The organism is Enterobacter sp. 237C8, from assembly GCF_034106865.1.
GTDB classification, from domain to species: Bacteria; Pseudomonadota; Gammaproteobacteria; order Enterobacterales; family Enterobacteriaceae; genus Enterobacter; species Enterobacter asburiae_B.
In genome coordinates this window covers 913,362-969,342 of record NZ_JAWNDF010000001.1, presented here as the reverse complement: position 1 = coordinate 969,342, position 55,981 = coordinate 913,362, and the positions used below count along the sequence as shown (strand labels likewise).

Below are 55,981 nucleotides of genomic sequence, written 5' to 3'. Positions count from 1 at the left end.
GAAGTCAAACGCGCGGTCCGGGTTGCCGACGTTCATCATGATCTTCAGCGGCAGGTCCGGCATGGTATCCACGCTTGAGCTCTTCACGCTGAAGTCGAGGATATCGGCGTAGACGTAGCCGGTATCGCCTTCGGCACAGGAGACGGTCACGTTCTGGCCGTCCTTCATGCGTTCGGTGGCGTCACCGCAGCCGACAACCGCAGGAATGCCCAGCTCGCGGGCAATGATCGCCGCGTGGCAGGTACGACCGCCGCGGTTGGTGACGATAGCCGCCGCTTTCTTCATGATCGGTTCCCAGTCCGGGTCGGTCATGTCGGTCACCAGCACGTCGCCTGGCTCAATACGGTTCATCTCGCTGATGTCGTGGATCACTTTGACCGGACCGGCACCGATGCGGTGGCCGATGGCGCGGCCTTCCGCCACGATTTTACCCTGCGCGTGCAGCGTATAACGCTCCATCACCTGACCGCGCGAGCGGACGGTTTCCGGACGCGCCTGCACGATAAACAGCTTGCCGGTGTTACCGTCTTTTGCCCATTCGATGTCCATCGGACGGCCGTAGTGTTTTTCGATCTGCACCGCCTGCTTCGCCAGTTCCTGCACTTCGGCGTCGGTCAGGGAGAAGCGGTCGCGCTGCTCCTGCGGTACATCTTCAATTTTAACCTGCTTGCCATGCTCCTGGGTCGGGGCATAGATCATGCGGATTTTTTTCGAGCCCATGGTGCGGCGCACCACCGCCGGACGGCCAGCGGCCAGCGTAGGCTTGTGGACGTAGAATTCGTCAGGGTTTACCGCGCCCTGCACAACCATCTCACCCAGACCCCACGCGGAGGTGATAAACACCACCTGGTCGAAGCCGGATTCGGTATCAATGGAGAACATCACGCCGGATGAGCCCACGTCCGAGCGCACCATGCGCTGCACGCCAGCGGAGAGCGCCACGCCGCGATGGTCGTAGCCCTGGTGCACGCGATAGGAGATGGCGCGATCGTTGAACAGGGAAGCAAACACGTGCTTCACCGCCACCAGCACCGCATCATAACCCTGGACGTTCAGGAAGGTTTCCTGCTGCCCGGCAAACGAGGCGTCCGGCATATCTTCTGCGGTCGCAGAGGAACGTACGGCAAAGGAGGCCTGCGCATCGTCAGCAGAGAGCTGGTTGTACGCGTCGTGAATGGCTTTTTCCAGTTCCGGCTGGAAAGGTGTGTCGATGATCCACTGGCGGATCTGCGCCCCGGCTTTGGCAAGCTCGGTAACGTCATCAATATCCGTTTTATCCAGCAGGTCGTAAATGCGCTGGTTAACACCGCTCTGGTCTAAAAACAGGTTAAAGGCATCGGCGGTGGTGGCAAACCCGTTCGGTACGGAGACACCCATACCTGACAGATTTGTAATCATTTCACCCAGGGAGGCATTTTTGCCCCCAACTCTGTCTACATCATTCATGCCGAGTTGGTTATACCAAAGCACCAGCGGTGACGAGCCATTGTTGGACATCGAAACAATCCTTTTGTGATATTTGATCGGAGTAAGTAACACCTGACTACGTATTTATACTGGCATATTTATTTCCGCTAAAAAAACGGTGAATCGTGTAAGCAATTTAAAATTTCAACTTTTCGGATACTTTCCCATCAACGATTAACCCAATGATTCCTCTATATTCAGCCAGAAACCCCAAAAATAAAGTCGCTATTTGAAAAATGAAATCCACTTTTCAGGAAAATCAAAAACAGCGTTTCATTCATAATTAGGATAAGTTCTTTGCTGTGTAATTTACTTTTTTAATTTATGCTTTCAGACAATTAGGTCTGATATTCAGGGTGAGTAAAATGGATAGTGCTGTCGATCGCCACGTTTTTTATATTTCTGATGGTACGGCGATCACCGCCGAGGTGCTGGGCCACGCGGTGATGTCGCAGTTTCCCGTCTCGATTAACAGCATCACGCTGCCGTTTGTCGAAAACGAGAGCCGCGCTAAAGCGGTGAAGGACCAGATTGACGCCATCTACCAGCAGACCGGCGTCCGCCCGCTGGTGTTCTACTCTATCGTGATCCCTGAGATTCGCTCCATCATTCTGCAAAGTGAAGGCTTCTGCCAGGATATCGTGCAGGCGCTGGTGGCGCCGCTGCAGAGCGAGCTTAAGCTCGACCCGACCCCGATTGCCCACCGAACCCACGGGCTGAACCCCGGCAACCTGACCAAGTACGACGCGCGTATCGCCGCTATCGACTACACCCTGGCCCACGACGACGGTATTTCGCTGCGAAATCTCGACCAGGCGCAGGTGATCCTGCTTGGCGTGTCGCGCTGCGGCAAAACCCCGACCAGCCTTTATCTGGCGATGCAGTTTGGCATTCGCGCCGCAAACTACCCGTTTATCGCCGACGATATGGATAACCTGGTGCTGCCCGCCGCCCTTAAGCCGCTGCAGCACAAGCTGTTCGGCCTGACGATCAACCCTGAACGCCTTGCGGCCATCCGCGAGGAGCGCCGCGAGAACAGCCGCTACGCCTCCATGCGCCAGTGCCGGATGGAAGTCTCGGAAGTGGAAGCGCTGTACCGCAAAAACCAGATCCCGTGGCTGAACAGCACCAACTATTCGGTTGAAGAAATTGCCACCAAAATTCTCGACATCATGGGGCTTAATCGCCGCATGTACTAATATGCTAGTACATTGGCTCAGATTCAGGTATCATCATCTGCAACCACGGGGCGGTGTCGCCCCGAACTTGAAATCAGCAGGGATTGGTTTAAGGTGATGCCCATCACTTCCCGGTAGTCTACCGATGAAGCAAAAATTTTCTGAGACATTCCATGAATAAAACCGATGAACTCCGCACTGCGCGCATTGACAGCCTGGTCACTCCGGCTGAACTGGCACAGCGGCATCCCGTTTCCGCCGCCGTCGCGGAACATGTGACGGCCTCCCGCCGCCGCATTGAAAAAATCCTGAACGGTGAAGACAAACGTCTTCTGGTGGTGATTGGGCCTTGCTCCATCCACGATCTGGATGCCGCGATGGATTATGCAAAACGACTTCAGGGACTGCGGGATAAGTACCAGCATCGCCTTGAGATCGTGATGCGCACCTACTTTGAAAAACCGCGCACCGTGGTGGGCTGGAAAGGCCTGATTTCCGATCCTGACCTCAACGGCAGCTATCGCGTTAACCACGGTATCGAGCTGGCGCGGAAGCTGCTTTTACAGGTCAACGAGCTGGGCGTTCCGACGGCGACCGAGTTTCTCGATATGGTGACCGGGCAGTTTATCGCCGATCTGATCAGCTGGGGCGCGATTGGCGCGCGCACTACCGAAAGCCAGATCCACCGTGAGATGGCCTCTGCCCTCTCCTGCCCGGTCGGCTTTAAAAACGGGACCGACGGCAACACCCGTATCGCGGTTGATGCCATCCGCGCTGCCCGTGCCAGCCACATGTTCCTGTCGCCGGACAAGAGCGGTCATATGACCATCTACCAGACCAGCGGTAACCCTTACGGGCATATCATTATGCGCGGCGGGAAGAAACCCAATTACCATGCCCAGGATATTGCGGCGGCCTGTGAAACGCTGGCCGAATTCGACCTGCCGGAACATCTGGTGGTGGATTTCAGCCACGGCAACTGCCAGAAGCAGCATCGCCGCCAGCTGGACGTCTGCGATGAGATCTGCCAGCAGATCCGCAGCGGCTCGACCGCCGTTGCAGGGATTATGGCTGAGAGCTTTATCAAAGAAGGCACGCAGAAAATCGTTGCCGGACAGCAGATGGTTTACGGCCAGTCGATCACCGACCCGTGCCTGAGCTGGGAAGACAGCGAACTGCTGCTGGAAAAGCTGGCAGCTGCGGTTGATTCTCGCTTCTGATGTTATTGTCGGGTGGCGCTGCGCTTACCCGACCTACGATTGTGCCCTTCTCCCTCTCCCTGTGGGAGAGGGTCGGGGTGAGGGCATCAGACCGCACCTCCCCCCCCAAATTTGATCCCCTCATCCTTTTTTCACAAAAACGCTTGCCGTCAATTTGTACTTTATTGATAATGATTATCATTGTTACATTGATTGCCATTTATAAACATTATGTCACGTACGGATAACAGCGCGGCAACGCCAGAAAAAACACACACAGCGCCAGCCCCCGCCGAGCGTCGCATTGACAGCAAAACCCTCCTCGGCGATGAGGGACGGGTCATTATCGAGCATGACGGACAGCGCTATCTTCTGCGCCAGACCCATGCCGGAAAACTGATCCTCACAAAATAAACAACACCTAAAAATACGCCAGCCACCCAGGTTATCCCCAGGCAGCCAGCGCTTTTCACTTCTTATGGAGAGTTGCTATGCCACACCTGCCTTCCGCATCTTTACGTCCGTCACTTCTGGCGCTGGCGATTGCCAGTACCCTACCGGGCGTCGCGTTCGCCGCCACAGACGACATTACCGTCACCGCCACGGGCAACGCCCGCAGCACCTTTGAAGCGCCCATGATGGTAAGCGTAATTGACGCCAGCGCGCCGGAGAAACAAACCGCAAGCTCGGCGGCCGACCTGCTGCGTAACGTCCCCGGTCTGACGCTGGACGGCACTGGGCGCACTAACGGGCAGGACGTCAACCTGCGCGGCTATGACCGTCGCGGCGTGCTGGTGCTGGTTGACGGCGTGCGTCAGGGCACCGACACCGGCCACCTGAACAGCACCTTTCTCGATCCCGCGCTAATCAAACGTATCGAGGTGGTCCGCGGCCCGTCGGCCCTGCTGTACGGCAGCGGCGCGCTGGGCGGCGTGATCTCTTATGACACCGCCGATGCCAACGATCTGCTCGAACCGGGTAAAAACAGCGGCTACCGCGTGTTTGGAACGGGCGCAACGGGCGATCATAGCCTCGGGATGGGGGCCAGCGCCTACGGCCGCACCGATACGCTTGACGGTCTGGTCTCCTGGTCCAGCCGGGATCGCGGTGATGTCCGCCAGAGCGACGGTGCAACCGCGCCTAACGACGAATCCATCAACAACATGCTGGCGAAAGGCAGCTGGAAAATCGACCCCACCCAGACCCTGAGCGGCTCCCTGCGCTACTACAACAACGCCGCTCAGGAGCCGAAAAACCCGCAAACCACCGGGGCGGACAGCAGTAACCCGATGACCGACCGCTCCACCATCCAGCGCGATGCGCAGGTTGGCTACCACATTTCACCGGAAGGGTACGACTGGCTGGACGCCGACGCGAAGGTCTACTGGTCCGAAGCGCGCATTAATGCCCAGAACATCGACGGTAGCGGTGAGTTCCGCAAGCAGACCACCAAAGGCGGCAAGGTGGAAAACCGCACCCGTCTGTTCAGAGACACCTTTGCAGCACACCTTCTGACCTACGGCGGGGAATACTATCGTCAGGAGCAGCATCCGGGCGGGGCAACCACCGGCTTCCCGGACGCGAAAATCGACTTCAGCTCCGGCTGGCTGCAGGATGAGATCACCCTGCGCGATCTGCCTGTTACCCTGCTGGGCGGCACGCGCTATGACAGCTACCGCGGCAGCAGCGACGGCTACAAAGATGTGGATGCAGACAAGTGGTCATCCCGCGCCGGGTTAACCATCAGCCCAACCGACTGGCTGATGCTGTTTGGCTCTTACGCGCAGGCCTTCCGCGCGCCGACCATGGGCGAAATGTATAACGACGCCAAACACTTCTCCATTGGCCGCTTCTATACCAACTACTGGGTGCCAAACCCGAACCTGCGCCCGGAAACCAACGAAACGCAGGAGTTTGGTTTTGGCCTGCGCTTTGACGATCTGATGCTTGCCAACGATGCGCTGGAGTTTAAAGCCAGCTATTTCGACACCAAAGCCAAAGACTATATCTCCACCACCGTCGATTTTGCCGCCGCGACCACCATGTCGTACAACGTTCCGAACGCCAAAATCTGGGGTTGGGATATGATGGCAAAATACTCGGCCGATCTCTTCAGCCTCGATCTGGCCTACAACCGCACGCGCGGGAAAGACACCGATACGGGCGAGTACATCTCCAGCATTAACCCGGACACCGTCACCAGCAAGCTGGATATCCCGGTGGCGCAAAGCGGGTTCTCCGTCGGCTGGATCGGTACTTTTGTCGATCGCTCAACGCATATCAGCGGCAGCTACAGCAAGCAGCCGGGCTATGCGGTCAACGATTTCTACGTGAGCTACAAAGGCCAGGAGCGGCTCAAAGGCGTGACCACTACGCTGGTGCTGGGCAACGCCTTTGACAAAGCGTACTGGTCACCTCAGGGCATTCCGCAGGACGGTCGTAACGGCAAGATTTTCGTAAGCTATCAGTGGTAATTCCCTTCGGGGCAACTATTCAGAAGGAAGAGACAATGAATCACTACACGCGCTGGCTTGAGCTAAAAGAAGCCAATCCGGGTATGTACGCGCGCGACGTTGCGGGGTTAATGAACATCAGTGAAGCAGAGCTGACCTTTGCCCGCGTAGGTCACGACGCCTGGCGACTGCGCGGTGAAATCCGCGAGATCCTGGGCGCGCTGGAGGCGGTGGGCGAAACCAAATGTATCTGCCGCAACGAATACGCCGTACACGAGCAGGTCGGGAGATTTACCAACCAGCACCTGAACGGCCACGCCGGGCTGGTGCTGAACCCGCGCGCGCTGGATCTGCGCCTGTTCCTCAACCAGTGGTCGAGCGTGTTTCACATCAGTGAAGCCACCGCACGCGGCGAGCGGCAGAGCATTCAGTTCTTCGATCACCAGGGCGATGCCCTGCTGAAGGTCTACGCCACGGACAACACCGACGTTTCCGCCTGGGGCGACGTGCTGACCCGCTTTATCTTTGCCGACAACCCGCCGCTGGCGTTGAGGATAGCCGATGCTCCGGCTCATGCAGAAAACGCAAATGCCGCTCTCGTGGATAACGAGTGGCGCGCCATGACCGACGTTCATCAGTTCTTCAGCCTGCTCAAGCGCCATAACCTCAGCCGCCAGCAGGCGTTTCGCCTGGTGGGTGACGATCTGGCCTGCCGGGTAGAAAACACCGCGCTGGCGCAGCTCCTGGAGACGGCGCGTCGGGACGGTAACGAAATCATGGTCTTCGTCGGCAACCGCGGCTGCGTGCAGATCTTCACCGGCGCGGTGGAAAAGCTGGTGCCAATGAAAGGCTGGCTGAACGTCTTTAACCCAACCTTTACCCTGCATCTGCTTGAAGGATCCATTGCGGAAACGTGGGTCACGCGCAAGCCGACGGCTGACGGGCATGTCACCAGCCTGGAGCTGTTTGCCGCCGACGGAACGCAAATCGCCCAGCTGTACGGCCAGCGTACGGAAGGCGAACCGGAGCAGAGCCAGTGGCGCAGCCAGATTGACGCCTTAACGGCGAAAGGGCTGGCCGCATGAAACGGTGGCTTGCCCTGCTTAGCGCCCTGCCCCTGCTGGCGTCTGCGGCGGCGCAGGAGAAAATCGTTACCCTCGGCGGCGACGTCACCGAGATTGTCTACGCTCTCGGCGCGGCGCCCTCGCTGGTGGCCCGCGACAGCACCAGCCAGTGGCCGCAGGCGGCGAATTCGCTGCCTGACGTGGGCTATCTGCGCCAGCTCAATGCGGAAGGGATCTTATCCATGCGCCCCACGCTGGTGCTGGCCAGCGCTCAGGCGCAGCCGTCTCTGGCGCTAAAGCAGGTTGAGCAAAGCCACGTCAGGGTGATCGCTGTTCCTGCCAGTAACGACCTGAACGTCATTGACGAAAAGGTGCGGATCGTCGCTGAAGCGACGCACCGCGAGGTCGAGGGGGAGGTCCTGCGCAGCACGCTGCGCCAGGCACTGTCGGCGCTTCCCGCGTCGCCGCTCAATAAGCGGGTACTGTTTATTCTCAACCACGGCGGGATGACCGCCATGGCCGCCGGACAACAGACCGGCGCGGATGCTGCCATTCGTGCGGCGGGGCTGCAGAACGCGATGCAGGGGTTTACCCGCTATCAGCCGCTGTCTCAGGAAGGCACGATAGCCAGCCAACCCGATCTGGTGGTGATTTCTCAGGACGGTCTCAACGCCCTGGGCGGTGAAGCGAATCTGTGGACGCTGCCCGGCCTGGCGCAAACCCCGGCGGGACGGAACAAGCAGGTGCTGGCGATTGACGATATGGCGCTGCTGGGCTTCAGCGTGCGAACGCCGGAAGCCATCCAGCAGCTGCGTGCCAAAGCGGAGCTGCTGCCCTGATGTCCCGGCGGATCGCCTTATCGTTATGGATGCTGACCGCGATCCTGACCATCATGACGCTCGCAGCGACCGGGGTTGGGGCATTACACCTGCCGATCAGCCTGATGTGGAACGGGACCGACGAGGCGCTGCGTCAAATCTGGCTGACAATCCGCCTGCCTCGCGTGCTGCTGGCGCTGGCGATCGGCGGTTCACTGGCGCTGGCGGGTTGCGTGATGCAGGGGCTGTTTCGAAATCCGCTGGCAGACCCGGGACTGCTCGGCATCAGCAGCGGCGCAGCGCTCGCCGTTGCGCTGTGGGTGGTTCTTCCGCTCTCGCTGCCTGCACTGGTGATGCTGTATGCCCCGATGCTGGCGGCGTTTCTCGGCGCGCTGGCCGCCACCTTCGTGATTTTCCTGCTCAGCCGTCAGCGTGACGCTTCCCTGTCGCGCCTGCTGCTGGTGGGAATTGCTATCAACGCCCTGTGCGGCGCGGCCGTCGGGGTGCTGTCATGGCTCAGCAATGATGCCCAGCTTCGCCAGCTTTCGCTCTGGGGAATGGGCAGCCTCGGCCAGGCGCAGTGGTCAACGCTGCTGGTCGTCGCGTCGCTGATGGTTCCCACCGTGCTCGCGATCTGGCGTCTGGCAGGCGCCCTCAACCTGCTGCAGCTGGGCGACGAAGAGGCACATTACCTCGGCGTGGAGGTTGCCGCCGTGCAGCGGATCCTGCTGTTGTGCAGCGCCCTGCTGGTGGCCGCCGCCGTTGCGGTCAGCGGCGTGATCGGCTTTGTCGGCCTGGTGGTGCCGCACCTGGTGCGCATGTGGCTGGGAGCCGACCACCGGGCCGTGCTCCCCGGCTCGGTGCTGGCCGGCGCGTTGCTTCTGCTGGTTGCCGATACGCTGGCGCGCAGCCTGGTCGCACCGGCGGAAATGCCGGTCGGCTTACTGACCAGCCTTCTCGGCGCGCCGTGGTTTCTGTGGCTTATCTTTCATCGCGGAGGTGCGCATGGCTGAACGCTATTGTGCTGAAAACCTTGTTTTTCGCGCCGGACAACGCACGCTGATTGACGACGTGTCGCTGACCTTATCTCAGGGCGAGCTGGTGGCGCTGATTGGCCCCAACGGCGCCGGGAAATCAACGCTGTTGCGGCTGCTGACCGGCTACCTTAAACCTGCGGGCGGACGGTGCAGCCTGGCGGGCACACCGCTTGCGGCCTGGCAGCCGCACAGGCTCTCCCGCTACCGGGCGGTGATGCGCCAGAACACGCAGCTCGGATTTGACTGGCCGGTTGAGGCGGTCGTCGGTATGGGGCGAGCGCCCTGGACCCGCACGCCTGAAGCGACGGTTATTGAGGAGGTCATGGCCGTCACCGGCTGTTTACCGCTGGCGGGCAGGCAGTTTGCCGCACTCTCCGGCGGCGAGCAGCAGCGCATCCAGCTCGCCCGCGCGCTGGCTCAGCTTTGGTGCGACGGCGCGCCGCGCGGCTGGCTGTTCCTTGATGAACCCACGTCTGCGATGGATCTCTATCACCAGCAGCATCTGCTGCGCCTGCTGAAATCCCTGACCCGTCGGGGTCATCTGCACGTTTGCGCGGTGCTGCACGACCTTAATCTGGCGGCGCTGTGGGCGGACCGCATCCTGCTGCTGCATGACGGCAGAATCGTGTCCCAGGGAGCACCGGAAACCGTTTTGCAGGCCGACGCGCTGGCGCGCTGGTACGGCGCGCAGGTTATCGTCGGCAGGCATCCGGCTCACGCCGCGCCGCAGGTGTTTCTCGCCCCCTGATTGGGCTGGTAAAAATCTTTCAGCGTTTCCAGCAGGGCATGCGCCGCTTTAGAGAGCTGCGTGTGTCCTGGATGGATCGCTCCAATGCACTTTTCTATCGGCGGGTTATCCAGCGGAATACAGACCGCGCCCAGCGCCGTCATCTGCGCCTCGCAGAGCGCCGGAACGGCGCTGCCGCCCAGCCCGCTCGCGACCATTCGCCCGACCGTCACCAGCTGATGACTCTCCAGCGCCACATCCAGCTTTCTGCCGCTTCGCGCCAGCTCCTCCTCCATCATCAGACGTACCGCCGAAGGGCGCTGCAGGGTGATGAAATCCAGCGTCAGCAGCTCTTCCCATGACAGGCGCTTCTTGCCTGCCAGCGAGGAATCTTTTGGCACAATGGCCACAAACCTGTCGAGGCCCAGCGGGGTAAACAGCAGGTTGTGCGTTGGCGCGGGCTCAAAGGCGATGCCCATCTCGACCCGCCCTTCCCGCACCATCTCTATCACCTGCTCGTTAATGACATCATGCACGGTGACGTTGATCCCGGCATGGCGATCGCGAAACGCTTTTAGCACCTCGGGCAGGACATTCGCGGCAAACGACGGCATGGCCGCAACCGAAATTTTACCGCGCTGCAGGGTAAAGCACTGGTGCATCGCCTCTTCGACGTTATCCCAGTCGGCAAGCAGCTGGCGCGCCATCGGCAAAAACGTCTCTCCCTCCTGCGTCAGCGCGACCTTGCGCGTGCTCCGCTGCAGCAGCGGTCCACCGAGCGCATCCTCCAGCGCTTTAATCGTCAGGCTCAGGGCCGGCTGGGAAAGATTCAGCCGTTCGCTGGCGTGCGCGAAATTGAGAGTGTGAGCTACCGCTAAAAACGCGCGTAACTGTTTGACACTCATTCTCATTTTTCATCCTGTTAACTAATTGAAAAATTTTAGTTAACAGTAAATTAATAAAAAAACCAAATGAGTGGGTCACAAATTCAAAATTAACAAATGAGTCGCCGCCCCTAATGATACTGGCACGGATAACGGGAGGGATAACTATGGCGGGACTGGACAAGCGCGTCGGCAGCTATGCGCAGGCGCTGGAAGGGCTGACGGACGGAATGACCTTGCTGGCGGGCGGCTTCGGCCTGTGCGGGATTCCGGAGAACCTGATTGCAGAGGTCAGACGCCGTCAGGTGAAAGATCTGACGGTGGTATCAAACAACTGCGGCGTGGACGGTTTCGGTCTCGGGATACTGCTCGAAACGCGGCAGGTTCGCAAAGTGGTGGCCTCTTACGTCGGCGAGAACGCCCTGTTCGAGCGGCAGGTGCTGAGCGGCGAACTGGAGATTGAACTCACGCCTCAGGGCACGCTGGCGGAAAAGGTGCGCGCGGGCGGCGCGGGCATTCCGGCATTTTACACGGCCACCGGCTACGGCACGCCCGTGGCTGCCGGCAAAGACGTGCGCCAGTTTTCGGGGAAGCACTACATCCTTGAAGAGGCCATTACCGGCGATTTCGCGCTCATTAAGGGCTGGAAAGCGGACTGGTACGGCAACGTTGTCTATCGGCATACCGCGCAAAATTTTAATCCGCTGATGGCAACGGCGGGCCGGATAACGGTCGTTGAGGTGGAAGAGATTGTTGCACCGGGCGAGCTGCCCCCGTCGGCCATTCATACCCCGGGAATTTACGTCGACAGGCTGATTGTCGGCCAGTTTGAAAAACGCATTGAACAGCGCACCCTGCGCGCGGAAGGAGTCTGACGATGTTAACCCGTGAACAGATGGCCATGCGCGTCGCCCGCGAGCTGCGCGACGGGTATTACGTCAACCTGGGGATCGGTATTCCTACCCTGGTGGCGAACTACATTCCGGACGGGATGGACGTGATGCTTCAGTCGGAAAACGGGCTGCTGGGGATGGGGGCTTTTCCTGACGAGCAGAGCCTTGACGCCGACATGATCAACGCCGGTAAACAGACCGTCACCGCACGCACCGGCGCGGCCATTTTCGACTCGGCCCAGTCGTTTGCCATGATCCGCGGCGGTCATGTGGATCTGACCGTGCTGGGCGCGTTTGAAGTGGACGTCGAGGGCAATATCGCCTCGTGGATGATCCCCGGAAAGATGGTCAAGGGCATGGGCGGCGCAATGGATCTCGTCGCCGGGGCGCAGAACATCATTGTGGTGATGACCCACGCCTCGAAAAGCGGTGAGTCTAAGCTGCTGCCGCGCTGCACGCTGCCGCTCACGGGCGCGGGCTGCATCCGTCGGGTCTTGACCGACCTCGCGTTGCTGGAGATCGAGGACGGCGCGTTCATCCTGCGGGAATACGCTCCCGGCGTCAGTATCGACGAAATTGCGGCTAAGACAGCCGGAAAAATGATTGTGGCGGACGACGTTCGCGAGATGCGCTTCAACTGAGGACTCACGATGAAAGAAGTCATGATTGTCGGGGCAACGCGGACCCCCATAGGCAGTTTTCGCGGCTCGCTATCGTCCCTTTCGGCGGTTGAACTGGGGGCCGTCGCGGTGCGGCAACTGCTGGAGAACAGCAATCTTCTCGAAGAACAGGTAGATGAACTGATTTTCGGACAGGTGCTGACGGCGGGATGCGGGCAAAACCCCGCGCGCCAGACGGCCATCGCCTCCGGATTACCCGTCAGCACGCCGGCGACAACGGTCAACCTGGTGTGCGGCGCGGGCCTAAAAGCGGTGCAGCTCGCCGCGCAGGCGATCCGCTGCGGCGACGCGAACGTGGCCATCGCTGGCGGTCAGGAGAGCATGAGCAACGCCCCCTATCTGCTGGACGGCGCGCGTTCAGGGCTGCGTTTTGGCCATACTGGCCTGCAGGACAGCATGATTACCGACGGCCTGTGGGACGCGTTCAACGATTACCACATGGGGATTACCGCTGAAAACGTCGCCCGGGAGAATGCCATTTCCCGCGAGCAGCAGGACGCCTTCGCTGCCCGGTCGCAGCAAAAAGCGGCCTTTGCCATTGAAGCGGGTCGGTTTGACGCCGAGATAGCGCCGGTGACGGTAAAACAGGGCAAAAAACCGCCGCTTATTGTCAGCCGTGACGAACAGCCCCGGCCTGGCACCACCGCTGAGCAGCTGGCGCAGCTGCGCCCCGCCTTTCTGCAGGCGGAAGGCACGGTCACGGCCGGAAATGCGTCAACGCTCAACGACGGTGCCGCTGCGGTGCTGCTGATGAGCGGCGAAAAGGCGCGGGAGAGCGGTTTGCCGATCCTCGGTCGCATCGTGAGCTACGCCGTGACGGGCGTTGACCCGTCGGTAATGGGCATCGGACCGGTCAGCGCCTGCCGGACGGCGCTGGCGAGGGCGGGCTGGACGCTCGATGACGTGGATCTCATTGAAGCCAATGAAGCCTTTGCCGCCCAGGCGCTGGCGGTGGGCAAGCAGCTCGGCTGGGATGAGCGCAGGGTGAACGTTAACGGCGGCGCTATCGCCCTGGGTCATCCAATTGGCGCCTCCGGCTGCCGCATCCTCGTGACGCTGCTGTACGAAATGGAGCGCCGTGACGTCAAAAAAGGGCTCGTCACCCTGTGCGTGGGCGGCGGGCAAGGCATTGCTCTGACCGTCGAGCGTTAAGCATCTCGTTGGTATCCGAATAATAACTAAAGTGAGGAGTCGTAATGAGTGTGTTAATTGCCCTGGCGGCGCTGGCGCTGCTGATGCTGGCGGCCTATCGCGGATACAGCGTTATTTTGTTTGCGCCGATTGCGGCGCTCGGCGCCGTGCTGCTGACCGATCCGGGTGCCGTCGGCCCGACGTTTACCGGCCTGTTTATGGAAAAGATGGTGGGCTTCGTCAAGCTCTACTTCCCGGTGTTCCTGCTGGGGGCCGTTTTCGGCAAGCTGATTGAGCTTTCCGGTTTCTCACGATCCATCGTCGCGGCCGCGATTCAGATCCTCGGTCGTCGCCACGCCATTCCGGTGATCGTCCTGGTGTGCGCGCTGTTAACCTACGGCGGCGTGTCGCTGTTCGTGGTGGCATTTGCGGTGTATCCGTTTGCCGCGGAACTGTTCCGCCAGAGCGGCATCCCCAAGCGGCTGATCCCGGCCACCGTGGCGCTGGGGGCATTTTCGTTTACCATGGACGCCCTGCCCGGCACGCCGCAGATCCAGAATATCATCCCCACCAGCTTCTTTGGCACGAACGCCTGGGCCGCGCCGTGGCTTGGGCTTATTGGCTCTCTGTTTATTATCGTCTTTGGCCTGCTCTGGCTGGAGCGCCAGCGTCGTAAGGCGTTCAATAACAACGAAGGCTACGGCACGGATCTGAAAAATGAACCCGAAACGCCGGATAACATTAACCTCCCGCACCCGCTGATTGCTATCTCCCCGCTGCTGGTGGTGGGCATACTGAACCTGCTGTTTACCCGCTGGATCCCCGGCTGGTACGGCACGACCCACGAGCTGACTCTGCCCGGTCTGGCGAAACCGATTGTCACCGAGGTGGGCAAGATCACCGCCATCTGGGCCGTCGAGGCGGCGCTGATCTCCGGTATCGTGCTGGTGCTGATTTTTGGCTTTCGCAATATCCGGGGTCGTCTGGCAGAAGGCAGCCGGACCGCGGTGAGCGGTGCCATTCTGGCGGCGATGAATACCGCCTCGGAATACGGTTTCGGCGCGGTGATCGCCGCCCTGCCCGGGTTCCTGGTGTTATCCAAAGCACTGGCGGCCATCCCGAATCCGCTGCTGAATGAGGCCATCAGCGTGACGGTGCTTGCGGGGATCACCGGATCGGCGTCCGGCGGGATGAGCATTGCCCTCGCCGCCATGTCAGACTCGTTTGTCGCCGCCGCCCACGCCGCCAATATCCCGCTTGAGGTTCTGCACCGCGTGGCCTCGATGGCGAGCGGGGGGATGGATACCCTTCCCCATAACGGCGCGGTGATTACCCTGCTGGCGATTACCGGCCTGAGCCATCGTCAGGCCTACGGCGGCATTTTCGCTATCACCCTCATTAAAAGTCTGGCAGTGCTTTTTGTCATTGCCGTGTTCTATCTGACCGGCATTGTGTAAGGAGAGAAAGATGAATCTGAACGGTAAGACCGCGCTGGTGACGGGCTCGACCAGCGGCATTGGACTTGGGATCGCCCGCGTGCTGGCGAAGGCCGGAGCGCAGCTGATCCTCAACGGTTTCGGCGACAGCGAATCAGCAAGAGAAGAGATTGCGCAGCTGGGCAAAAAGCCGGGCTATCACGATGCGGACCTGCGTGACGTGCTGCAAATTGAAGCCATGATGCGCTACGCCGAATCGCAGTTTGGCTGCGTGGACATTCTTGTCAACAACGCCGGGATACAGCATGTCGCCCCGGTTGACGCATTTCCGGTGGAGAAATGGAACGACATTATCGCCATCAACCTCTCCTCGGTATTTCACACCAGCCGGCTGGCGCTGCCCGCCATGCGCGAGAAAAACTGGGGGCGCATCATCAATATCGCCTCCGTTCACGGGCTGGTGGCCTCAAAAGAGAAGTCAGCCTACGTTGCCGCCAAGCATGGCGTAGTGGGCTTTACGAAATCGCTGGCGCTGGAAACCGCCCGCACCGGTATTACCGCCAATACCATCTGCCCGGGCTGGGTACTGACGCCGCTGGTGCAACAGCAAATCGACCAGCGCATCGCTGAAGGCGTCCCGCCGGAGCAGGCTCGCGATCGGCTTCTCGCGGAGAAACAGCCTTCGGGCGAGTTTGTCACTCCGGAGCAGCTGGGTGAACTGGCGCTGTTTTTGTGCAGCGATGGCGCCGTGAACGTTCGCGGCGCCGCGTGGAATATGGATGGCGGCTGGGTTGCGCAGTAATTTTTGCCGGGTAAGGCGACGCCGCCACCCGGCAAAATCTCTAGCTTGAGCAGCTGACCTCCAGCCGCTTGCCCCAGTCAGGCGGGCGGCTGACGTAGTCATCATCCCGGTCGGCAAACGGCGTGCGCAACGCCAGATGCAAACGGTGTAGCTCGTCATACTCCCCCTGCTCTGCCTGCTCAATCGCCCGCTGCGCCAGCCAGTTGCGCAACACCATCGCGGGATTTGTCGCGTTCATCTGCGTCTGTCGGACAGCGTCGTCCACCTGCTCCTGCTGCAGCCGCGCGCGGTAAGTGGCAAACCAGTCGTCAAACGCCTGTCTGTCAATAAACTCGTCGCGCAGCGGCGAGGCCGCACTGTGCTGCTCCGTCTGGCTCAGCATCCGGAAGGTACGGGTATAATCGCTGCCCTCGCGCGCCATCAGGGCAAACAGACCGTTGAGAATGTCGTTATCGCCCCTCTCCTGCGTCATCAGCCCCAGCTTGTTGCGCATCAGCGAGCCGTATTCTCGCAGCAATATGTCCTGATAGCTGTCGAGCGCATCGTTGAGGGCATCTACGTCGATGAACGGCGACAGGGTTTGCGCAAGCCGCTGCAGGTTCCACAGGCCAACCGCTGGCTGATTATCAAAGCTGTAACGTCCCTGATAGTCGGAGTGGTTGCAGATATAGCCAGGCTGATAATCGTCCAGGAAACCAAACGGACCGTAATCAAAGGTCAGCCCGAGGATCGACATGTTGTCCGTATTCATGACGCCATGCGCAAAGCCCACCGTTTGCCAGCGGGCAATCAGGCTTGCGGTACGGGCAACCACATCCCTGAACCAGAGAACGTATTTATCCGCCTCGTCCTGCAAATGCGCCCAGTGGTGACGAATGGCAAAATCAGCCAGCTGGCGAACCTTGTCCGGCTCGCGGCGATAGTAAAAGTGCTCAAAATGGCCGAAGCGCAAATGGCTTTGCGCAATACGCATCAGCATTGCCCCTTTTTCCACCGTTTCGCGCGCTACCGGCGTATCGCTGGTGATAATCGACAGCGCGCGCGTAGTGGGAATACCCAGGGCATGCATCGCTTCGGACGCCAGGCACTCGCGAATCGTTGAACGCAGCACCGCGCGCCCGTCGCCCATTCGCGAATAGGGAGTAAGGCCTGCCCCTTTCAGGTGCCAGTCAACCGTTCCCCCGTTGGGAAGCCGTTGTTCGCCGAGCAGGATCCCCCTGCCGTCGCCCAGCTGCCCCGCCCAGACGCCAAACTGATGTCCGCTATAGACCTGAGCCAGAGGTTGCATCCCGGCGAGAAGCGTTTCACCGCCCCAGACGCCAGCGCCCTCTGAAAGCTGAAACAGCTCAGGCGGAATGGTCAGCTCTTCTGCCAGCAAATCGTTGTGCCAGATAAGGCGTGAATTTTGTAACGGTGTTGGTTTGAGTGCGGTGTAAAAGCCATGCAACTCGTCATGCCAGTGAGCAGTAAAAGACAGGGTCATAAGTCCTCCTGCTTTTAGTGTAGAGGGTTTACCCGGACTTAAACACGGGCGAAAGCAAGGGTTATCGCTGCTGAACCAGCGATGTAACGTGCTCCGCAGAGACGGCTGGCCAGAGTGCGCCCTGCATGGCGCCAAAATTGAAGGACAAAACGCGTTGCAACAGGCCGTGGTCGTCAATGCCCGAGACGATCACTGACTGGCAGTGCGGCGTGATTTGCCAGAGGATGGCGCGCATAAAAGGCTCGAAAGAGAGCTCCGGGGCACGCTGCTGAATGAAACCTTTGTCGAGAATAACCCGTTTAAATAATCCATCATAGACCGCTTTGAGCGATGCGGCACCTGCGCCAAAGTTTGCCAGGACCAACGGGAAATGGATTGCCATTCTCGCCAGCTGCAGATCGTCCTTTCCGTTATTTAAACCTGGATAATTCTCATTAACAGTAAACTCAAGAAACGGGTAACGCTCAAGGATTGAAACAGCGTTTCCATTACTTAATAAAAATTCAACTATTGCAGGTGTAATATTGATCCATGCAATTAACTGATGCTGAATAAAAAACAGTTTACAGGTATCAAGCAATTGCAATTTTTCGTTAAACAGCACTAACTCTTCAGCTGCTGAAAGCCGAGGGATAACGAGCTCAGTGGGGATCCGCACATCGCTGCCGACGCCAGTAAAGTTAACCAGAACCTCTAAACCTTTAAGCTCCCCTGCGCTATTACGAGCAGGCAGAAGCAGCAGTTCAGACTGGTAAGCATTATCTAGCGTAATAATCATTGCACTCGCTCCGCATTAAAGATGAGAGAGGACATCCTGGAGCAATTGCCGACACAATTCCACTGTCTTGATTTTAATAAGATTAATTTCATTAGTTCCGTATTTATTTTCAGATTTATCCCTGAATCTAAAATAATTTTATCCTGGTTGCCGAATAATAGCCAGTTTTAGATAAAACAGACACATGCAGGATTCGCTAATTTTAGATAAATTTAACTTTAAGCATCTTATTTGAGAAAAAACGGCATGATTTATTAGATACCATGCCGTCATAAGAGAAGTGTCTGACAAAGACTATATACGTCGTGCCTGCCAGAAATTTTTACGCCAGTAAACATTATCAAGAGAAGAGCGCATCACCCCGCGGCTTGTCGAGGCGTGAATGAACTGATTGTCTGTATCATATATGCCCACATGAAGACCGCTTTCACCCGATCCGGTTTTGAAGAAAACCAGGTCCCCGGGGAGAAGATCGCCTTTATCAATTTCAGTGCCAATTTCGGCCTGCTTGCGCGTTTCGCGCGGAAGCTGTAAATCAAACTTGTCGCGGAACGTCATCAGAACGAAGCCGGAACAATCTACGCCGCCGCGGCTCATTCCGCCGTAGCGATAAGGCGTGCCGCGCCAGTTGCTCAGCTGATCGTTAAGGCTGGCAATGACGGTGATCGAATCTGAAAGCCGTGGGTTAGGCGGCGGCGCACGATGGCTACTGCATCCCGCAAGAAAAAGTGCGGCCATCAGGAGAAACCAGAATCGCATTTTCAGACGAATCCTCTGCTTTTTTTGTTCTTTTCGTAATTTAGCGTGCAATTGTGCTAAGAGGCAAGAAACGGTTACGTCTGCCCGGTAGAAATCAGCATCTTATGTCCCTCAATATCCAGCCTGCGGAACGACATGTTGTACGCGCGGGCAAGATGGGGCGGCGTAAGCACCCGATCCCGCGCACCGCTGGCGATCATCTTTCCCTGCGACAGCAGCCACACCCGGTGGGCATGACGCAGGGTGTGGTTGAGGTCATGACTGCTCATCACCACGGCGATACCTTTTCGGCTCAGGGCGCTTAACAGCGTATCCAGTGCCGCCTGCTGCGCCACATCCAGACCGCTCATGGGTTCATCGAGGAGCAGCATTCTCCCGTGAGGATTACCTGCCGGGTGGATCTGAAGAATGACGGCCGCCAGGCGCACCCGCTGCCACTCTCCGCCGGAAAGCTGGCTGGCGTGCCGGGACAGTTTATCTTCCAGCCCCAGGGCCGATGCAACGTCCGTCAGCAGTGCCGTCTGTTGTTTGTCGTGCAAATGCAGCATCAGATAGTGCCAGACCGGCATCGCAAAGGGCGGCACCTGCTGCTGCACGAGGTAACTGCGCCGATGCGCCAGCGAGACCGGTGACCAGTCGGCGAGCGTATGCTCCAGCAGCGTTATCTGCCCTTCTCCGACGGTCATGCCTGCCATCCTTGCCAGCAGCGTGCTCTTCCCTGCACCGTTTGGCCCGACAAGATGCAGGATTTCTCCCGCATTGATGGTACCGGTTATCGGCTCCAGACGTCCCCGCTCGGCAACGTCCGTGAGCTGCATCAGCAACGACATTATTTCGCCAGCGCCAGCTTGATCGATTCCATGACGATCGGATCCTCAGGGGTCATATCCGGCGAAAAACGCTGAACGACCTGGCCGTCGCGGCCAATCAGGAATTTTTCAAAATTCCACAGGATATCGTCCGGGTAAAGCGGCGCGCGGCCTTTGCTGGCCATGCGTTCATAAAAACCGCTTCCTTCCGGCGCAACGGCCTTCGGCGCGGCAGCGATCAGCTTCGCATACAGAGGATGGCGGTCTTCGCCGTTGACATCGATTTTGCTGAACATCGGGAACGTCACGCCATAGGTGGTGCTGCAGAAGGTTTTAATCTCCTCTTCGCTGCCCGGCTCCTGGCCCAGGAACTGGTTGCACGGGAAGCCCAGTACGGTGAAACCGTCTTTCTCCCAGGCCTTCTGAATGTTCTCCAGCTGCTCGTACTGCGGCGTCAGGCCACATTTGGATGCCACGTTGACGATAAGCAGCACGTTGCCTTTGTAGCCTTCCAGCGTGGTGTTATCGCCATCAATGGTGGTCACTTCAGTATTCAGGATGTCTGACTGCATAGCATTCCCTCAGGTTGTCTTACGGCTTGTTGAATTAACGTCCAGCTTTTAATAGTAGCCAGATAAATACCGGCGCGCCCAGCGTGGCGGTCACCACGCCAATCGGCAGCTCTGCGGCCGTCAGGGCAAGCCGGGCGATGATATCAGCCACCAGCAGCGTGACGGCACCGGCAACCGCCGAGGCCGGAAGCAGGGTCCGATGGTCCGTGAGGCCACACAGACGCAGCATATGCGGAATAACCAGCCCGATAAAACCGATCGCGCCCGCCAGAGCCACGCTGACGCCGACCAGCCAGCCAATGACGATCACCAGCACATTACGCCAGAACCCAATCGGCATGCCGAGCTGGCGGGCAGAGGTTTCACCCAGCGCGAGCATATTCAGCGGCTGCGCCTGCAGGGCCGCCCAGACGATGACCGGCACCAGCAGCGCCATCAGCCAGCCCTGGTGCCAGTCAACGCCTCCAAAGCCGCCCATCATCCAGTACATCAGCTGACGCAAGTCAAAGGATGTTGAGAAGTAGACCGCCCAGGTCATCAGCGCGCTACAGATGATCCCCAGCGCCACGCCGGCAAGCAGCAGGCGGCTGGTCGATAAGTGCCGTCTGGCGAAACGAAGAAGGATCGCGGTGATTAGCAGCGCGCCGAGGATAGCGCTCAGGCTAATACTCCATCCGGAGAGTTCTCCCCCACCCAGCATCACCGCCGCAATCAGGCCTACGCCTGCGCCGTTTGACACGCCGAGCAGCCCGGGCTCCGCCAGAGGGTTATCAAACAACGCCTGCATTATGGTACCGCACAGCGCCAGCGCGGCGCCGACCAGAACCACCGCGACGGTGCGCGGCAGGCGAATTTGCCAGACGAAGAGCTGCCCGTCAGGCCCCCACCAGCTTTCAGGCCCGATCCATCTGTCGCCCGCGCAGAGGCTCACGCCCGCGGCGACAATGAGCATCAGCACCAGCAAAAGCAGGTGACGCCGATCGGAACGGTGCTGGTGATAGGCATAATCAAGCATGTGTACGGTTTTAGTAGCGTGAGATGTAATTGATTTTACGGCGGGTTTGCCGGAGAGCGCAAAGAAAAAAGGCCGCGTGGGCGGCCTTTTTAGTTAGTTCATATTACTCTGCTTTGGGCGTTGCGTTTTCGACACGGCTTTTCAACTTCTGGCCGGGTCTGAAGGTCACCACGCGGCGGGCTGTAATGGGAATATCTTCCCCCGTCTTCGGGTTGCGGCCCGGACGTTGGTTTTTGTCTCGCAAATCAAAATTGCCAAAACCGGAGAGTTTTACCTGCTCACCATTTTCCAGAGCACGACGGATCTCTTCGAAAAACAGCTCTACCAGCTCTTTGGCATCCCGTTTGCTAAGCCCAAGCTTATCAAACAGATATTCTGACATTTCAGCTTTTGTAAGCGCCATAGGTTCAATCCCTCAATGATGCCTGGAATCGCTCTTTTAATGCCTCTACACATTTGGCGACGGTAGCGGCAATCTCCTCTTCTTCGAGTGTACGGCTGGTATCCTGAAGGATAAGGCTAATAGCGAGGCTCTTGAAACCTTCTGCTACGCCCTTGCCGCGGTACACGTCAAATAAGTTTACGCCAACTACCTGATTTACGCCAACTTTCTTACATTCGGCCAAAATATCTGCTGCAGGCACATTTTCCGCGACCACAACCGCGATATCACGGCGGTTTGCCGGGAAGCGGGAGACGTCCTGAGCCTGAGGAATAACGCGGTCAGCCACCGGGTTCCATTCCAGCTCGAACACGATGGTACGGCCGTTCAGGTCCAGCTTACGCTCCAGCTCAGGGTGAACAACCCCAATAAAACCAACGCGTTTGCCGTCTAAATAGATCGCTGCGCTCTGGCCCGGATGCAGAGCCGGGATAGCTTCTGCGCGGAATTCAATTTCAGATAATTTACCGGTCAGATCCAGAATCGCTTCCAGATCGCCCTTCATATCGTAGAAATCAACCGTGCCTTTTGCCAGGTCCCAGTGCTCTTCATAGCGGTTGCCGCTGATGGCGCCAGCCAGCATGAGATCCTGACGGATGCCTAAATTTGCCTGATTATCCGGTACAAAGCGCAAACCGCTTTCGAAAATTCGCACGCGGTTTTGCTGGCGATTCTGGTTATAAACGACAGTGCCCAGCAGGCCCGTCCACAGAGACAGACGCATCGCGGACATTTCGCTGGAAATTGGGCTTGGCAGGATCAGCGCCTCCTGACCCGGGTGGATCAGCTGCTGCAGCTTTGGATCAACGAAGCTGTAGGTGATCACTTCCTGGTAGCCTTTGTCGTTCAGCATGGTTTTCACACGCTTCAGGGACAGGTCGGCTTCACGGTGGGTGCCCATCACCAGACCTGCCTGCACAGGCTCGTCAGGAATGTTGTTGTAGCCGTAAACGCGGGCCACTTCTTCCACCAGATCTTCTTCAATTTCCATGTCGAAACGCCATGATGGCGCAACGGCTTTCCACTCGTCCTGGCCTTCGGTTACTTCACAGCCCAGACGTTTCAGGATGTCAGTTACCTGCGCATCGGCAACGTGATGGCCAATCAGGCGATCCAGCTTGCTGCGGCGCAGGGTGATGGTCGCACGCTTCGGCAGGGTCGCTTCGTGGGTGACGTCGATAACCGGGCCCGCTTCACCGCCGCAGATGTCGATCAGCAGGCGGGTCGCACGTTCCATCGCTTTGTACTGCAGCGCCGGGTCAACGCCGCGCTCGTAGCGGTGAGAGGCATCGGTATGCAGGCCGTGACGGCGTGCGCGACCGGTGATGGAGAGCGGGCTGAAGAACGCGCATTCCAGCAGGACGTTTTGCGTCTCGTCGTTGACGCCTGAGTGCTCGCCACCGAAGATGCCGCCCATTGCCAGCGCTTTGCTGTGGTCAGCAATCACCAGGGTGTCGGCGTTCAGTTTCGCTTCGCTGCCGTCGAGCAGAACCAGGGTTTCGCCCTCTTTCGCCATGCGCACAACGATGCCGCCGTCGATACGATCTTTATCGAACGCGTGCATTGGCTGGCCCAGCTCCAGCAGAACGTAGTTGGTCACGTCAACCACGGCGTCGATAGAGCGAATACCGCAGCGGCGCAGCTTCTCTTTCATCCACAGCGGAGTTGGCGCTTTCACGTTGATGCCTTTCACCACGCGACCGAGGTAGCGCGGGCAAGCATCCGCAGCGTCAACCTGAATAGGCAGCACGTCACTGATGGTCGCTTCAACCGGCGCGATTTCCGGCGCGTTCAGTTCGGTCTGGTTCAGCACGGCCACGTCGCGCGCCACGCCGATGATACCTAAGCAGTCGGCACGGTTTGGCGTGACGCTGATTTCAATGGTGTTGTCATCAAGCTTCAGGTATTCACGGATATCGGTGCCGATTGGCGCATCCAGCGGCAGCTCAATAATGCCGTTGTGATCGTCGGAAATACCCAGCTCGGAGAAGGAGCACAGCATGCCTTCAGACGGCTCGCCGCGCAGCTTAGCCGCTTTAATTTTGAAATCACCCGGCAGCACCGCACCGACGGTCGCCACGGCCACCTTCAGGCCCTGACGGCAGTTTGGCGCACCGCAGACGATATCCAGCAGACGGTCACCGCCCACGTTTACTTTTGTTACGCGCAGTTTGTCAGCGTTAGGGTGCTGGCCGCACTCGACCACTTCGCCAACGACCACGCCGCTGAAGGCACCGGAAACCGGCTCAACGCCGTCCACTTCCAGACCCGCCATGGTGATCTGGTTAGAAAGCGCGTCGCTGTCCAGCGTGGTGTTCACCCACTCGCGTAACCACAGTTCACTGAATTTCATTGTTCTGTCCTGCCCTTATTTAAACTGTTTGAGGAAACGCAGATCGTTTTCGAAGAATGCACGTAAGTCGGTCACGCCGTAACGCAGCATGGTCAGACGCTCCATGCCCATGCCGAAAGCAAAGCCGGAGTAAACTTCCGGATCGATACCCACGTTGCGCAGCACGTTTGGATGCACCATGCCGCAGCCCAGCACTTCCAGCCATTTGCCGTTTTTACCCATCACGTCAACTTCCGCAGACGGTTCGGTGAACGGGAAGTAGGACGGGCGGAAACGAACCTGCAGATCTTCCTCAAAGAAGTTGTTCAGGAAATCGTGCAGCGTGCCCTTCAGGTTGGTGAAGCTGATGTTTTTATCAACAATCAGACCTTCCATCTGGTGGAACATTGGCGTGTGGGTCTGATCGTAGTCGTTACGATAGACGCGGCCCGGCGCGATAATGCGGATTGGCGGCTCCTGATCCTTCATGGTACGGATCTGAACGCCGGAGGTCTGAGTACGCAGCAGACGCGTAGCGTCGAACCAGAAAGTGTCGTGGTCAGCGCGTGCCGGATGATGGCCAGGAATGTTCAGGGCGTCGAAGTTGTGGTAATCATCTTCGATTTCCGGGCCAGTCGCCACGGTAAAGCCGAGCTCACCGAAGAAACTTTCAATGCGATCGATGGTGCGGGTAACCGGATGCAGACCACCGTTTTCGATACGGCGACCCGGCAGAGAAACGTCGATCGTCTCTGCGGCCAGACGCGCATTTAGCACCGCGCTTTCCAGCTCGGCTTTACGCGCGTTCAGCGCCTGCTGTACCTGCTCTTTGGCTTCGTTAATCACCGCACCTGCTGCCGGGCGTTCTTCTGCCGGCAGCTCACGCAGGGTTGTCATCTGAAGGGTCAGGTGCCCTTTCTTCCCAAGATATTCGACGCGGACATTGTCTAACGCGGCAACATCTGAGGCCTGATTAATGGCGGCTGTTGCACTGGCAACCAGCTCTGCGAGATGTGACATGATTTTCCTCATTATGTCGGTGCAGACACCGATTTGGTGGAGTTATTCTCTCAAATTCAGGCACAAAAAAAGCCTCCATCGGGAGGCTTATCTGGCGCTGTTTTTCGTTTCATCTTTCACGCGCTAGCCTCCTGAAATCAGGTGCTAAAGTAAAAGAAGAAGCGGAAAATAGCAGCATTCATGCTTGCGTTACCTTGTCTGGTAAAAACCGTTGAGACCTTATTGAAAAGCCTGGACGGATAAATGTCAATCTTCTGATGGTGTTAAATGAAAAGAGGGAGCAAAGCCCCCTCTTTCAACTGGCTTATGCCAGTGCTGCTTTCGCTTTTTCGACCAGAGCGGTGAACGCTACTTTGTCGAATACTGCGATGTCAGCCAGGATCTTACGGTCGATTTCAACAGAGGCTTTTTTCAGGCCGTTGATGAATTTGCTGTAAGAAATACCGTTCTGACGTGCTGCTGCGTTGATACGCGCAATCCACAGTTGACGGAACTGACGCTTACGCTGACGACGGTCACGGTAAGCGTACTGACCTGCTTTGATAACAGCCTGGAAGGCAACGCGGTATACGCGTGAACGCGCACCGTAGTAGCCTTTAGCTTGTTTCAAAATTTTCTTGTGACGTGCACGTGCAATTACACCACGTTTTACGCGAGCCATATGTGCTCTCCTGTATCTATATTCTTAGTAAAAAATTAAACGTTAACGGCTTATGCGTACGGCAGGCACGCGATAACCAGACCCAGATCGCCTTTAGAAACGAGGCCTTTTGGACGCAGGTGACGTTTACGCTTAGTAGATTTTTTGGTCAGAATATGACGCAGGTTTGCGTGCTTACGCTTAAATCCACCACCACCGGTTTTTTTGAAGCGCTTAGCAGCACCGCGTACGGTCTTAATTTTTGGCATCTTAATAACTTCCACTTCGCATTGTTAAATAAACGAAACATAGGCGAACAAAACCTATGAAACCCGAAGGCTCCACAGATTTTGCTGCTTGAAGGCCTTACTGTTTCTTCTTAGGAGCGAGCACCATGATCATCTGGCGGCCTTCGATCTTCGTAGGGAAGGATTCGACTACTGCCAGTTCACTCAGATCGTCACGGACGCGGTTAAGCACTTCCATACCAATCTGTTGGTGGGCCATCTCACGACCGCGGAAACGCAGTGTGATCTTGGCCTTATCGCCATCTTCCAGAAAGCGAATCAGGCTGCGGAGTTTTACCTGATAATCGCCATCGTCGGTACCAGGACGGAATTTGATTTCCTTAACCTGGATAACTTTTTGCTTCTTCTTCTGTTCCTTAGAAGACTTACTCTTTTCATAAAGGAACTTGCCGTAGTCCATGATACGACAAACTGGCGGTTCGGCGTTAGGGCTGATTTCAACTAAATCTACTCCAGCTTCTTCAGCTTTTTCGATCGCTTCTCTCAGACTCACAATTCCCAGTGGTTCACCTTCAAGATCTGTTAAGCGAACTTCCTGGGCGCGAATCTCGCCATTGATACGATTCGGACGTGCCGTTTGAACTCGTTTTCCGCCTTTAATACCTTATTCCTCCAGTTGTTGAAGACTGCGGCTGCGAATCTCTTGTTGCAGCTTCTCAATCACTTCACTTACGTCCAGGCTGCCCAGGTCTTTACCACGGCGGGTGCGAACGGCAACTTTGCCTGCTTCCACCTCTTTATCACCACAGACCAACATATACGGGACACGACGTAAAGTGTGCTCGCGGATTTTAAAGCCAATCTTCTCATTTCTCAAGTCTGCTTTTACGCGAATGCCCGCATTTTGTAGTTTCTGCGTCAATTCTTTAACGTAATCCGCCTGAGAATCGGTAATGTTCATCACCACGACCTGCACTGGCGCAAGCCAGGTTGGGAAGAAGCCAGCGAACTCTTCGGTCAGGATGCCGATGAAGCGCTCCAGAGAACCGAGAATTGCACGGTGAATCATTACCGGTACCTGACGCTCGTTGTCTTCGCCAACATAAGAGGCGCTTAAACGCTGCGGCAGGGAGAAGTCCAGCTGTACAGTACCGCACTGCCATGCGCGATCGAGGCAGTCATACAGGGTAAATTCAATTTTCGGACCGTAGAATGCGCCCTCGCCCAGCTGGTATTCGAACGGAATGCCGTTCTCTTCCAGCGCCACGGCGAGATCCGCTTCTGCGCGATCCCATGTCTCATCGCTGCCGATACGTTTTTCCGGACGCGTTGAGAGTTTGACCACGATCTTCTCGAAGCCAAAGGTGCTGTACATATCGTAGACCATACGAATACAGGCGTTAACTTCGTCACGGACCTGATCTTCAGTACAGAAGATATGCGCATCATCCTGAGTAAAGCCACGAACACGCATCAGACCGTGCAGCGCACCTGATGGCTCGTTACGGTGGCAGCTACCGAACTCCGCCATACGCAGCGGCAGGTCGCGGTAGGACTTCAGACCCTGGTTGAAGATCTGAACGTGGCCCGGGCAGTTCATTGGCTTGATGCAGTATTCACGGTTCTCAGACGAGGTGGTGAACATCGCATCTTTGTAGTTGTCCCAGTGGCCGGTTTTTTCCCACAGCACACGGTCCATCATGAACGGGCCTTTCACTTCCTGATACTGGTACTCTTTCAGCTTGGAGCGTACGAAAGTTTCCAGTTCACGGAAGATAGTCCAGCCGTCGTTATGCCAGAACACCATACCCGGCGCTTCTTCCTGCATGTGGTACAGGTCAAGCTGCTTACCGATTTTACGGTGGTCACGCTTCGCCGCCTCTTCCAGGCGCAGCAGGTATGCGTTCAGGGCTTTTTTATCAGCCCACGCGGTACCATAAATACGCTGCAACATTTTGTTGTTGCTGTCGCCACGCCAGTAGGCGCCCGCGATCTTCATCAGCTTAAAGTGATGACAGAAGCGCATGTTCGGCACGTGCGGTCCACGGCACATGTCGACGTATTCTTCGTGATGGTACAAGCCAGGCTTGTCATCATGCGAAATGTTTTCGTCAAGAATAGAGACCTTGTAGCTCTCGCCGCGCTTCACGAAGGTTTCACGCGCTTCGTGCCAGCTGACTTTCTTCTTGATGACGTCATAGTTCGTTTCGGCGAGCTCGTGCATGCGTTTTTCGAGCGCGTCGATATCTTCCTGAGTCAGGGTGTGGTCAAGGTCAACGTCGTAGTAGAAACCATTGTCGATAACCGGACCGATCGCCATTTTGGTGTTTGGCCACAGCTGTTTGATGGCATGGCCTAACAGGTGCGCGCAGGAGTGACGAATGATCTCCAGACCTTCTTCGTCTTTCGCAGTGATGATTGCAAGCGTCGCATCGTTTTCGATCAGATCGGAAGCATCCACCAGCTCACCGTTAACGCGGCCAGCGATAGTCGCTTTCGCGAGACCAGGACCAATGTCCAGGGCAACATCCATTGGGCTAACAGCACGGTCGAAATGGCGTTGGCTGCCATCAGGAAGAGTAATTACAGGCATTTTATATCCTTATTTGCAGTGATGCCCCACACATAAGAGCATATACAAAGAAAATAATCGTGATTTGACAATAGATTACGACACCATCTGACCAACAATCGTCAAATTGGTTCGTCATCATTCACCAGCCGAATTCAGATTAATGCGGATTTACGGCAAGCGACGTAATGTTAACACTAACGGCAAGGAGATTGCACCCTCTGCGGCCAGATTGATGGGCTGGCGCTTTCGTACGAATTTGCAGGTTGCTTCTCCCCTGCGCTCGCATTTCAAAGATGCTGGGCTACTCTTGAACAGGTCTTTAAACCCAAAGGTGCATACCATGAACGTATCCAGTAGAACGGTTGTGATATTGAACATCCTTTCCGCCACAGGTTTATTGTTGATTCTCGCCGAACGATTCCACTGGTTCTGAGCCGAATCCTGCGCTGGCATAACCCAATCGATCCTGAGAAGGGGCATATTTCGGCCCTGTTTGGTAGACTGGGGATATCAACCAACAAGGATTAGGTTATGCCAACTAAACGATTTGCCGTAAAACACTGGAAAATGGTGCTGGTGCTGATTGCCATCTGCGGCGCAATGCTGCTACTCCGTTGGGCGGCAATGATTTGGGGCTAGGGGCGAAGACAAGTCATCAGAAGGGACGTCAAAAGACCGCAGACAATAAACGGGCCGACATCATCATCGGCCCGCTTTTATTACATTCTATAACCCAGTGAAACCGTGGTTCTGCGGTCGGTATGATCCGGTGCAGATTCTGGTGGTGAAGAGTTCCAGGTCACGTTGTAGGCGACTTTCAGGCCAAAGTGTTCGTTGATAGCCACGTTCAGCGCCGTCTCAGAGTTCAGCGTCGTATCGTCGGCACCAAATACAGAAACACCCTGGGTAAATTTGGTGTTGTCAGTCATCTGCCAGGCATAGGTACCGGAAGCGTAACCGAGCGGTTGGGTTTTGGTATCGCCATTGGTGTACTCGTCGTAACGCACACCCGGACCGAATTCAAAACGGAAGCTGTGTACCGGACCGTTCAGGAACTGGCGACCATAACCGGCGGTGAATACATCGCGCTGGCGATAACCGTTGTAACGGTCGGTTAACCAGCTTGCCTGACCAAACAGGTAGTCATAGTCGGTCATGTTGTAACGGCTACGTCCGCCTACCGCATACTTCTCGGAAGAACGTTCGTCGTTAGCAGAAGTGTTGCTGGCATTACCCCATAGAGACCAGGCGGTGGTATTACCGTACCAGGTGAGCGTACTGTCCGCCGTCAGAGAAGAGCTTTTCGTGTTACCGGATTGTGCCAGGTATCCGGCGTTCAGGTTACCTTCAAACGGTTTTTTCGCGGTGGAAGGATCGTCCATGACAGTAAAAACGGTATCATCAGCGGTCGCGTTCATAGCCGCAAACACGCCACCCGCCAGCATCAGTGCAGCGGGCACTGTCTTTAAAAGCTTCATTTTATTAAGGAGTCCGTACAACAAAAAAAGAGACCACACGGTCCCGGAATCTTTCTTGAGGATCAATGACAAGGCGTCCAGAGAAAGGTAACAAATTATAAAAAGCCGCAAATAACATAGCAATGTTTTCTTATTTCATTTTTTGAATAAGAACGATCTCAAAAAGCGTTTTATTTTATATATCCCCCGCCTCACTTTTCGTCAGTATTCATATTTAAAATCATACTGTTATTTACATTGCCTTCCTGACAAATGGTGCCAGGCTAATAAGAACCCATGCTAAAAGGAGGTAATGATGGTTTCTATTTATACTCTGACGCTCTCCCCTTCCCTGGATTCCGCCACCCTGACGCCGCAGATTTACCCGGAAGGTAAATTGCGCTGCAGCGCCCCGGTCTTTGAGCCCGGCGGCGGCGGGATCAACGTGGCGCGCGCCATTACACACCTCGGCGGCAAAGCCACGGCCATTTTCCCCGCAGGCGGTGCCACCGGTGAACACCTGGTCTCTCTGCTGGCCGATGAACAGGTGGCCGTAGACACCGTCGAGGCGAAAGACTGGACGCGGCAAAACCTGCATGTCCACGTAGAATCCAGCGGCGAGCAGTACCGTTTTGTCATGCCGGGTGCGAAACTCAGCGATGACGAGTTTCGTCAGCTTGAAGAAAAAGTGCTGACGATAGAGAGCGGCGCGCTGCTGGTGGTAAGCGGCAGCCTGCCGCCCGGCGTAAGCACGGAAAAATTAACGGCGCTGATTCAGGCCGCGCAGCAGCGCGGTATCCGCTGCATTGTCGACAGCAGCGGCGAGGCCCTGCAGGCGGCCCTGGTGCCGGGCAATCTGGAGCTGGTCAAACCCAACCAGAAAGAGTTAAGCGCGCTGGTCAACCGCGAGCTGACGCAGCCTGATGATGTGCGCACCGCCGCGCAGGAGCTGGTGCGCAGCGGAAAAGCGCGGCGCGTAGTCGTCTCCCTTGGCCCTCAGGGGGCGCTGGCAGTCGATGAATCGTCGTCCGTTCAGGTTGTCCCACCGCCGATGAAGAGCAAGAGCACGGTTGGCGCGGGCGATAGCATGGTGGGCGCGATGACGCTAAAACTGGCGCAGGGTGCGTCTCTGCTCGAGATGACACGCTACGGCGTGGCGGCGGGTAGCGCCGCCACCATCAACCAGGGCACGCGTCTCTGTTCGCTCGCCGATACGCAAAAAATCGTCGATTACCTGTCCCGAAATTAACGCCTTTTCCCCTTCGTCTTTACGGAGGGGAATGTCGTCTCTGAGTCGCCAAACGCAAACTATCGACTATGCTAAGAAAACTTCCATGATAACAATGAGGTGAATTATGAGCAGTGGTGACATCACACGCTACGTCGTGACCATCAACCTTCATGAAGCATCGCTGACCGAGCTGAATGAGCTCAACAATGCTTTCACCCGCGCTAATTTTCTCCTCACGCTGACGGATGACGAGGGCAACATTCATGATTTAGGCACCCTGACATTTGGTCTGATCGGCGCCCTGAGTCAGGAAGAGGTTCATGCGCTGGCCGCCAGTCTGGTGGAGAGCGTGACCGACAAGCCTGCCGAAATTGACGTGGATACCTGGGAAAGCTGGCGGAAAAAAGAACAATAAGTGCGCTGTATGAATTTAAACCGCTCAGGTGTGCGTTAGTTCGTATTTTTTTACCGCAGTTATGCGCTAACTTTATGATCTGGCAGACAACATGGGAGAGACAACATGTGGCAGGCTATCAGTCATCTTTTACGTGAGCAGCTGGGTGAAGGTGAAATTGAACTGCGTAACGAACTGCCAGGCGGTGAGATCCACGCCGCGTGGCATTTACGCTACGCAGGGCGCGATCTCTTCGTTAAATGCGATGAGCGAGAGCTGCTTCCAATATTTACCGCCGAAGCCGACCAGCTGGAGCTGTTGTCCCGCAGTAAAACGGTCACGGTCCCGCAGGTTCTGGCCGTGGGGAGCGACCGCGACTACAGCTTCCTGGTAATGGAATATCTCCCCGCCCGCCCGCTGGATGCCCATAATGCGTTCATCCTTGGCCAACAGTTAGCGCGCCTGCATCAATGGAGCGACCAGCCGCAGTTTGGTCTCGACTTTGACAACGATCTCTCCACCACGCCACAGCCCAATGCCTGGCAGCGTCGTTGGTCGACATTTTTTGCCGAGCAGCGCATTGGCTGGCAGCTTGAGCTGGCCGCCGAGAAAGGGCTGGAATTTGGCAATATCGACGCCATCGTCGAGCACGTTCAACAGCGTCTGGCATCCCACCAGCCTCAGGCGTCGCTGCTTCACGGCGATTTGTGGTCCAATAACTGCGCGCTGGGTCCCAACGGCCCGTACATCTTTGACCCGGCCTGCTACTGGGGTGACAGAGAGTGCGATCTAGCCATGCTGCCACTTCATCCTGAGCAGCCGCCGCAAATATACGACGGATACCAGTCTGTTTCCCCCCTCCCGCCCGGGTTCCTCGACCGCCAGCCGGTGTATCAGCTTTATACGCTGATGAACCGGGCCATTCTTTTTGGCGGAGAACACCTCGTTAACGCGCAGCGGGCACTCGAGCGTATGCTTGCCGCCTGAGAAGATAACGGGTGGCCTTGCCGCCACCCTTATCGCTTACAGAAAACCGAGCAGTGAAAAGAAGAAGTATCCCGCCACAATGATAATCACGGGAAGGATATAGAGCGGGAAAATTTGCAGGAAAATGGTGTGACGCGGCACAACAATGCGGGATTCAATCTGCTCCCGACTCATTCCTTCCGGGCCTTTGGCCTGCTCCAGAATCAACTGATCCTCAACACCTTCGCGTAAAAAGCGCGTCTGGCGACTCATTCTCGCGCCAGAGGCCTGTAATGCCAGCGCGACAAAGATCAGGGCGTATATCACCCAAAAGCCGATATTCAGCTGTTGATGAAAATCCGGGGTGGGTGAGTTAAACCAGAAGACATTCAAAAATGGCGTATTAAAACGCATCATCTCAATCATGACATGAGCGAAATCAAGCATTACCGCATTGATACCCGGCTGTTTTTCGCTGTGGTCGTACATAAATTTGAGTACAGAAATCAGCGTAGAAATGACGGCAGGAATAAAAATCACCCAGCCAGCAATGCGTTTTAAGACCGCAATGCGTCCAGCTTGTTGATACGTCATCAGTTCCTCTTCATAAAGACGCGTTATTTGTGTCTAAGTCTACCTGCTGGTCATCAATTTCGCCCGCTCTTTAAAAGCAATATGCTAAATTGCAGAGTGTGCTTAGCACGTATCGTCTGTCGAACACCCTGGATAAGGAGACGTTGTGATGTCGACACCGCGCCAAATTCTTGCCGCAATTTTTGACATGGATGGATTACTGATCGATTCCGAACCGCTGTGGGATCGCGCCGAACTGGATGTGATGGCCAGCCTGGGCGTGGATATCAGCCGCCGTAATGAACTTCCCGATACGCTGGGCCTGCGCATCGATATGGTGGTTGACCTGTGGTTTGCCCAACAGCCTTGGGTAGGTCCCAATCGCGATGAGGTGACCGCACGCATTATCAGCCGCGCCATTTCTCTGGTGGAAGAGAACAGGCCGCTGCTACCCGGCGTACGTGAGGCCGTCGCGCTGTGTAAAGCCCAGGGGCTGAAGGTTGGCCTGGCCTCGGCCTCACCGCTGCATATGCTGGAAAAAGTGCTCACGATGTTTGAACTGCGCGACAGTTTCGACGCGCTGGCGTCCGCTGAAAAATTGCCTTACAGCAAGCCGCACCCGCAGGTTTATCTGGACTGCGCCGCAAAGCTGGGCCTGGATCCCCTCAACTGCGTTGCGCTGGAAGATTCCGTTAACGGTATGGTGGCGTCGAAGGCTGCACGGATGCGCTCCATTGTGGTGCCCGCTGAAGAAGGCCGTCACGACCCCCGGTTTGCCCTCGCCGACGTGAAGCTTAACTCGCTGGCAGAACTCACGGCGCATCATCTGCAGGGCGGTTAACGCCCTTCTCCGGTTTGTGACAAACAGTTACACCGTCACCTCTTCCGCCTACTGTATAAAAACCCTATACTGTATGAATTGACAGTTTTGTGGGTTTTATCATGACGGCGGAAGGCCACCTGCTTTTTTCTATTGCGTGCGCAGTATTTGCCAAAAACGCTGAACTCACCCCCGTGCTGGCGCAGGGGGACTGGTGGCATATTGTCCCTTCCGCCGTATTGACCTGTCTGCTGCCCGACATTGACCACCCCAAATCTTTCCTCGGACAACGCCTGAAGTGGGTGTCGAAACCCATCGCCCGCGCGTTCGGCCATCGGGGGTTTACGCACAGCCTGCTGGCCGTGTTTGGCCTGCTGACGCTTTTCTATTTGAAGGTGCCCGAAAGCTGGATAGTCCCCGCCGATGCCATCCAGGGGATGGTGCTGGGCTATTTAAGCCATATTCTCGCCGATATGCTGACGCCTGCGGGCGTGCCGCTGCTTTGGCCCTGCCGCTGGCGTTTCCGCTTTCCGATCCTCGCACCGCAGAAAGGGAACCAGCTTGAGCGCGTATTGTGCATGGCGCTATTTGCTTATGCCGTCTGGATGCCGCAAACATTGCCCGAAAACAGTGCAGTTCGCTGGTCATCCCAGATGATTAATTCGCTGCAATTTCAGTTCAATCGCTTTATTCATCACCAGATTGAACAGTAAACCAACAAAATTATCCTATTTGTCATAACCCATTCCATTTGGATATAAGCGCTACATCACACTTCTGCTAACCTTCCGCCAACAGGATCGGTAAAAACCGACCCAATAATAAATCAGGAGAACGGGGATGAATTTTCCACTCATCGCGAACGTCGTTGTGTTCGTTGTATTGCTATTGCTTCTCGCGCAGGCGCGCCACAAACAGTGGAGCCTGGCGAAAAAAGTGCTGGTTGGTCTGGCCATGGGTGTCGTATTTGGTCTGGCGTTACAGGCAATTTATGGCTCCGATAATCCAGTTCTGAAAGATTCTATTCAGTGGTTCAACATCGTCGGTAACGGCTATGTCCAGCTGCTGCAGATGATCGTTATGCCGCTGGTATTCGCCTCTATTCTGAGCGCCGTTGCCCGCCTGCATAACGCGACCCAGCTGGGAAAAATCAGCTTCCTGACCATTGGTACGCTGCTGTTCACCACGCTGATTGCCGCGCTGGTGGGTGTGCTGGTCACCAACCTGTTTGGCCTGACCGCAGAAGGTCTGGTTCAGGGTACCGCTGAAACGGCGCGTCTTACCGCGATTCAAACCAACTACGTTGGTAAAGTGGCTGACCTGACCGTGCCGCAGATGGTGCTCTCCTTCATTCCGAAGAACCCGTTTGCTGACCTGACCGGTGCGAGCCCAACCTCAATCATCAGCGTGGTTATTTTCGCCGCGTTCCTGGGCGTAGCGGCGCTGAAGCTGCTGAAAGACGACGCGCCTAAAGGCGAACGCGTGCTGACCGCGATTGATACCCTGCAAAGCTGGGTGATGAAGCTGGTGCGTCTGGTGATGCAGCTGACGCCTTACGGCGTGCTGGCGCTGATGACCAAAGTGGTTGCCGGCTCTAACCTGCAGGACATCATTAAGCTGGGCAGCTTCGTTGTCGCCTCTTATCTGGGTCTGGGCATTATGTTCGTGGTGCACGGCATCCTGCTGGGCGTAAACGGCGTCAGCCCGCTGAAATACTTCCGTAAAGTCTGGCCGGTACTGACCTTTGCCTTCACCAGCCGTTCCAGCGCCGCGTCTATTCCGCTGAACGTTGAAGCGCAAACCCGTCGTCTGGGCGTGCCTGAATCCATCGCCAGCTTCTCTGCCTCCTTTGGTGCCACCATTGGTCAGAACGGCTGTGCGGGTCTGTACCCGGCGATGCTGGCGGTGATGGTTGCCCCTACCGTTGGGATTAACCCGCTGGATCCGGTCTGGATCGCCACGCTGGTCGGGATTGTTACCGTAAGCTCCGCAGGCGTTGCGGGTGTTGGCGGTGGCGCAACCTTCGCCGCGCTGATTGTGCTGCCTGCGCTGGGTCTGCCCGTGACGCTGGTCGCGCTGCTGATCTCCGTTGAACCGCTGATCGACATGGGCCGTACCGCGCTGAACGTGAGCGGCTCCATGACCGCCGGTACGCTGACCAGCCAGTGGCTGAAGCAGACCGACAAAGCGATTCTGGAAAGTGAAGACGACGCCGAGCTGGCGCACCGTTAATTACGGTCGAAATAAAAAAACCGCCTGATGGCGGTTTTTTTATGGCTGTTATTCCTCAACCTCTTCATCCTGGCGGATCTGCATCGCCCACCGTTGCGCTGACTCCGGCACGGTAAACGTGGGCGAGCGGCGGAAGTGTTCGCCGATCAGCACAAAGGCCACATATTTCCCCCGAAGCTGCCAGACATCGCGAAAACCCTCCACTTTCAGGGCATGGTCAGGCGGCGCGGGCTCAACGCGGGGCACATAGCTAATAACCTGGCGGTTTTGTTGACGAAGAGGTTTCATAAGCGACTGGTTCACTAAAGCAAATTCTTGAAGCAGGAAAATTCTATGATAGCCGATCCTGCTGCCTTCCGTCGCGCCCCGAGTGGGCGAGAAGGCTCCTTTCGTCAATGACGGCATGTGAAAACTCTTAGTTCGCGAGCCATCCCGCGACATTGTTCTATCCTTAATAGGGTTTTTAGCAATGGATAAAGGAGAAGCGTGCAATGTCGAACAAAGATAAAACACATCAATCACCGATTCATGGCACTGAGGAATCTCAACCGGGTATGGACTCTCTCGCCCCTGCTGACGGCTCTCACCGCCCCTCCCCTGGCCCCTCTGCACCGGGCGAACAGCCTACCGCACCGGGAAGCATGAAGTCGCCGGACACGGGAAACGAGAAGCTGAAATCGCTTGAGCCGCACCGCAAAGGCGGCGAAGGTTTTGCGCTGACCACCAATCAGGGCGTGCGCATTGCTGACGATCAGAACTCCCTTCGCGCAGGCGCGCGCGGGCCAACCCTGCTGGAAGATTTTATCCTGCGGGAAAAAATCACCCATTTCGACCACGAGCGGATACCGGAACGCATCGTCCACGCGCGCGGTTCCGCTGCGCACGGCTACTTCCAGCCCTATAAGAGCCTGAAAGCGATCACCAAAGCGCATTTCCTCTCCGATCCGGACAAAATCACTCCGGTATTTGTGCGCTTCTCCACCGTACAGGGCGGCGCGGGTTCGGCAGATACCGTCCGGGATATCCGCGGCTTTGCCACCAAGTTTTATACCGAAGAGGGTATTTTCGATCTGGTGGGCAATAACACCCCGGTGTTCTTCATTCAGGACGCGCATAAATTTCCTGACTTTGTCCATGCGGTAAAACCGGAGCCCCACTGGGCCATACCGCAGGGACAAAGCGCGCACGACACCTTCTGGGACTATGTCTCCCTGCAGCCTGAAACCTTACACAACGTGATGTGGGCGATGTCAGACCGCGGCATTCCGCGCAGCTATCGCACCATGGAAGGCTTTGGCATCCATACCTTCCGTCTGATCAACGCCGAGGGTAAAGCCACGTTCGTCCGTTTCCACTGGAAGCCGGTGGCGGGTAAAGCCTCCCTGGTGTGGGATGAGGCGCAGAAGCTGACCGGTCGCGACCCGGACTTCCACCGCCGCGAGCTGTGGGAGTCCATCGAAGCGGGCGACTTCCCGGAGTACGAGCTGGGCCTGCAGCTCATTCCGGAAGAGGACGAATTTAAGTTCGATTTCGACCTGCTTGACCCGACGAAGCTGATCCCGGAAGAGCTGGTGCCGGTTCAGCTGGTGGGTAAAATGGTGCTCAACCGCAACCCGGATAATTTCTTTGCCGAAAACGAACAGGCCGCATTCCACCCGGGGCATATCGTGCCGGGGCTGGACTTCACCAACGATCCGCTCCTGCAGGGTCGCTTGTTCTCGTATACCGATACGCAGATCAGCCGTCTGGGCGGGCCGAACTTCCACGAAATTCCGATTAACCGCCCAACCTGCCCTTACCATAACTTCCAGCGCGACGGGATGCATCGTCAGGATATTGATACCAATCCGGCAAACTATGAGCCGAACTCCATCAACGATAACTGGCCGCGCGAAACGCCTCCGGCGCCTAAACGCGGTGGATTTGAATCGTACCAGGAGCGTGTCGACGGCAACAAAATTCGCGAGCGCAGCCCGTCGTTTGGCGAGTATTACGCCCACCCTCGCCTGTTCTGGAACAGCCAGACGCCGATTGAGCAACAGCACATTATCGGCGGCTTCAGCTTTGAGCTGAGCAAAGTGGTGCGTACCTACATCCGCGAGCGGGTCGTCGATCAGCTGGCGCGCATTGATATTCAGCTCGCCCAGAGCGTTGCGGATAACCTGGGCATTACGCTGACCGACGAGCAGCGCAACCTTGCCCCGCCTAAAGAGGTTAACGGCGTGAAGAAAGATCCGTCGCTGAGCCTGTATGCCGTGCCGGGTGGCTCGATTAAAGGCCGCGTGGTCGCCATCCTGCTGAACGACAAAACCCGCGCCAGCGACGTGCTGGGGATCATGCAGGCGCTGAAGACCCAGGGCGTGCATGCGAAACTGCTTTATTCCCGCATGGGGGAAGTGACCGCCGATGACGGCTCCGTGCTGCCGGTGGCGGCGACCTTTGCCGGGGCGCCATCGCTGACCGTCGATGCGGTGATTGTGCCGTGCGGGGATATTGACAACCTGCTGACCAACGGTGACGCGGTGTATTATCTGCTGGAAGCCTACAAGCACCTGAAACCGATCGCGCTGTCCGGCGACGCGCGACGGTTTAAGGCACAGCTGAAGGTGGCAGATCAGGGTGAGGACGGTATTGTCGAGGGCGACAACGTTGACGATGCCTTTATGACGAAGCTGTTTGATTTGCTCGCCGCGCACCGCGTCTGGTCGCGCAGCAGTAAGATTGACCAGATCCCGGCGTAAAAAATACCCTCACCCCGCCCCTCTCCCACAGGAGAGGGAGAAAACAATAAAAACGGTAACCCAGGTTACCGTTTTGCTTTTACCTCGCCACCGGGCTGTATCTCAAAGATCCCCGAACGTCCCCAACCGATACCCGCGCTCGGCAATCGCGTATTTCAGCGACGGCGACGTCAACACGTCCAGCTCCGCCAGGCGCGGCCAGCAGTAGGCGCTTTTCCGCACCGTATTATCGACAAACGCCGGGTGCGCCATCACCTCTACGGACTTTTCACCGCGAGCGGCGGACTCATCCAGCACCTTCAGGAACAGCGCTTCGTCGATCTCGTCGCCGTAAAATGCGCTGCTGAACCCCTCTGTGGTGGTCACGTCGCAGTCGGGAACGCCGCGCGCCTCCCGATCCACGCGCATCGCCACGCCTTTACGCTGCGCAAACTCCGCGACAATCGGGAAAATCGCCGGGATCATATGCACGTGGTGATGGCTGTCGATGTGCGTCGGTGCCTTACCAAAGGCGTCAACAAAGCGGTTGAACTGACACTCCAGCTCGCGGGCAATCTCTTCGAGCGGCAGAACGCCCTGCTCCGCCAGTTCCCAAATCCATTTGCCCAGCTGGCCGTCGCGCGTCAGGCCCGGCATGGGCGAAAGCGGCATCCCGAGCGTCAGCACAAAATGCATGCCGACGCCCAGCTCCGGCACCTCGCGGCTCAGCTGCGCCGCGTGTTCAACCGCCTCACCATTCACCAGTGCCGTGGTCGAGGTCACAACACCCCGGCGACAGGCTTCAATAATGCCGTAGTTCTGACCTTTCGAGAGGCCAAAATCATCAGCATTAACGATCAGCAGGTTTTCCATTGTGCGTCCTCTCAGTGGTGTTTGAACTTCAGCTTCTCGATGGTGGCGGCAAAGTTCGGCAACCATTTTTCATGCGCCAGGATCATCTCGCTGGCCAGCTGCTCCGCATCGCGGTCGGAATGCACCAGCGGGCTGAGGTTCAGCGCCAGAAGCACGTCATTGAGCTCGCCGCTCAGCGCCGCGTTGCTTGCCGCCACTTCAAAGCCTTTGATGGTGTGGATCAGGCCCATAACCTTATCATCGAAGTGGGTGATGCGTGGATGCGGTTTAGCGCCATCGCGTCCCAGGATGCAGGTCATCTCGACCGCCCAGTCAGCCGGGATATTGTCGATATGGCCGTGGTGCGGCACGTTGACATAGTGTTCCGCCTGCTTGTCGTTGTAGATGGCGTTAATCACTTCGCACGCCGCATCGGAGTAGTAGGCCCCGCCGCGCTGCTCCAGCTCTTTCGGTTTGACGTTCAGGTTCGGATCTTTATACAAATCGAACAGCTGCTTCTCGACTTTCTGAACGATCTGCGCGCGCGCGCCGCCCTTATAGTACTCGCCCATTTCGATGGCCAGCATCTCTTTCTGCTTAAAATAGTAAAGCAGGTACGAGCACGGCAGCAGATTCAGCGAGCGGATCAGCCCTTCGCTGAACGGCAGGTCAAAGATGTTTTTCACCGATGCCGCCGTCAGCCGACCGGAAGCCACGCCGTCGAGCAGTTCGGCAAAGCGCGATTTTCCGTTCACGATCACGTCTTTAATGAACACCATGTGGTTCAGGCCGAACAGGTCGATGGAGAGATCGTCGCTGTCGTTCAGCGCCAGCACGTCGCGGATAAACATCTTCATACCAATCGGAATATTACAGACGCCGATAAAGCGTTTGAAACCGGTATGACGATAGACCGCCTCGGTCACCATCCCGGCCGGATTGGTGAAGTTAATCACCCACGCGTTCGGGCAGATCTCCTGTACGTCTTTGACGATGTCGAAAATCACCGGGATGGTACGCAGGCCTTTGAACAGGCCGCCCGCGCCGTTGGTCTCCTGCCCGAGATAGCCGTGGCTCAGCGGGATACGTTCGTCCAGCTCGCGCGCCTTCAGCTGGCCGACGCGCAGCTGGGTGGTGACGAAATCCGCATCTTTCAGCGCCAGACGACGGTCCAGGGTTTTATGCACGGTCAGAGGCACGCCCGCTTTCTCCACCATGCGCTTGCACAGGTCGAAAATAATATTCAGCTTTTCCTGACCTTCCTCAACGTCTACCAGCCATAATTCGCTGACCGGTAATTCATGATAACGTTTCAGGAAACCTTCAAGTAATTCCGGGGTATAGCTGCTGCCGCCACCAATGGTTACGACTTTTAATTTCTTCTGCATAATATCTCCCTTAGCGTATCAGGTTAATCGCCTGCAAGGTATAGCGTACTCTTCCCGCTATTTGGGCAAGCCATTAAAGCAATATTTGTGGCGGGTAATCCGCCGAAAGTTAATTAATTACCGTTAAATTCTTCCGGTAACTGTTCGGTGTGAATGAAGTCAATTTCTTAAAGGTCTTAATAAACAGGCTGGGACTGCTGTATCCTGACTCGTACGCAATATCGGTGACAGAGTAGTTGGTAATTTCCAGCTGTTTCCTGGCAAAATTAATGCGGATTTCATTAATAATTTGCACGGGTGTTTTACGATAATAGCGCTGCGTCGCGCGGGTCAGATATTCCTGGGATTTTCCCGACAGTGACACCATATTTTCCAGCGCATTTTCGCTGAACTGGCCTTTATCGTGCATCAGCTCAACGGTGCTGCGCAGCCACTGTGGAATATCATCCGTCACCTGCTGCTCCTCACGATGATGGCGCAGCCGGTTCATCACATAGAAGGTCACCGTTTCAATAAACTCATCAAATTCATTGTCGCGGAAGTTAAGCGAGGCGATAACCGTTTCAATCCAGGTCATAAACTCGTTTTTGACCCGATAGACCTGGGAGGCCACAAAGCAGAACGGCACCAGCGGCAGATAGTGCTTCTCAAAGAAGCGTCTGCTGACGCCCACATTCAGAATACGGGTGGCACCAAATTCGTAAAAGCTCTGGTGATAAGACCCCATCGGCAGGAAGACAAAATCCCCTCGCTCAAGCAGGACGCGCTTACCGTTGATCTCCTGGTAGTAGCGGCCGGTCAGAACAATCGTGAACTCGTAGTAGTCATGCTGGTGCAGACCGCTGGCGCTCTCCGTCTTGTTGTAGATAACCACGTGAAAATTTTTGCCGTTAAACAGCTGCTGTTCAAGTGCGGTTTTAATTTCCATCGTGCTGACCTCCTGCTGCGAAATCCGACTCAGTGCATTTTCTCGTGAAGCTCGATAAGCTCCGCCACCAGCTCACGCGCCAGCATCGAGGTCATCAGGTGATCCTGCGCGTGGACCAGCACCAGGCTGACCTTCATCTTCCCTTCGCCCTGATCGCCTTCAATCAGCTTTGTCTGCACCAGGTGCGCTTCGTTCAGCGCCGTGCGGGACTGGTCCATCATGGTTTTCGCCGCGGCGAAATCTCCCTGCTTGGCCTGCTTCAGTGCGGCATAGGCCAGGCTGCGGGCCTGTCCGGAGTTGATGATAAGCCCCATCACCACTTCTTCGAGATCGTTCTCGACGGCTTCGTCTGCGACAATACTATCCAAATCTAACATGTTTAAGCTCCTTGTGGCTGGCGCGGGCTTCCCCGCGCCGGTCAATCTTAGAATTTCAGTGAGAGGGCAATATCCTCTTCGCTCTCTTCTTCATCAATAATGGTGGCGGCTTTGTTGGCAATCGCCACGAACGGCATGTACAGCAGGGTGGCAATCCCGAGGTTGAATATCGCCAGCAGGAAGGCCGCGACGCTACCGTTGGTGTTAAAGAAGGCGCCCAGGCCCGCCGGCATGGTCCACGGCGCAATGTTGGTGACCGGTGGAATGATGCCCATGTAATACGCCGTCAGGGTGATCGCGGCCAGCAGCGGCTGAATCAGGATGAACGGAATGAACATTACCGGGTTCATGATGATTGGCAGACCGAACAGAATCGGTTCGTTAATCTGGAAGATGCCTGATGGCAGCGCCAGCTTCGCGACCTGACGGTAGTCAGCACGACGAGAGACAATAAAGACCGCGATGATCAGACCCAAGGTCGCCCCGGTACCGCCCAGGAAGATATAGGAGTCAAGCATCGGCTTCGCCCACACATGGAAGGTTTTACCCGCTGCCAGCGCCGCGTCAACGGAGCCGTACTGCTGGTAAAGCGCAACGTTTTCCAGTGCCCAGGGGGTCATAATCCCGCTGTCCAGCGCGGCCAGTGCCAGTGAACCATGCACGCCAAAGAACCACAGCAGAGAGGTGAAAATCACATACGCCCAACCGACCACGCCACCCATCGACGCCAGCGGCGTAGAGATAGAGTCCATGATGATCTGGTGGAAGTTAGTGCCCCAGTGGGAGAGCGCCCAGGCGATAATCCCCATGATGGAGAGAATAATGAAGCCTGGAATCAACGCGGAAAATGAACGAGAAACGGAAGCCGGTACGCTATCCGGCAGGCGGATAACCCAGTTGCGGCGGATAATAAAGGTGAACATTTCTGCCACCACCAGGCCGATAACAATACCGGAGATGATGTTGGCCCCGCCCAGCCAGTTGGCGCCAACGGCATAGGCTTCACCCACGCTATAAGGCGTTACGGTCATAAAGGCGGCAACGGATAATAACCCGGCAGCCAGCGGATCCACTTTACGCTCTTCTGCCAGTGCCATCCCAATAAAGAAAGGCGCCATCAGCGACATAATCCCTAACGTACCGTTATAGACGTTGCCGCCAATGGCTTTAAAACCATTAAGGGTTTCAATAGTGGAAGCGTCTAACCGAATTCCTAATGAATAAAAGAAGGAACCTTCACCAAAGCTCAGAAAAACGTTGTTAATTAAAACGAACATGGCCCCGGCCAGCGTCAACGGCATTAATTTAATAAAGCCGTTTTTGATGGCATTAACGTGAGGCTGCTTTCCTATTTTAACAGCAAAAGGAAGGAGTACCTTTTCAAGTGAAGCGATGACTTTACTCATAGGAAAATACCCTTAAATGCCGTAACGCATGTTACGGCGTATTGTGTGTGAAATAACTCTTTGACGGGAAAAATAAAAATTAATTAGCAGCTTTTTTAATGGCTGCCACAGCAGCTTTAAGAACACCTAAACCATCAATTTTGCCGTACAGCCCCGAGTCGATCACTTCGACCGGTTTATTGGGTAACAGTCGTTGAATTTCGGGCAACATATAGGCAATTTGCGGCCCCAGTAAAACAACATCTGCTGTCTGGCCTTTTTCGCCCGCCAGCGTCTCTGGAAACGCTTCAATCACCACAGGGACTTCATACTTTTCAGCCTGCGCACGCATCTTTGACACCAGAAGCGACGTTGACATGCCCGCTGAGCAGAACAGGTAGATATGTTTCTTTTCCATCGTGATTTCCCTCTTGTATGACTACCTGCCATCGCGCTATCACTCGACTCGCTGTCCCGGCAGACAGGTAGCTTGCGTACTGTTGTTTATCGTTGGAGTGAGTATACGCAATGGTACAGACAGGGGATAATTCTGGATAGACTCAAATTGTCTCTCATTGACCTGGCTTGTTGACTCCCTTCACATTTCGGGCAAATAATTCGCACAAAGAAATAAGATTTTCTGATGCATAAAAAAACCGGCCCATGGGCCGGTTTGTTAACATCCTCAGGCAAGCAGGGTTACTGCGCCTTAGGTGCCTGCGGATCGGTGTCGTATTCAGCACAGGTCTGATAGCCGGAGTTGATCACATGACCGGTATCATCCAGGGCGACGAAGTAGGTTTCTGCCTTACCATCACGTTGACCCAGGATATAGGTCTGGCAGGTCCCTTTCGCATGAATCATGGTCACTTCAGAAGAAGGTTTACCGGCAATCGCAGCCACCTGCGAACGGGTCATCCCTTTTTTAACGTCTTTTACTACGGGCTGCGTAAACTGATCCTTAGTGCGATCGTAAGCCGTACACCCTGCCAGCATAGTCAGTACCGCCGCTGCGCTAAGAATTCCTGCTACGTTCTTGTTCATATTCCGTCCTCTTGTTTATCAGCGTGTTATCTAAGCATGGGATAAAAAGTACTATTGTTCAACTTTGTGAGTTACGCCAGACGAATTTCGGAAAATTCTAATAAAACAACGATAACCTGCTAAATCGGCGCAAATTAGCGCACTCGAAACTGTGATCCTTGTCGTTTCTCGCCCAAAGGGTTAGTTTTAACAGCTAACACATTCTGTTTATGTACTGCATATGGAGGGCGTGATGGCTCTGCAACAAGAGATTATTCAGGCACTGGGCGCGAAGCCTACGGTAGATGCACATGAAGAGATCCGCCGCAGCGTGGATTTTTTAAAATCGTACTTAAAAAAGAACGCTTTCCTGAAATCCCTGGTGCTGGGCATCAGCGGCGGCCAGGACTCTACCCTGACCGGTAAACTCTGCCAGATGGCGATTTCAGAGCTTCGCGAAGAGACGGGCGATGAGAAACTGCAGTTTATCGCGGTACGTCTTCCTTATGGCGTACAGGCGGACGAGCAGGATTGCCAGGATGCCATTACCTTCATTCAGCCTGACCGCGTGCTGACCGTGAATATTAAGGGCTCGGTGCTGGCAAGCGAGCAGGCGCTTCGCGAAGCGGGCATTGAGCTGAGCGATTTTGTTCGCGGCAACGAGAAGGCCCGCGAGCGCATGAAAGCGCAGTACAGCATCGCCGGGATGACCAAAGGCGTTGTCGTCGGCACCGACCATGCGGCAGAAGCGATCACCGGTTTCTTCACCAAATATGGCGACGGCGGCACCGACATTAACCCGATCTTCCGTCTCAACAAGCGTCAGGGTAAGCAGCTGCTGGCCGCGCTGGGCTGTCCTGAGCATCTGTATAAGAAAGCGCCGACAGCGGACCTTGAAGACGATCGCCCTTCCCTGCCGGATGAAGCGGCCCTTGGCGTCACCTATGACAACATCGATGATTATCTGGAAGGCAAAAAGCTGGATGAACGGACCGCGAAAATCATCGAAGGCTGGTATCTGAAAACCGAGCACAAGCGCCACACGCCAATTACGGTGTTTGACGACTTCTGGAAAAAATAAAGCAAAGCGGTAACCAGGTTACCGCTTTTAATGTTTGCGCCCTCTCCCGTGGGAGAGGGTTGGGGTGAAGGCATCAGGCCGCACGTCCTGGCCGGGTAAGGCGTAGCCGCCACCCGGCTCTTTTTTAACCATCACACTCCTGCTACACTGTATGCCTGAACAGTATATGGAGCAGTATGTGAGCAGGCGTCAATCCGCCCCGCGTCTTGAATTTGAAGCGGCGGCTATCTACGAATATCCCGAGCACCTTCGCCCCTGGCTTGAGGCGCTGCCTAAACAGCCGGGCGTGTACATCTTTCACGGTGAAAGCGATACCCTGCCGCTCTATATCGGCAAGAGCGTTAACATTCGCAGTCGGGTGTTATCCCATCTCCGTACGTCGGACGAGGCCGCCATGCTGCGCCAGTCGCGACGCATTTCCTGGTTCCAGACGGCGGGAGAAATGGGCGCGCTGTTGCTGGAGGCGCGGTTGATAAAAGAACAACAGCCGTTGTTCAATAAGCGCCTGCGCCGCAACCGTCAGCTCTGCTCGCTGCAGATAAACGATGGCAGGCCGCAGGTCGTCTACGCGCGCGACGTCGATTTTTCTCATGCCCCGAATCTCTATGGGCTATTCGCCAATAAACGCGCCGCGCTCCAGGCGCTGCAAACGCTGGCGGACGATTTACAGCTTTGCTACAGCCTTTTAGGTCTGGAGGCTACCACCCGGGGACGCGCCTGTTTTCGATCCGCGCTGAAGCGCTGCGCCGGTGCGTGCTGCGGGAAAGAGAGCGTTGAGGCGCATCACGCCCGGCTTCTCACCGGTCTGGCGGCCATCAGCGTGAACTGCTGGCCCTGGGAAAGCGCCGTTGCGCTAAAAGAAGTGGGCGAGGCTATGACCCAGTATCACATCGTCAACAACTGGCTCTGGCTGGGCGCCGTCGACGACATCAACGACGCGGCAACCCTGCTGCGCACGCCCGCCGGATTTGACCACGATGGCTACAAAATTCTCTGTAAACCGGTCCTGGCAGGAAAGTTTGAGATCATTGTGCTCAATGACCCGGCAGCCACGTGATTTCGCTGAACAATAAGGTGCCCTGAGCCTCCAGCAGACGCAGCGTATGGGTACCCTCCTCCCAGCTGGCACCCTGATCGGCCGTCAGCAATTTATCGCCCAGCTGCCACGCCCCGCTTAGCACGAACACCACGCCTCCGCGTGAGCCAAAGGTGGTGAAGGTTCGGTCAGCAACGCGCACCTTCGCCCGGCAGCAGTCGCGCCGGGTCATGATGTTAAAGTCCATCGCCATCCGCCCATCTGAAAGCAGCGCTTTCACCGGCAGATCGCCGGCAAAACTGTAGGGCTGATGATGCTTGAGGGTATGGGAGAACGCCTGACCCGCGTCCAGCGTCACCTCTCCCCCTTCCAGCAAGGTAATCACCCGGTCAACACCGGGAAACGAGGAGAATTCGCCGTTGCTGGCAATCGTCGCGATACTGGCACGCCAGTGAAAATCGCGCGTCGCGGGAGGGAAGCAGCAAATCTCACGCGTTTCGCCAGCACCATTGCGCCAGAGGCTGACCGGCATCTTACGGATATCAAAGAACTCCATCACCACTCCTGAATGGCACAACCCGTGCCAGGGCAAGGATATCGCTATCGTTGCTGTCTTGTTTGTTATCGTTGGGTATTCACAGAAACAGTATCGGCAGCAGAGCGGGCAGGCCTTAGCTGAACGTTAATAAAAATTCTAACGCCATGACTCTGCAAACATTCTCTGAAACGACTACAGGAGGATACCGCGCTGGCGGCGGCAGGCAAGAGGGCAGGAAAGAAAAACCGCCGGTCCTGTCCACAGCGGTTGCGCTTTTGTGGACAGGATCCCGGCGGTCTTAAGAGAGTGAACCGATTATTCGGTTGGAGCTGGCATTTTACCTTCCATCGCCGGACGTTCTGTCAGACGCTTCTCAAAATTCGCATTAAATTGTTTTTTCTGTTCCGGGGTCAGAATGTTGTAGATCTTGTTCTGGGTTTCCATGTGAGCCAGCATGCGGGCTTTGTGCTGCTCGGCCATTTTGTCGATCTGCGCTTCGGCTTTCGCCTTATCGAAGCTGTCGCTGGCGATGATGTCATGCATCACACGGCGCTCTTCAAGCGGAGGACGTTTCATCTGGTCGCGTTCGCCTTTTCTGATGTCGCGGATCTGCTGCTTCTGCGCATCCGTCAGGTTGAGATCCTTAAACATCATCATCTCGTTGTGCATACCCGGACCTTTATGATGCATCATCATTTTGCCTTCAGCAGGCGCGGTAGGTGTAGTGGTCGCAGTATCTGCGGCGAACGCCATGCTGGTAGCGCCCAGAGCCAGGGTAGAAGCAACAAACAGTGCAGTAAACTTACGCATAATTTATTTCCTTTCTTTCAGTTATTCTTCGGCGCTATGCCGTGTTGACGAGATTAACTTTACGGGGTTTATCGTCAATTAGTCAGAGCAACGGTAAAACAATGAAAGTGTAAAAAACAAATTTTCGCCAAATGTGGAGGAAATAAGGATAAAGCGTGGAGAGTTGCAACAAAAAATATTTAACAGGATGATTTTAAAGAGATTAAGCAGAAGTATAGCGAAGTGAAGATCAATAATAAAGCAATTCACCAGGAATATTCTGCAAAACAAGCGCAAGCGCTTTAATCGTTAAGAAAAGTTTTTTGCTTCCCCCACCCGGATGATGGGAGGGGAAAGGTTCAGGATATTTTTTCCAGCATCAGCCCGGCCCGCAGACCAAACGCGACGGTGGGGTTAGGGAATAAGACATACTCGGTGGTGTTCTGCACCTCGTAACGTTCCTCGCCATCCTCAGCCAGCAGCGCCCCTTTGCGGAACGGGGTGAAGTTCAGGGTGTGCGCGGCCATATGGAGCTGGAAGGCATCGCTGCGGCGCGTGATCTGCTGTACGACCCGATACCGCTCAACGGGCTGACGCGCGTGCTCGGGAGCCGTTCCTCCCAGCAGCGCCCGAAGGGCGAGATGCGTAGGCGCAAAGCGGGTCAGATCGTTCTGGCCGAACGGCAGCGCTTTTCCCAGTTCCAGCGTGCAGGACAGCGCAGCGAAACGTTCACAGGTGAAATGGGTAAACGTTCCGCCCGGCGACTGATGAAATACCAGCGCCTCCAGCCCGGCGTCACCCAGCCAGCTCAGGAACGCTTCATCCCACGGCTGACTGCGCTGCGGCAGAACGCCGAAGCGAACGTGGTAAGACGCGCGGATTGCCGTATGCAGATCCAGATGCCAGCGCCCCGGCCCCGCGACGGCAAAAAACGCGGTCACGACGTTCTCCAGCCACTCGGCCCGCGCCGTTTCATCGCTCTGCGGAAACTGCGACCAGCGGCCGCCAAACATGCGGTTAATGTCGCTCACCAGATACCGTTTGTTTTGCGCCAGCGCAGGAGGATTGCCGAGCACCACCAGCACGCGGCACTTTAGTTCGATCTCATTGCGGTACAGCGCACGCAGCAGCAGATCAACAATCTCGACGGGCGCGGTTTCATTCCCGTGGATACCCGTTGAAAGCAGCAGCGAGAGATCGCTTTTTACGGTCGGCGTCAGCTCAAGCACCCCTCGCCCCAGCCACCGCCAGCGAAATGAGGGGCCGTCCCCCTCTTTCTGTTCCGGCGTCTCATCGGCCAGGGTCAGCGCCAGTAAATTTTCCATATCCACTCCTTTAGCGCTGGAACGGGTAAACCGATCCCAGCTGCAGGATTGTCGATAACGCGTCCAGCGCCTCGCGCCCTTCACGCAGAAGCTGCGGGTCAACCAGATCCGCCTGCGTCAGACGATCGCGATAGTAGCGGTCGACCCAGTCATTCAGCCGCGTAAAGAGCGTATCGTTCATCATGACCGCCGGGTTCACCGCCTGCATTTCGTCCTGGGTCAGGACCACGCGCAGACGTAAACAGGCGGGACCACCGCCGTTGGCCATGCTTTCGCGCAGGTCAAACACGCGCAGTTCGTCAATCGGGTTATCGGCCTTCACCAGCTCCGTCAGGTAGCGCCACACGCCTTTATGATCCCGGGACTCCTGCGGCAGGACCAGCATCATGCTGCCATCGTCACGGCTCAGCAGCTGGCTATTGAACAGATAGGTTTCTACCGCGTCCTGCACGCTCACCGCCTCCGTGGGCACCTGGACTGGCGTGAAGCCGCGCACGCGCTCATGCAGCGTGGCGAGCAGCTTCTCCTGATGGGCAAACGCCTGCTCGTGGCAGAACAGCACCTGGCGGTTAGAAACGGCAATCACGTCGTTATGGAAAACGCCCTGGTCAATCACATGCGGGTTTTGCTGGGCAAAAACCACCTGGGAAGGATTGACCTGGTTCAGTCGGGCAACCGCCTGGCTGGCCGCCAGCGTCTGACGAGCAGGATAACGGGTTGGCGCGGCGTGGCCCCCCTCTTCTCGCCCGTAGATAAACAGCTGCAGGCCCGGGTCGCCATAGTCGCCCCCCAGGCGGTTATGGTTGGCCGCGCCTTCGTCACCAAACATCGCCACCTGCGGCAGGGCCTGATGCACCTCAAAATGGGCGTCATGGTTGAAAATGGCGCGCAGCACGCGCTCGGTGGTTTCCGCTTCGGTGGCGCGGTGGAATTTATTGTTCAGGTTCGCCACCGTCAGATGAACTTTGCCATCCAGCGTGTCGGCTGACGGCGCGACGGTCGCGGCGTTTGCCACCCACATAGAGGAGGCGGAGCTTGCCGCGGAGAGCAGGTGCGGGGTCTGCGTACCCGCTTTTTCGACGACCTGCTCATCGGTACCGCTAAAGCCGAGCTGACGAAGGACCGCCACGTTCGGGCGTTCCTGCGGCGGGATCACCGCCTGCGGGAAACCGGCATCCGCCAGCGCCTTCATTTTTAGCAGGCCCTGCTTCGCCGCCAGCTTCGGGTTGGAGACCTGAAAACGGTGCTTCGTCGAGGCTTCATTACCAAAAGAGAGACCGGCATAGTGGTGCGTCAGCCCCACCAGCCCGTCAAAGTTAACCTCACGCGCTTTCATGGCGATCCCCTCCGGTAAAATCCAGCCCCGGATTAAGCGTCTCCGGCAGCGTCAGCGCCGGGGTTTCCAGGCTCGCCATCGGCCACGCGCAGTAATCGGCGGCATACCACGCGCTGGCGCGATGGTTGCCCGACGCGCCCACCCCGCCGAACGGCGCGGTGCTCGCGGCCCCGGTCAGCGGTTTATTCCAGTTCACAATCCCGGCGCGCGCTTCCAGCAGCAGCCGATCAAACTTCTCGCGATGCGGCGAAATCAGCCCGCTCGACAGGCCGTAGCGGGTGTTGTTCGCCATCGCAATGGCCGCATCGAAATCGTCGTAACGCCAGACGCACAGCAGCGGGCCAAAGACCTCTTCATCCGGCACGTTGCTCGCGCCGCTCATCTCTACAATACCCGGCGTCAGCAGCGAGCTACCCGGCTGAACCTGCTTCGGCTCCAGCAGGGTTTTCGCGCCGCGCGCGACGTGGTCCTGCCAGGCCTTCAGCACGTTCAGCGCGGCCTGTTCGGAAATCAGCCCGCCGATAAACGGCTGCGGGTCGGCATCCCACGCGGCAGGCACCAGACGCGCGCTCACTTCAACCAGACGTTTCAGGAAGGCATCCCCCTGTGCGCCCCGCTTCACCAGCAGACGGCGGGAACAGGTGCAGCGCTGTCCGGCGGTAATAAAGGCGGACTGAATCGTCAGGTGCACCGCGGCGTCGATATCGTCAGGGTCTTCCACAATCAGCGGGTTGTTGCCGCCCATCTCCAGCGCCAGGATTTTCTCCGGCTGCCCTGCCAGCTGGCGGTGCAGCTGATAGCCCGTACCGGCGCTGCCGGTAAACAGCAGGCCGTCGATATCGCTCAGCGCGCTCAGCGCCTGACCGGTTTCCCGCCCGCCCTGCACCAGGTTCAGCACGCCCGGCGGCAGGCCGGCCTGTTCCCACAGCTTAACCACCGCCTCGCCGGTGAATGGCGTGAGCTCGCTCGGTTTGAAAATGACGGTATTGCCCGCCAGCAGCGCAGGCACAATATGGCCATTCGGCAGATGCCCCGGGAAGTTATACGGGCCAAACACCGCCAGCACGCCGTGGGGACGGTGGCGCAGCGTGGCCGCGCCGTCCGGCATGTCGGTGTGCTGTTCGCCGGTGCGGGTGTGGTACGCCTTCACCGAAATGGCGATTTTGTTGATCATCGCCGTCACTTCGGTTGTCGCTTCCCAGCGCGGCTTGCTGGTTTCTGACGCGATGATGCGCGTCAGTTCGGCCTTGTTTGCCTCCAGCAGCCCGGCAAACTTTTCCACAATCGCCTGACGCACGGCGAAAGGCTGTTTTGCCCACGCAGGAAACGCGCGGCGCGCGGCACGGCAGGCTTGTTCCACCTGCGCGGCGCTGGCGTCATGCCCCTTCCAGAGCACCTCTTTTCCAACCGGATTGGTCTTTACGCGCTCTTCGCCTTCGCCCGTGACCCAGTCACCGTTAATCCATAATGTCATGCTGTTTTCTCCTCAGGGCAGAGACGCACCAGGCGAACCGTATCGCCGGCGTTACATTTCAGGGCATCCAGTTCTGCAGCCGTCAGCACCAGACGTTCACATTTCGGGTTGGTACGCACCAGCATGGCGCGGAAGTTGGCGTAATTTTCGTTCGACACCAGACAGGCGGGCCAGTCACCCGGCGCGGGCTTACCTTCAGAGACCTCAACCAGACGGCTTTTACGGATCGCGCGCACGCGGTCGATATCGCACTCAAGCGTTGGGCCGCCGTCAAAGATGTCGACATAGTTCCGGTAGCGGAACCCTTCTTTTTCCAGCACCGCGCGGGCAGGCGCGGTTTGCGGATGGACTTCGCCAATCACCGCCTGCGCTTCCGGGCTGAGGAAATGGGTATAGATAGGATGCTTCGGCATCAGTTCGGCAATAAAGGCTTTCTGGCCGGTGCCGCAGAGATAGTCCGCCCGGCTGAACTCCATCGAGAAGAAGCGCTCGCCCAGGCTCTCCCAGAACGGCGAGTAGCCGGTGTCGTCGATCACGCCGCGCATCTCTGCGACCACTTTTTCGTTAAAGCGATCGCGGAAGGCGGCCATAAACATAAAGCGCGATTTGGAGAGCAGATAGCCGTTGCCCTCTTTGCGCCACGCCGGGTCGAGGAACAGCGTGCACAGCTCGCTGGCGCCCGTGTGGTCATTACAGAGGAACAGCGTGGGCAGCGCGTTATAGACGTTCAGCTCTTTCGAGGCGTGAACCATGGTGCCGACGCGGTAGTTGTACCACGGGTCGTTAAGCCCGACGGCCACTTCGATGGCGCAGATCCCGGCTACGGTCCCCGTGTCGGTGTCTTCCAGCACGAACACATACCCCTGTTCGCTTTTTGGCAACGTCCCCTGCCAGGTTTGCAGGGCGCGCTCAATGCGCGCCGACAGCGTTTTTTCATCGGCAGGAAGCGAGGTCAGCCCGCCTCCCGTCTTACCGGCAAGCTGCATGAGCCCGGCGAGATCGCCGCGCTCAACGGGACGGATGACCATCATGATGACACCCCGGATTTCACTTTTTCACACGCCAGCGCAAAACGGTCCAGACCGGTTTGCACCTCTTCCTCGCTGACGATCAGCGCCGGCGCAAAACGCACCACGTTGGCACCGGCAATCAGCACCATCACGCCCACTTTTGCCGCTTCCTGTGAAATAAGTTTAGCTTTTCCGGCAAACTCGGCGGTGAGCTCGCAGCCGATTAACAGCCCCAGACCGCGAATTTCTTTAAACAGCCCCGTTTTGCCGTTGATGGCATTCAGGCGCTCGACAAACCAGTCGTGACGCTGCTTAACGCCTTTCAGCACCTCAGGCGTGTTAATGATGTCCAGAACCTGCCCGGCGACGGCGGTTGCCAGCGGGTTACCGCCGTAGGTAGTGCCATGGGTACCTACGGTCATTACGCTGGCGAATTTATCGGTGGTCAGCGTCGCGCCAATCGGGAAGCCGCCGCCCAGCGCTTTGGCGGTCGAAAGCACGTCCGGCGTTACGCCATAGTGCATATAGGCATACAGCTCGCCGGTGCGGCCCACGCCGGTCTGCACTTCGTCGAAAATCAGGACCGCGTTGTGGCGATCGCACAGCTCGCGCAGCCCCTGCAGGAAGGCTTTTTGCGCCGGAAGCACGCCGCCCTCGCCCTGCATCGGTTCGACGATCACCGCGCAGGTGGTGTCGTTAATCAGCTCGCTGGCGGACTGCAGATCGTTATAAACACCGTGACGGATATCCGGCGGCAGCGGTGCGAAATTCTGCGAGTAGGAAGGCTGGCCGCCCGCGCTGACGGTAAAGAGCGTGCGCCCGTGGAAGGCGTTTTTAAACGCCACGATGCCGCTCTTGTGGGTACCAAATTTATCGTGCGCATATTTGCGCGCCAGCTTCAGCGCAGCTTCGTTGGCTTCCGCCCCCGAGTTACAGAAAAAGACCTTTTCGGCAAACGTCGCGTCGATCAGTTTTTTGGCCAGGCGCAGCGCGGGCTCGTTAGTAAAGCCGTTGCCGGTATGCCAGAACTTCGCCGCCTGGTCATTCAGCGCCTGACGCAGCGCAGGGTGCGCATGACCCAGCGCGTTGACCGCAATCCCACCTGCAAAGTCGATATACTCTTTACCCTGCTGATCCCACAGGCGCGAGCCTTCCCCACGAACCGGAATAAAAGCCGCCGGAGCGTAAACCGGCATCATCCATTCATCGAAATTTTCACGCGTAATTGACAGAGACATAGCGACCTCATCCGGTAAATAAAAAGTTATTTGAATGTTAAATAATTGAGTGTTTGCACTGTGAATGTAGATTGCAGCCTTCGTGCCAGCCAGCGATAAAATTGCATAAACGGGTTGAGGTAACAGAATATCAATAAGTTACAATATGGAGTTATTCACTGTTATTGCATAAAAAGTGAATATTTTTACGACAAGCGGCGCTTTGCCGCATGAAAATCAGAAAGAGTATGCACAGGCCAAATATAATTCTGGAATTGTGATCGCTCGCGAAATTTATCGGTCATTTACGCCCTGTTTGAGGGCGAGTCGCGTCAGAATGGTGCAAATATTGCACCACCGGCATTATCTGTCGCAGTTATTGGCCGAACCCGGTAACAGTTGACGCAAATTCTGCTACCATCCATGCACTATTCACCTTGCACTGGCAGCGACTATGAAATTTGTCTCTTTTAATATCAACGGCCTGCGCGCCCGCCCCCATCAGCTTGAAGCTATCGTTGAACAACATCAGCCAGATGTGATCGGTCTGCAGGAGACCAAGGTTCACGACGACATGTTCCCCCTCGAAGAGGTGGCGAAGCTCGGCTACAACGTCTTCTATCATGGGCAGAAAGGCCATTACGGCGTTGCGCTGTTGACCAAAGAGACGCCAGTTTCAGTCCGCCGTGGGTTTCCCGGCGATGACGAAGAAGCACAGCGCCGCATCATCATGGCGGAGCTGCCTTCCCCGCTGGGGAACATCACCGTGATTAATGGTTACTTTCCCCAGGGCGAGAGCCGCGACCATCCGACCAAATTCCCTGCTAAGGCCAAGTTTTATCAGGATCTGCAGAACTACCTGACAACCGAACTCAATAAAGACAATCCGGTGCTGATCATGGGTGATGTGAATATCAGCCCGACCGATCTGGATATTGGCATCGGTGAAGACAGCCGCAAACGCTGGCTGCGTACCGGCAAATGCTCCTTCCTGCCGGAAGAGCGCGAGTGGATGCAGCGCCTGCTGGACTGGGGGCTGGTGGATACCTTCCGTACCGCCAACCCGGACACGCAGGATCGCTTCTCGTGGTTTGACTACCGCTCAAAAGGCTTTGACGACAACCGTGGCCTGCGTATCGACCTGCTGCTCGCCAGTTCGCCGCTGGCAGAGCGCTGCATCGAAACCGGGATCGACTACGAGATCCGCAGCATGGAAAAACCGTCTGACCACGCGCCGGTGTGGGCTAAATTCAAGCTGTAATGTCGCGTGAACATTCGAAAAACACTTTTCCTGTGCGCCCTTCTGGGCGCATTTATTCTGACGTTTGTCATGCTTCCCCCAGGCGCGCTCTCCCTGGAAGGGATTAAAACCCACCAGCAGGCACTC

General features: G+C 56.7%; 59 protein-coding genes and 1 other annotated feature (2 of these 60 only partly in view). Of the genes, 26 read left to right on the top strand and 33 right to left on the bottom strand.

What is annotated here, in order from left to right; genetic code table 11:
- A protein-coding gene (ppsA, locus tag USF70_RS04745) for a phosphoenolpyruvate synthase (protein WP_023311316.1) crosses the window boundary here: on the bottom strand, positions 1–1,497 show its 5' portion. 882 nt of this gene lie to the left of the window's left edge; the window shows 1,497 of its 2,379 coding nt (coding positions 1–1,497); it begins with the start codon at positions 1,495–1,497; its stop codon lies beyond the left edge, outside the window.
- Between the two features lie 335 nt (positions 1,498–1,832).
- Here ppsA and USF70_RS04740 point away from each other — a divergent pair, with 335 nt between their 5' ends.
- The 8 genes from USF70_RS04740 (at position 1,833) to USF70_RS04705 (ending at position 9,964) form a co-directional block, all read left to right on the top strand.
- Positions 1,833–2,666: a pyruvate, water dikinase regulatory protein gene (locus USF70_RS04740; protein ID WP_023311315.1), complete on the top strand. Its 834-nt coding sequence runs from the start codon at positions 1,833–1,835 to the stop codon at positions 2,664–2,666.
- Positions 2,667–2,818: 152 nt separating this feature from the next.
- Positions 2,819–3,865, top strand: coding sequence for a 3-deoxy-7-phosphoheptulonate synthase AroH (aroH, locus tag USF70_RS04735; protein WP_033145292.1), 1,047 nt, complete (start codon positions 2,819–2,821; stop codon positions 3,863–3,865).
- Positions 3,866–4,075: 210 nt separating this feature from the next.
- Positions 4,076–4,258 (top strand): hemin uptake protein HemP, encoded by a 183-nt coding sequence (gene hemP / locus USF70_RS04730; RefSeq protein WP_033145291.1) that lies wholly within the window; start codon positions 4,076–4,078, stop codon positions 4,256–4,258.
- A gap of 77 nt (positions 4,259–4,335) precedes the next feature.
- Positions 4,336–6,318, top strand: a complete 1,983-nt coding sequence (locus tag USF70_RS04725) for a TonB-dependent hemoglobin/transferrin/lactoferrin family receptor (protein WP_320735324.1) — start codon at positions 4,336–4,338, stop codon at positions 6,316–6,318.
- Positions 6,319–6,353: 35 nt separating this feature from the next.
- Complete coding sequence (gene chuS, locus USF70_RS04720) at positions 6,354–7,382, top strand: hematinate-forming heme oxygenase ChuS (RefSeq protein ID WP_048977414.1); 1,029 nt, start codon at positions 6,354–6,356, stop codon at positions 7,380–7,382.
- Positions 7,379–8,200 (top strand): heme/hemin ABC transporter substrate-binding protein, encoded by an 822-nt coding sequence (locus tag USF70_RS04715; protein ID WP_112778313.1) that lies wholly within the window; start codon positions 7,379–7,381, stop codon positions 8,198–8,200. Before chuS ends, USF70_RS04715 begins: the two co-directional genes overlap by 4 nt.
- Positions 8,200–9,192 (top strand): FecCD family ABC transporter permease, encoded by a 993-nt coding sequence (locus USF70_RS04710; RefSeq protein WP_193139072.1) that lies wholly within the window; start codon positions 8,200–8,202, stop codon positions 9,190–9,192. Before USF70_RS04715 ends, USF70_RS04710 begins: the two co-directional genes overlap by 1 nt.
- Positions 9,185–9,964: a heme ABC transporter ATP-binding protein gene (locus USF70_RS04705; RefSeq protein ID WP_069302687.1), complete on the top strand. Its 780-nt coding sequence runs from the start codon at positions 9,185–9,187 to the stop codon at positions 9,962–9,964. Before USF70_RS04710 ends, USF70_RS04705 begins: the two co-directional genes overlap by 8 nt.
- Here USF70_RS04705 and USF70_RS04700 read toward each other — a convergent pair.
- A complete protein-coding gene (locus USF70_RS04700) occupies positions 9,931–10,854 on the bottom strand; it encodes a LysR family transcriptional regulator (RefSeq protein WP_033145286.1) in 924 nt (307 codons plus the stop codon). The two genes, USF70_RS04705 and USF70_RS04700, sit on opposite strands and share 34 nt — an antisense overlap.
- Before the next feature lie 140 nt (positions 10,855–10,994).
- On the opposite strand from USF70_RS04700, the gene USF70_RS04695 reads away from it, so the two are divergent.
- The 5 genes from USF70_RS04695 to USF70_RS04675 are packed head-to-tail and all read left to right on the top strand — an operon-like array spanning position 10,995 to position 15,769.
- Positions 10,995–11,702 (top strand): CoA transferase subunit A, encoded by a 708-nt coding sequence (locus USF70_RS04695; protein ID WP_033145285.1) that lies wholly within the window; start codon positions 10,995–10,997, stop codon positions 11,700–11,702.
- A gap of 2 nt (positions 11,703–11,704) precedes the next feature.
- The gene (locus USF70_RS04690; RefSeq protein WP_029740425.1) at positions 11,705–12,361 is read left to right on the top strand and encodes a CoA transferase subunit B; all 657 of its coding nucleotides are present in this window, start codon (positions 11,705–11,707) and stop codon (positions 12,359–12,361) included.
- 9 nt (positions 12,362–12,370) lie between these two features.
- The gene (locus tag USF70_RS04685; RefSeq protein ID WP_224978776.1) at positions 12,371–13,552 is read left to right on the top strand and encodes an acetyl-CoA C-acetyltransferase; all 1,182 of its coding nucleotides are present in this window, start codon (positions 12,371–12,373) and stop codon (positions 13,550–13,552) included.
- Positions 13,553–13,596: 44 nt separating this feature from the next.
- Positions 13,597–14,988 carry a GntP family permease gene (locus USF70_RS04680; RefSeq protein WP_039262085.1) on the top strand — a complete coding sequence of 464 codons (1,392 nt, stop codon included), beginning with the start codon at positions 13,597–13,599 and terminating at the stop codon, positions 14,986–14,988.
- A 10-nt stretch (positions 14,989–14,998) separates the two neighbouring features.
- Positions 14,999–15,769: a 3-hydroxybutyrate dehydrogenase gene (locus tag USF70_RS04675; RefSeq protein ID WP_320735323.1), complete on the top strand. Its 771-nt coding sequence runs from the start codon at positions 14,999–15,001 to the stop codon at positions 15,767–15,769.
- Positions 15,770–15,809: 40 nt separating this feature from the next.
- On the opposite strand, the gene selO is transcribed toward USF70_RS04675, so the two are convergent.
- From selO to thrS, 14 genes are all read right to left on the bottom strand, one after another.
- Positions 15,810–17,252 carry a protein adenylyltransferase SelO gene (selO, locus tag USF70_RS04670; protein WP_320735322.1) on the bottom strand — a complete coding sequence of 481 codons (1,443 nt, stop codon included), beginning with the start codon at positions 17,250–17,252 and terminating at the stop codon, positions 15,810–15,812.
- A 61-nt stretch (positions 17,253–17,313) separates the two neighbouring features.
- Positions 17,314–18,030 carry an EAL domain-containing protein gene (locus tag USF70_RS04665; RefSeq protein WP_032657851.1) on the bottom strand — a complete coding sequence of 239 codons (717 nt, stop codon included), beginning with the start codon at positions 18,028–18,030 and terminating at the stop codon, positions 17,314–17,316.
- A 294-nt stretch (positions 18,031–18,324) separates the two neighbouring features.
- A complete protein-coding gene (locus USF70_RS04660) occupies positions 18,325–18,789 on the bottom strand; it encodes an NlpC/P60 family protein (RefSeq protein ID WP_047061629.1) in 465 nt (154 codons plus the stop codon).
- 74 nt (positions 18,790–18,863) lie between these two features.
- A complete protein-coding gene (btuD, locus tag USF70_RS04655; protein ID WP_320735321.1) occupies positions 18,864–19,619 on the bottom strand; it encodes a vitamin B12 ABC transporter ATP-binding protein BtuD in 756 nt (251 codons plus the stop codon).
- A complete protein-coding gene (locus USF70_RS04650; protein ID WP_023311298.1) occupies positions 19,619–20,170 on the bottom strand; it encodes a glutathione peroxidase in 552 nt (183 codons plus the stop codon). Before USF70_RS04650 ends, btuD begins: the two co-directional genes overlap by 1 nt.
- Before the next feature lie 34 nt (positions 20,171–20,204).
- Positions 20,205–21,185 carry a vitamin B12 ABC transporter permease BtuC gene (btuC, locus tag USF70_RS04645; RefSeq protein ID WP_320735320.1) on the bottom strand — a complete coding sequence of 327 codons (981 nt, stop codon included), beginning with the start codon at positions 21,183–21,185 and terminating at the stop codon, positions 20,205–20,207.
- Positions 21,186–21,288: 103 nt separating this feature from the next.
- Positions 21,289–21,588 carry an integration host factor subunit alpha gene (ihfA, locus tag USF70_RS04640; protein WP_003857805.1) on the bottom strand — a complete coding sequence of 100 codons (300 nt, stop codon included), beginning with the start codon at positions 21,586–21,588 and terminating at the stop codon, positions 21,289–21,291.
- Positions 21,589–21,592: 4 nt separating this feature from the next.
- Positions 21,593–23,980, bottom strand: coding sequence for a phenylalanine--tRNA ligase subunit beta (gene pheT / locus USF70_RS04635; protein ID WP_320735319.1), 2,388 nt, complete (start codon positions 23,978–23,980; stop codon positions 21,593–21,595).
- A 15-nt stretch (positions 23,981–23,995) separates the two neighbouring features.
- Entirely contained in the window at positions 23,996–24,979 is a 984-nt protein-coding gene (gene pheS / locus USF70_RS04630) for a phenylalanine--tRNA ligase subunit alpha (RefSeq protein WP_033145275.1), read from the bottom strand.
- Positions 24,980–25,041: 62 nt separating this feature from the next.
- Positions 25,042–25,166 (bottom strand) — a sequence feature (Phe leader region).
- Positions 25,117–25,161 (bottom strand): pheST operon leader peptide PheM, encoded by a 45-nt coding sequence (gene pheM, locus USF70_RS04625; protein WP_001386830.1) that lies wholly within the window; start codon positions 25,159–25,161, stop codon positions 25,117–25,119. Its footprint overlaps the feature before it by 45 nt.
- A 117-nt stretch (positions 25,167–25,283) precedes the next feature.
- Complete coding sequence (gene rplT / locus USF70_RS04620) at positions 25,284–25,640, bottom strand: 50S ribosomal protein L20 (RefSeq protein ID WP_000124850.1); 357 nt, start codon at positions 25,638–25,640, stop codon at positions 25,284–25,286.
- A gap of 50 nt (positions 25,641–25,690) precedes the next feature.
- On the bottom strand, positions 25,691–25,888 hold the full coding sequence (gene rpmI / locus USF70_RS04615) for a 50S ribosomal protein L35 (protein ID WP_003030583.1): 198 nt from the start codon (positions 25,886–25,888) through the stop codon (positions 25,691–25,693).
- A gap of 97 nt (positions 25,889–25,985) precedes the next feature.
- Positions 25,986–26,528: a translation initiation factor IF-3 gene (gene infC / locus USF70_RS04610; protein ID WP_014069901.1), complete on the bottom strand. Its 543-nt coding sequence runs from the start codon at positions 26,526–26,528 to the stop codon at positions 25,986–25,988.
- A gap of 3 nt (positions 26,529–26,531) precedes the next feature.
- Positions 26,532–28,460 carry a threonine--tRNA ligase gene (thrS, locus tag USF70_RS04605; RefSeq protein ID WP_008500657.1) on the bottom strand — a complete coding sequence of 643 codons (1,929 nt, stop codon included), beginning with the start codon at positions 28,458–28,460 and terminating at the stop codon, positions 26,532–26,534.
- Positions 28,461–28,602: 142 nt separating this feature from the next.
- Between thrS and yncL the strand changes: the two genes are divergently transcribed.
- Positions 28,603–28,875 (top strand): stress response membrane protein YncL, encoded by a 273-nt coding sequence (gene yncL / locus USF70_RS04600; RefSeq protein WP_080277768.1) that lies wholly within the window; start codon positions 28,603–28,605, stop codon positions 28,873–28,875.
- 98 nt (positions 28,876–28,973) lie between these two features.
- A complete protein-coding gene (yniD, locus tag USF70_RS04595; protein ID WP_008500658.1) occupies positions 28,974–29,081 on the top strand; it encodes a small membrane protein YniD in 108 nt (35 codons plus the stop codon).
- Between the two features lie 80 nt (positions 29,082–29,161).
- On the opposite strand, the gene USF70_RS04590 is transcribed toward yniD, so the two are convergent.
- Positions 29,162–29,920, bottom strand: a complete 759-nt coding sequence (locus USF70_RS04590; RefSeq protein ID WP_033145273.1) for a YdiY family protein — start codon at positions 29,918–29,920, stop codon at positions 29,162–29,164.
- A gap of 295 nt (positions 29,921–30,215) precedes the next feature.
- On the opposite strand from USF70_RS04590, the gene pfkB reads away from it, so the two are divergent.
- The 3 genes from pfkB (at position 30,216) to USF70_RS04575 (ending at position 32,511) form a co-directional block, all read left to right on the top strand.
- Positions 30,216–31,148 (top strand): 6-phosphofructokinase II, encoded by a 933-nt coding sequence (gene pfkB / locus USF70_RS04585; RefSeq protein ID WP_320735595.1) that lies wholly within the window; start codon positions 30,216–30,218, stop codon positions 31,146–31,148.
- 106 nt (positions 31,149–31,254) lie between these two features.
- The gene (ghoS, locus tag USF70_RS04580; RefSeq protein ID WP_033145271.1) at positions 31,255–31,545 is read left to right on the top strand and encodes a type V toxin-antitoxin system endoribonuclease antitoxin GhoS; all 291 of its coding nucleotides are present in this window, start codon (positions 31,255–31,257) and stop codon (positions 31,543–31,545) included.
- 105 nt (positions 31,546–31,650) lie between these two features.
- Complete coding sequence (locus USF70_RS04575; RefSeq protein ID WP_029740438.1) at positions 31,651–32,511, top strand: fructosamine kinase family protein; 861 nt, start codon at positions 31,651–31,653, stop codon at positions 32,509–32,511.
- A gap of 36 nt (positions 32,512–32,547) precedes the next feature.
- On the opposite strand, the gene USF70_RS04570 is transcribed toward USF70_RS04575, so the two are convergent.
- A complete protein-coding gene (locus USF70_RS04570) occupies positions 32,548–33,084 on the bottom strand; it encodes a YniB family protein (protein WP_023311291.1) in 537 nt (178 codons plus the stop codon).
- A 148-nt stretch (positions 33,085–33,232) separates the two neighbouring features.
- Between USF70_RS04570 and hxpB the strand changes: the two genes are divergently transcribed.
- From hxpB to tcyP, 3 genes are all read left to right on the top strand, one after another.
- Positions 33,233–33,904, top strand: a complete 672-nt coding sequence (gene hxpB / locus USF70_RS04565) for a hexitol phosphatase HxpB (RefSeq protein WP_033145270.1) — start codon at positions 33,233–33,235, stop codon at positions 33,902–33,904.
- A 101-nt stretch (positions 33,905–34,005) separates the two neighbouring features.
- Positions 34,006–34,596: a metal-dependent hydrolase gene (locus tag USF70_RS04560; RefSeq protein ID WP_014883483.1), complete on the top strand. Its 591-nt coding sequence runs from the start codon at positions 34,006–34,008 to the stop codon at positions 34,594–34,596.
- Between the two features lie 127 nt (positions 34,597–34,723).
- Positions 34,724–36,115: a cystine/sulfocysteine:cation symporter gene (tcyP, locus tag USF70_RS04555; RefSeq protein WP_008500667.1), complete on the top strand. Its 1,392-nt coding sequence runs from the start codon at positions 34,724–34,726 to the stop codon at positions 36,113–36,115.
- Positions 36,116–36,163: 48 nt separating this feature from the next.
- Here tcyP and cedA read toward each other — a convergent pair whose 3' ends face one another.
- Positions 36,164–36,520 carry a cell division activator CedA gene (gene cedA, locus USF70_RS04550; protein WP_072196682.1) on the bottom strand — a complete coding sequence of 119 codons (357 nt, stop codon included), beginning with the start codon at positions 36,518–36,520 and terminating at the stop codon, positions 36,164–36,166.
- A gap of 86 nt (positions 36,521–36,606) precedes the next feature.
- Between cedA and katE the strand changes: the two genes are divergently transcribed.
- Entirely contained in the window at positions 36,607–38,856 is a 2,250-nt protein-coding gene (katE, locus tag USF70_RS04545; protein ID WP_320735318.1) for a catalase HPII, read from the top strand.
- A gap of 102 nt (positions 38,857–38,958) precedes the next feature.
- Here katE and chbG read toward each other — a convergent pair whose 3' ends face one another.
- The 7 genes from chbG to osmE form a co-directional block, all read right to left on the bottom strand.
- Complete coding sequence (chbG, locus tag USF70_RS04540) at positions 38,959–39,708, bottom strand: chitin disaccharide deacetylase (protein WP_320735317.1); 750 nt, start codon at positions 39,706–39,708, stop codon at positions 38,959–38,961.
- An 11-nt stretch (positions 39,709–39,719) separates the two neighbouring features.
- Positions 39,720–41,075 (bottom strand): 6-phospho-beta-glucosidase, encoded by a 1,356-nt coding sequence (locus USF70_RS04535; protein ID WP_033145267.1) that lies wholly within the window; start codon positions 41,073–41,075, stop codon positions 39,720–39,722.
- Between the two features lie 109 nt (positions 41,076–41,184).
- Complete coding sequence (gene chbR / locus USF70_RS04530; RefSeq protein ID WP_071884835.1) at positions 41,185–42,027, bottom strand: transcriptional regulator ChbR; 843 nt, start codon at positions 42,025–42,027, stop codon at positions 41,185–41,187.
- Between the two features lie 5 nt (positions 42,028–42,032).
- Complete coding sequence (gene chbA / locus USF70_RS04525) at positions 42,033–42,380, bottom strand: PTS N,N'-diacetylchitobiose transporter subunit IIA (protein WP_023311284.1); 348 nt, start codon at positions 42,378–42,380, stop codon at positions 42,033–42,035.
- A 47-nt stretch (positions 42,381–42,427) separates the two neighbouring features.
- Positions 42,428–43,786: a PTS N,N'-diacetylchitobiose transporter subunit IIC gene (gene chbC / locus USF70_RS04520; protein ID WP_023311283.1), complete on the bottom strand. Its 1,359-nt coding sequence runs from the start codon at positions 43,784–43,786 to the stop codon at positions 42,428–42,430.
- 79 nt (positions 43,787–43,865) lie between these two features.
- A complete protein-coding gene (gene chbB / locus USF70_RS04515; protein WP_008500676.1) occupies positions 43,866–44,183 on the bottom strand; it encodes a PTS N,N'-diacetylchitobiose transporter subunit IIB in 318 nt (105 codons plus the stop codon).
- A 281-nt stretch (positions 44,184–44,464) separates the two neighbouring features.
- Positions 44,465–44,809, bottom strand: a complete 345-nt coding sequence (osmE, locus tag USF70_RS04510) for an osmotically-inducible lipoprotein OsmE (protein WP_010430142.1) — start codon at positions 44,807–44,809, stop codon at positions 44,465–44,467.
- 232 nt (positions 44,810–45,041) lie between these two features.
- Here osmE and nadE point away from each other — a divergent pair, with 232 nt between their 5' ends.
- Entirely contained in the window at positions 45,042–45,869 is an 828-nt protein-coding gene (gene nadE, locus USF70_RS04505) for an ammonia-dependent NAD(+) synthetase (RefSeq protein WP_045887767.1), read from the top strand.
- A 178-nt stretch (positions 45,870–46,047) separates the two neighbouring features.
- Positions 46,048–46,926 carry an excinuclease Cho gene (gene cho / locus USF70_RS04500; RefSeq protein ID WP_320735316.1) on the top strand — a complete coding sequence of 293 codons (879 nt, stop codon included), beginning with the start codon at positions 46,048–46,050 and terminating at the stop codon, positions 46,924–46,926.
- Here the strand turns inward: cho and ves are convergent.
- From ves to USF70_RS04465, 7 genes are all read right to left on the bottom strand, one after another.
- Positions 46,904–47,461 (bottom strand): environmental stress-induced protein Ves, encoded by a 558-nt coding sequence (gene ves, locus USF70_RS04495; protein ID WP_023311280.1) that lies wholly within the window; start codon positions 47,459–47,461, stop codon positions 46,904–46,906. The two genes, cho and ves, sit on opposite strands and share 23 nt — an antisense overlap.
- Positions 47,462–47,758: 297 nt before the next feature.
- Complete coding sequence (gene spy, locus USF70_RS04490; protein WP_320735315.1) at positions 47,759–48,253, bottom strand: ATP-independent periplasmic protein-refolding chaperone Spy; 495 nt, start codon at positions 48,251–48,253, stop codon at positions 47,759–47,761.
- 338 nt (positions 48,254–48,591) lie between these two features.
- Positions 48,592–49,557 carry a succinylglutamate desuccinylase gene (gene astE / locus USF70_RS04485; protein WP_320735314.1) on the bottom strand — a complete coding sequence of 322 codons (966 nt, stop codon included), beginning with the start codon at positions 49,555–49,557 and terminating at the stop codon, positions 48,592–48,594.
- 10 nt (positions 49,558–49,567) lie between these two features.
- Positions 49,568–50,893, bottom strand: a complete 1,326-nt coding sequence (gene astB / locus USF70_RS04480) for an N-succinylarginine dihydrolase (protein WP_094935579.1) — start codon at positions 50,891–50,893, stop codon at positions 49,568–49,570.
- Complete coding sequence (gene astD, locus USF70_RS04475; RefSeq protein WP_320735313.1) at positions 50,880–52,367, bottom strand: succinylglutamate-semialdehyde dehydrogenase; 1,488 nt, start codon at positions 52,365–52,367, stop codon at positions 50,880–50,882. Before astD ends, astB begins: the two co-directional genes overlap by 14 nt.
- A complete protein-coding gene (gene astA, locus USF70_RS04470) occupies positions 52,364–53,398 on the bottom strand; it encodes an arginine N-succinyltransferase (RefSeq protein WP_320735312.1) in 1,035 nt (344 codons plus the stop codon). Before astA ends, astD begins: the two co-directional genes overlap by 4 nt.
- On the bottom strand, positions 53,395–54,615 hold the full coding sequence (locus USF70_RS04465; protein WP_320735311.1) for an aspartate aminotransferase family protein: 1,221 nt from the start codon (positions 54,613–54,615) through the stop codon (positions 53,395–53,397). Before USF70_RS04465 ends, astA begins: the two co-directional genes overlap by 4 nt.
- A gap of 433 nt (positions 54,616–55,048) precedes the next feature.
- On the opposite strand from USF70_RS04465, the gene xthA reads away from it, so the two are divergent.
- Positions 55,049–55,855, top strand: coding sequence for an exodeoxyribonuclease III (xthA, locus tag USF70_RS04460; protein ID WP_023311273.1), 807 nt, complete (start codon positions 55,049–55,051; stop codon positions 55,853–55,855).
- Positions 55,856–55,861: 6 nt separating this feature from the next.
- Positions 55,862–55,981: the beginning of a TVP38/TMEM64 family protein gene (locus tag USF70_RS04455; RefSeq protein ID WP_320735310.1), read on the top strand. It continues 564 nt past the right edge of the window; the window shows 120 of its 684 coding nt (coding positions 1–120); the start codon lies at positions 55,862–55,864; its stop codon lies beyond the right edge, outside the window.

What these genes read in the sequence shown, in the direction of transcription:
- USF70_RS04665 (WP_032657851.1), bottom strand. Translation starts at nt 18,030, where the DNA reads ATGATTATTACGCTAGATAATGCTTACCAGTCTGAACTGCTGCTTCTG.
- yniD (WP_008500658.1), top strand. Translation starts at nt 28,974, where the DNA reads ATGCCAACTAAACGATTTGCCGTAAAACACTGGAAAATGGTGCTGGTG.
- pheS (WP_033145275.1), bottom strand. Translation starts at nt 24,979, where the DNA reads ATGTCACATCTCGCAGAGCTGGTTGCCAGTGCAACAGCCGCCATTAAT.
- pheT (WP_320735319.1), bottom strand. Translation starts at nt 23,980, where the DNA reads ATGAAATTCAGTGAACTGTGGTTACGCGAGTGGGTGAACACCACGCTG.
- cedA (WP_072196682.1), bottom strand. Translation starts at nt 36,520, where the DNA reads ATGCCGTCATTGACGAAAGGAGCCTTCTCGCCCACTCGGGGCGCGACG.
- rplT (WP_000124850.1), bottom strand. Translation starts at nt 25,640, where the DNA reads ATGGCTCGCGTAAAACGTGGTGTAATTGCACGTGCACGTCACAAGAAA.
- rpmI (WP_003030583.1), bottom strand. Translation starts at nt 25,888, where the DNA reads ATGCCAAAAATTAAGACCGTACGCGGTGCTGCTAAGCGCTTCAAAAAA.
- USF70_RS04690 (WP_029740425.1), top strand. Translation starts at nt 11,705, where the DNA reads ATGTTAACCCGTGAACAGATGGCCATGCGCGTCGCCCGCGAGCTGCGC.
- USF70_RS04560 (WP_014883483.1), top strand. Translation starts at nt 34,006, where the DNA reads ATGACGGCGGAAGGCCACCTGCTTTTTTCTATTGCGTGCGCAGTATTT.
- nadE (WP_045887767.1), top strand. Translation starts at nt 45,042, where the DNA reads ATGGCTCTGCAACAAGAGATTATTCAGGCACTGGGCGCGAAGCCTACG.
- ghoS (WP_033145271.1), top strand. Translation starts at nt 31,255, where the DNA reads ATGAGCAGTGGTGACATCACACGCTACGTCGTGACCATCAACCTTCAT.
- USF70_RS04715 (WP_112778313.1), top strand. Translation starts at nt 7,379, where the DNA reads ATGAAACGGTGGCTTGCCCTGCTTAGCGCCCTGCCCCTGCTGGCGTCT.
- USF70_RS04685 (WP_224978776.1), top strand. Translation starts at nt 12,371, where the DNA reads ATGAAAGAAGTCATGATTGTCGGGGCAACGCGGACCCCCATAGGCAGT.
- astD (WP_320735313.1), bottom strand. Translation starts at nt 52,367, where the DNA reads ATGACATTATGGATTAACGGTGACTGGGTCACGGGCGAAGGCGAAGAG.
- hemP (WP_033145291.1), top strand. Translation starts at nt 4,076, where the DNA reads ATGTCACGTACGGATAACAGCGCGGCAACGCCAGAAAAAACACACACA.
- astE (WP_320735314.1), bottom strand. Translation starts at nt 49,557, where the DNA reads ATGGAAAATTTACTGGCGCTGACCCTGGCCGATGAGACGCCGGAACAG.
- hxpB (WP_033145270.1), top strand. Translation starts at nt 33,233, where the DNA reads ATGTCGACACCGCGCCAAATTCTTGCCGCAATTTTTGACATGGATGGA.
- USF70_RS04570 (WP_023311291.1), bottom strand. Translation starts at nt 33,084, where the DNA reads ATGACGTATCAACAAGCTGGACGCATTGCGGTCTTAAAACGCATTGCT.
- pfkB (WP_320735595.1), top strand. Translation starts at nt 30,216, where the DNA reads ATGGTTTCTATTTATACTCTGACGCTCTCCCCTTCCCTGGATTCCGCC.
- chuS (WP_048977414.1), top strand. Translation starts at nt 6,354, where the DNA reads ATGAATCACTACACGCGCTGGCTTGAGCTAAAAGAAGCCAATCCGGGT.
- ves (WP_023311280.1), bottom strand. Translation starts at nt 47,461, where the DNA reads ATGGAGTTCTTTGATATCCGTAAGATGCCGGTCAGCCTCTGGCGCAAT.
- astB (WP_094935579.1), bottom strand. Translation starts at nt 50,893, where the DNA reads ATGAAAGCGCGTGAGGTTAACTTTGACGGGCTGGTGGGGCTGACGCAC.
- astA (WP_320735312.1), bottom strand. Translation starts at nt 53,398, where the DNA reads ATGATGGTCATCCGTCCCGTTGAGCGCGGCGATCTCGCCGGGCTCATG.
- aroH (WP_033145292.1), top strand. Translation starts at nt 2,819, where the DNA reads ATGAATAAAACCGATGAACTCCGCACTGCGCGCATTGACAGCCTGGTC.
- chbG (WP_320735317.1), bottom strand. Translation starts at nt 39,708, where the DNA reads ATGGAAAACCTGCTGATCGTTAATGCTGATGATTTTGGCCTCTCGAAA.
- USF70_RS04465 (WP_320735311.1), bottom strand. Translation starts at nt 54,615, where the DNA reads ATGTCTCTGTCAATTACGCGTGAAAATTTCGATGAATGGATGATGCCG.
- USF70_RS04725 (WP_320735324.1), top strand. Translation starts at nt 4,336, where the DNA reads ATGCCACACCTGCCTTCCGCATCTTTACGTCCGTCACTTCTGGCGCTG.
- thrS (WP_008500657.1), bottom strand. Translation starts at nt 28,460, where the DNA reads ATGCCTGTAATTACTCTTCCTGATGGCAGCCAACGCCATTTCGACCGT.
- yncL (WP_080277768.1), top strand. Translation starts at nt 28,603, where the DNA reads ATGCGGATTTACGGCAAGCGACGTAATGTTAACACTAACGGCAAGGAG.
- USF70_RS04650 (WP_023311298.1), bottom strand. Translation starts at nt 20,170, where the DNA reads ATGCAGTCAGACATCCTGAATACTGAAGTGACCACCATTGATGGCGAT.
- ihfA (WP_003857805.1), bottom strand. Translation starts at nt 21,588, where the DNA reads ATGGCGCTTACAAAAGCTGAAATGTCAGAATATCTGTTTGATAAGCTT.
- xthA (WP_023311273.1), top strand. Translation starts at nt 55,049, where the DNA reads ATGAAATTTGTCTCTTTTAATATCAACGGCCTGCGCGCCCGCCCCCAT.
- selO (WP_320735322.1), bottom strand. Translation starts at nt 17,252, where the DNA reads ATGACCCTGTCTTTTACTGCTCACTGGCATGACGAGTTGCATGGCTTT.
- chbB (WP_008500676.1), bottom strand. Translation starts at nt 44,183, where the DNA reads ATGGAAAAGAAACATATCTACCTGTTCTGCTCAGCGGGCATGTCAACG.
- USF70_RS04695 (WP_033145285.1), top strand. Translation starts at nt 10,995, where the DNA reads ATGGCGGGACTGGACAAGCGCGTCGGCAGCTATGCGCAGGCGCTGGAA.
- USF70_RS04680 (WP_039262085.1), top strand. Translation starts at nt 13,597, where the DNA reads ATGAGTGTGTTAATTGCCCTGGCGGCGCTGGCGCTGCTGATGCTGGCG.
- spy (WP_320735315.1), bottom strand. Translation starts at nt 48,253, where the DNA reads ATGCGTAAGTTTACTGCACTGTTTGTTGCTTCTACCCTGGCTCTGGGC.
- USF70_RS04705 (WP_069302687.1), top strand. Translation starts at nt 9,185, where the DNA reads ATGGCTGAACGCTATTGTGCTGAAAACCTTGTTTTTCGCGCCGGACAA.
- USF70_RS04710 (WP_193139072.1), top strand. Translation starts at nt 8,200, where the DNA reads ATGTCCCGGCGGATCGCCTTATCGTTATGGATGCTGACCGCGATCCTG.
- tcyP (WP_008500667.1), top strand. Translation starts at nt 34,724, where the DNA reads ATGAATTTTCCACTCATCGCGAACGTCGTTGTGTTCGTTGTATTGCTA.
- USF70_RS04740 (WP_023311315.1), top strand. Translation starts at nt 1,833, where the DNA reads ATGGATAGTGCTGTCGATCGCCACGTTTTTTATATTTCTGATGGTACG.
- btuD (WP_320735321.1), bottom strand. Translation starts at nt 19,619, where the DNA reads ATGTCGTTGCTGATGCAGCTCACGGACGTTGCCGAGCGGGGACGTCTG.
- katE (WP_320735318.1), top strand. Translation starts at nt 36,607, where the DNA reads ATGTCGAACAAAGATAAAACACATCAATCACCGATTCATGGCACTGAG.
- osmE (WP_010430142.1), bottom strand. Translation starts at nt 44,809, where the DNA reads ATGAACAAGAACGTAGCAGGAATTCTTAGCGCAGCGGCGGTACTGACT.
- USF70_RS04575 (WP_029740438.1), top strand. Translation starts at nt 31,651, where the DNA reads ATGTGGCAGGCTATCAGTCATCTTTTACGTGAGCAGCTGGGTGAAGGT.
- USF70_RS04590 (WP_033145273.1), bottom strand. Translation starts at nt 29,920, where the DNA reads ATGAAGCTTTTAAAGACAGTGCCCGCTGCACTGATGCTGGCGGGTGGC.
- chbA (WP_023311284.1), bottom strand. Translation starts at nt 42,380, where the DNA reads ATGTTAGATTTGGATAGTATTGTCGCAGACGAAGCCGTCGAGAACGAT.
- USF70_RS04675 (WP_320735323.1), top strand. Translation starts at nt 14,999, where the DNA reads ATGAATCTGAACGGTAAGACCGCGCTGGTGACGGGCTCGACCAGCGGC.
- USF70_RS04535 (WP_033145267.1), bottom strand. Translation starts at nt 41,075, where the DNA reads ATGCAGAAGAAATTAAAAGTCGTAACCATTGGTGGCGGCAGCAGCTAT.
- USF70_RS04700 (WP_033145286.1), bottom strand. Translation starts at nt 10,854, where the DNA reads ATGAGAATGAGTGTCAAACAGTTACGCGCGTTTTTAGCGGTAGCTCAC.
- btuC (WP_320735320.1), bottom strand. Translation starts at nt 21,185, where the DNA reads ATGCTTGATTATGCCTATCACCAGCACCGTTCCGATCGGCGTCACCTG.
- chbC (WP_023311283.1), bottom strand. Translation starts at nt 43,786, where the DNA reads ATGAGTAAAGTCATCGCTTCACTTGAAAAGGTACTCCTTCCTTTTGCT.
- USF70_RS04660 (WP_047061629.1), bottom strand. Translation starts at nt 18,789, where the DNA reads ATGCGATTCTGGTTTCTCCTGATGGCCGCACTTTTTCTTGCGGGATGC.